49 protein-coding genes and 7 pseudogenes (2 of these 56 running past the window's edge) are annotated in these 56,237 nt (G+C 68.3%); 27 read left to right on the top strand and 29 right to left on the bottom strand.

Translation table 11 applies throughout. The annotated features are described in order from the left end of the window. Both ACRXBZ_RS00595 and ACRXBZ_RS00600 read right to left on the bottom strand, forming a co-directional pair. A protein-coding gene (locus ACRXBZ_RS00595; RefSeq protein ID WP_168588953.1) for an NDMA-dependent alcohol dehydrogenase crosses the window boundary here: on the bottom strand, positions 1 to 485 show its start. 625 nt of this gene lie to the left of the window's left edge; the window shows 485 of its 1,110 coding nt (coding positions 1–485); the start codon lies at positions 483 to 485; its stop codon lies off the left edge, out of view. Positions 486 to 501: 16 nt separating this feature from the next. After that, positions 502 to 723 (bottom strand): aldehyde dehydrogenase family protein, encoded by a 222-nt coding sequence (locus tag ACRXBZ_RS00600; protein ID WP_433877267.1) that lies wholly within the window; start codon positions 721 to 723, stop codon positions 502 to 504. Between the two features lie 313 nt (positions 724 to 1,036). Here ACRXBZ_RS00600 and ACRXBZ_RS00605 point away from each other — a divergent pair. After that, positions 1,037 to 1,924: pseudogene (locus tag ACRXBZ_RS00605) on the top strand (AMP-binding protein); the annotation flags it as partial. 41 nt (positions 1,925 to 1,965) lie between these two features. On the opposite strand, the gene ACRXBZ_RS00610 reads toward ACRXBZ_RS00605, so the two are convergent. The 3 genes from ACRXBZ_RS00610 to ahcY all read right to left on the bottom strand — a co-directional run bounded on the left by ACRXBZ_RS00610 (position 1,966) and on the right by ahcY (position 4,632). After that, entirely contained in the window at positions 1,966 to 2,565 is a 600-nt protein-coding gene (locus ACRXBZ_RS00610) for a CehA/McbA family metallohydrolase (protein WP_433877268.1), read from the bottom strand. A 64-nt stretch (positions 2,566 to 2,629) separates the two neighbouring features. Then, complete coding sequence (locus tag ACRXBZ_RS00615; RefSeq protein ID WP_433877269.1) at positions 2,630 to 3,004, bottom strand: MmcQ/YjbR family DNA-binding protein; 375 nt, start codon at positions 3,002 to 3,004, stop codon at positions 2,630 to 2,632. 167 nt (positions 3,005 to 3,171) lie between these two features. Then, positions 3,172 to 4,632, bottom strand: coding sequence for an adenosylhomocysteinase (gene ahcY / locus ACRXBZ_RS00620; protein WP_433877270.1), 1,461 nt, complete (start codon positions 4,630 to 4,632; stop codon positions 3,172 to 3,174). An 819-nt stretch (positions 4,633 to 5,451) separates the two neighbouring features. Between ahcY and ACRXBZ_RS00625 the strand changes: the two genes are divergently transcribed. From ACRXBZ_RS00625 to ACRXBZ_RS00640, 4 genes are read left to right on the top strand one after another with little or no spacing between them, the layout of a single operon-like run. Continuing rightward, positions 5,452 to 6,201 carry a type VII secretion target gene (locus tag ACRXBZ_RS00625; RefSeq protein WP_433877271.1) on the top strand — a complete coding sequence of 250 codons (750 nt, stop codon included), beginning with the start codon at positions 5,452 to 5,454 and terminating at the stop codon, positions 6,199 to 6,201. A 15-nt stretch (positions 6,202 to 6,216) separates the two neighbouring features. Then, entirely contained in the window at positions 6,217 to 7,281 is a 1,065-nt protein-coding gene (locus ACRXBZ_RS00630) for a CHAP domain-containing protein (protein WP_433877272.1), read from the top strand. Beyond that, positions 7,281 to 7,577 carry a YbaB/EbfC family DNA-binding protein gene (locus ACRXBZ_RS00635; RefSeq protein WP_433877273.1) on the top strand — a complete coding sequence of 99 codons (297 nt, stop codon included), beginning with the start codon at positions 7,281 to 7,283 and terminating at the stop codon, positions 7,575 to 7,577. Before ACRXBZ_RS00630 ends, ACRXBZ_RS00635 begins: the two co-directional genes overlap by 1 nt. After that, positions 7,577 to 7,999 (top strand): hypothetical protein, encoded by a 423-nt coding sequence (locus ACRXBZ_RS00640; protein ID WP_433877274.1) that lies wholly within the window; start codon positions 7,577 to 7,579, stop codon positions 7,997 to 7,999. Before ACRXBZ_RS00635 ends, ACRXBZ_RS00640 begins: the two co-directional genes overlap by 1 nt. A gap of 174 nt (positions 8,000 to 8,173) precedes the next feature. On the opposite strand, the gene ACRXBZ_RS00645 is transcribed toward ACRXBZ_RS00640, so the two are convergent. From ACRXBZ_RS00645 to ACRXBZ_RS00665, 5 genes are all read right to left on the bottom strand, one after another. Beyond that, positions 8,174 to 9,595 carry a selenium-binding protein SBP56-related protein gene (locus tag ACRXBZ_RS00645; protein WP_433877275.1) on the bottom strand — a complete coding sequence of 474 codons (1,422 nt, stop codon included), beginning with the start codon at positions 9,593 to 9,595 and terminating at the stop codon, positions 8,174 to 8,176. A gap of 98 nt (positions 9,596 to 9,693) precedes the next feature. Beyond that, complete coding sequence (locus ACRXBZ_RS00650; RefSeq protein ID WP_433877276.1) at positions 9,694 to 9,978, bottom strand: DUF1540 domain-containing protein; 285 nt, start codon at positions 9,976 to 9,978, stop codon at positions 9,694 to 9,696. A gap of 203 nt (positions 9,979 to 10,181) precedes the next feature. Continuing rightward, positions 10,182 to 10,982 carry an AMP-binding protein gene (locus ACRXBZ_RS00655; protein ID WP_433877277.1) on the bottom strand — a complete coding sequence of 267 codons (801 nt, stop codon included), beginning with the start codon at positions 10,980 to 10,982 and terminating at the stop codon, positions 10,182 to 10,184. A gap of 148 nt (positions 10,983 to 11,130) precedes the next feature. Next, a complete protein-coding gene (gene hrpB / locus ACRXBZ_RS00660) occupies positions 11,131 to 13,548 on the bottom strand; it encodes an ATP-dependent helicase HrpB (protein ID WP_433883771.1) in 2,418 nt (805 codons plus the stop codon). A gap of 187 nt (positions 13,549 to 13,735) precedes the next feature. Then, a complete protein-coding gene (locus ACRXBZ_RS00665) occupies positions 13,736 to 14,746 on the bottom strand; it encodes a DivIVA domain-containing protein (protein WP_433877278.1) in 1,011 nt (336 codons plus the stop codon). 95 nt (positions 14,747 to 14,841) lie between these two features. On the opposite strand from ACRXBZ_RS00665, the gene ACRXBZ_RS00670 reads away from it, so the two are divergent. Then, positions 14,842 to 15,432 carry a DUF427 domain-containing protein gene (locus ACRXBZ_RS00670; protein ID WP_433877279.1) on the top strand — a complete coding sequence of 197 codons (591 nt, stop codon included), beginning with the start codon at positions 14,842 to 14,844 and terminating at the stop codon, positions 15,430 to 15,432. A gap of 81 nt (positions 15,433 to 15,513) precedes the next feature. On the opposite strand, the gene ACRXBZ_RS00675 is transcribed toward ACRXBZ_RS00670, so the two are convergent. Beyond that, positions 15,514 to 17,580 (bottom strand): 3-hydroxyacyl-CoA dehydrogenase NAD-binding domain-containing protein, encoded by a 2,067-nt coding sequence (locus ACRXBZ_RS00675; protein ID WP_433877280.1) that lies wholly within the window; start codon positions 17,578 to 17,580, stop codon positions 15,514 to 15,516. Positions 17,581 to 17,960: 380 nt separating this feature from the next. Here ACRXBZ_RS00675 and ACRXBZ_RS00680 point away from each other — a divergent pair, with 380 nt between their 5' ends. From ACRXBZ_RS00680 to ACRXBZ_RS00690, 3 genes are all read left to right on the top strand, one after another. Next, a complete protein-coding gene (locus ACRXBZ_RS00680) occupies positions 17,961 to 18,782 on the top strand; it encodes a bifunctional allantoicase/(S)-ureidoglycine aminohydrolase (protein WP_433877281.1) in 822 nt (273 codons plus the stop codon). A 148-nt stretch (positions 18,783 to 18,930) separates the two neighbouring features. Continuing rightward, complete coding sequence (locus tag ACRXBZ_RS00685; RefSeq protein WP_433877282.1) at positions 18,931 to 20,748, top strand: glycoside hydrolase family 15 protein; 1,818 nt, start codon at positions 18,931 to 18,933, stop codon at positions 20,746 to 20,748. 58 nt (positions 20,749 to 20,806) lie between these two features. Next, entirely contained in the window at positions 20,807 to 24,181 is a 3,375-nt protein-coding gene (locus ACRXBZ_RS00690; protein ID WP_433877283.1) for a DEAD/DEAH box helicase, read from the top strand. Positions 24,182 to 24,230: 49 nt separating this feature from the next. On the opposite strand, the gene ACRXBZ_RS00695 is transcribed toward ACRXBZ_RS00690, so the two are convergent. Both ACRXBZ_RS00695 and ACRXBZ_RS00700 read right to left on the bottom strand, forming a co-directional pair. Next, positions 24,231 to 24,740: a DUF5996 family protein gene (locus ACRXBZ_RS00695; RefSeq protein WP_433877284.1), complete on the bottom strand. Its 510-nt coding sequence runs from the start codon at positions 24,738 to 24,740 to the stop codon at positions 24,231 to 24,233. 156 nt (positions 24,741 to 24,896) lie between these two features. Continuing rightward, positions 24,897 to 25,103: a hypothetical protein gene (locus ACRXBZ_RS00700; protein ID WP_433877285.1), complete on the bottom strand. Its 207-nt coding sequence runs from the start codon at positions 25,101 to 25,103 to the stop codon at positions 24,897 to 24,899. Positions 25,104 to 25,604: 501 nt separating this feature from the next. On the opposite strand from ACRXBZ_RS00700, the gene ACRXBZ_RS00705 reads away from it, so the two are divergent. From ACRXBZ_RS00705 to ACRXBZ_RS00725, 5 genes and pseudogenes are all read left to right on the top strand, one after another. After that, positions 25,605 to 26,477 carry a helix-turn-helix domain-containing protein gene (locus tag ACRXBZ_RS00705; RefSeq protein ID WP_433877286.1) on the top strand — a complete coding sequence of 291 codons (873 nt, stop codon included), beginning with the start codon at positions 25,605 to 25,607 and terminating at the stop codon, positions 26,475 to 26,477. Then, positions 26,474 to 26,857 (top strand): DUF397 domain-containing protein, encoded by a 384-nt coding sequence (locus tag ACRXBZ_RS00710; protein WP_433877287.1) that lies wholly within the window; start codon positions 26,474 to 26,476, stop codon positions 26,855 to 26,857. The genes ACRXBZ_RS00705 and ACRXBZ_RS00710 overlap by 4 nt, the downstream gene beginning before the upstream one ends. A 129-nt stretch (positions 26,858 to 26,986) precedes the next feature. Beyond that, positions 26,987 to 27,352 carry an RNA-binding S4 domain-containing protein gene (locus tag ACRXBZ_RS00715; protein WP_190823786.1) on the top strand — a complete coding sequence of 122 codons (366 nt, stop codon included), beginning with the start codon at positions 26,987 to 26,989 and terminating at the stop codon, positions 27,350 to 27,352. Between the two features lie 381 nt (positions 27,353 to 27,733). Beyond that, positions 27,734 to 28,981, top strand: a complete 1,248-nt coding sequence (lhgO, locus tag ACRXBZ_RS00720; RefSeq protein WP_433877288.1) for an L-2-hydroxyglutarate oxidase — start codon at positions 27,734 to 27,736, stop codon at positions 28,979 to 28,981. 103 nt (positions 28,982 to 29,084) lie between these two features. Next, positions 29,085 to 29,338 (top strand): annotated as a pseudogene (locus ACRXBZ_RS00725) (SDR family oxidoreductase); the annotation flags it as partial. Between the two features lie 30 nt (positions 29,339 to 29,368). Here the strand turns inward: ACRXBZ_RS00725 and ACRXBZ_RS00730 are convergent. Further along, entirely contained in the window at positions 29,369 to 32,029 is a 2,661-nt protein-coding gene (locus tag ACRXBZ_RS00730) for a sugar-binding protein (protein ID WP_433877289.1), read from the bottom strand. A gap of 11 nt (positions 32,030 to 32,040) precedes the next feature. Here ACRXBZ_RS00730 and ACRXBZ_RS00735 point away from each other — a divergent pair, with 11 nt between their 5' ends. Next, positions 32,041 to 32,295, top strand: a complete 255-nt coding sequence (locus tag ACRXBZ_RS00735) for a hypothetical protein (RefSeq protein WP_433877290.1) — start codon at positions 32,041 to 32,043, stop codon at positions 32,293 to 32,295. A gap of 17 nt (positions 32,296 to 32,312) precedes the next feature. Here the strand turns inward: ACRXBZ_RS00735 and ACRXBZ_RS00740 are convergent, their stop codons facing one another. Continuing rightward, entirely contained in the window at positions 32,313 to 34,028 is a 1,716-nt protein-coding gene (locus tag ACRXBZ_RS00740) for an NB-ARC domain-containing protein (RefSeq protein ID WP_433877291.1), read from the bottom strand. 106 nt (positions 34,029 to 34,134) lie between these two features. Next, positions 34,135 to 34,608, bottom strand: a complete 474-nt coding sequence (locus tag ACRXBZ_RS00745) for a YcxB family protein (protein WP_246869264.1) — start codon at positions 34,606 to 34,608, stop codon at positions 34,135 to 34,137. Between the two features lie 162 nt (positions 34,609 to 34,770). Between ACRXBZ_RS00745 and ACRXBZ_RS00750 the strand changes: the two are divergent. The 3 genes and pseudogenes from ACRXBZ_RS00750 to ACRXBZ_RS00760 all read left to right on the top strand — a co-directional run. Beyond that, positions 34,771 to 35,160, top strand: a pseudogene (locus ACRXBZ_RS00750) (FadR/GntR family transcriptional regulator); the annotation flags it as partial. Positions 35,161 to 35,258: 98 nt separating this feature from the next. Beyond that, positions 35,259 to 35,729 (top strand): annotated as a pseudogene (locus tag ACRXBZ_RS00755) (amino acid permease); the annotation flags it as partial. After that, the gene (locus tag ACRXBZ_RS00760; RefSeq protein WP_433877292.1) at positions 35,726 to 36,676 is read left to right on the top strand and encodes an asparaginase; all 951 of its coding nucleotides are present in this window, start codon (positions 35,726 to 35,728) and stop codon (positions 36,674 to 36,676) included. The pseudogene ACRXBZ_RS00755 and the gene ACRXBZ_RS00760, both read left to right, overlap by 4 nt. A gap of 74 nt (positions 36,677 to 36,750) precedes the next feature. Here ACRXBZ_RS00760 and ACRXBZ_RS00765 read toward each other — a convergent pair whose 3' ends face one another. The 6 genes from ACRXBZ_RS00765 to ACRXBZ_RS00790 all read right to left on the bottom strand — a co-directional run bounded on the left by ACRXBZ_RS00765 (position 36,751) and on the right by ACRXBZ_RS00790 (position 41,933). After that, complete coding sequence (locus ACRXBZ_RS00765) at positions 36,751 to 37,338, bottom strand: GTP-binding protein (RefSeq protein ID WP_168588977.1); 588 nt, start codon at positions 37,336 to 37,338, stop codon at positions 36,751 to 36,753. After that, complete coding sequence (locus tag ACRXBZ_RS00770) at positions 37,319 to 37,693, bottom strand: DUF742 domain-containing protein (RefSeq protein ID WP_223838482.1); 375 nt, start codon at positions 37,691 to 37,693, stop codon at positions 37,319 to 37,321. Before ACRXBZ_RS00770 ends, ACRXBZ_RS00765 begins: the two co-directional genes overlap by 20 nt. A 61-nt stretch (positions 37,694 to 37,754) precedes the next feature. Continuing rightward, the gene (locus ACRXBZ_RS00775; protein ID WP_433877293.1) at positions 37,755 to 38,177 is read right to left on the bottom strand and encodes a roadblock/LC7 domain-containing protein; all 423 of its coding nucleotides are present in this window, start codon (positions 38,175 to 38,177) and stop codon (positions 37,755 to 37,757) included. A 32-nt stretch (positions 38,178 to 38,209) separates the two neighbouring features. Continuing rightward, complete coding sequence (locus ACRXBZ_RS00780) at positions 38,210 to 40,627, bottom strand: sensor histidine kinase (protein ID WP_433877294.1); 2,418 nt, start codon at positions 40,625 to 40,627, stop codon at positions 38,210 to 38,212. An 86-nt stretch (positions 40,628 to 40,713) separates the two neighbouring features. Then, positions 40,714 to 41,490, bottom strand: coding sequence for an MHYT domain-containing protein (locus tag ACRXBZ_RS00785; RefSeq protein ID WP_433877295.1), 777 nt, complete (start codon positions 41,488 to 41,490; stop codon positions 40,714 to 40,716). A 206-nt stretch (positions 41,491 to 41,696) separates the two neighbouring features. After that, positions 41,697 to 41,933: a hypothetical protein gene (locus ACRXBZ_RS00790; RefSeq protein WP_433877296.1), complete on the bottom strand. Its 237-nt coding sequence runs from the start codon at positions 41,931 to 41,933 to the stop codon at positions 41,697 to 41,699. A gap of 291 nt (positions 41,934 to 42,224) precedes the next feature. Here ACRXBZ_RS00790 and ACRXBZ_RS00795 point away from each other — a divergent pair, with 291 nt between their 5' ends. Further along, positions 42,225 to 42,689, top strand: a complete 465-nt coding sequence (locus tag ACRXBZ_RS00795; RefSeq protein WP_433877297.1) for an NUDIX hydrolase — start codon at positions 42,225 to 42,227, stop codon at positions 42,687 to 42,689. Positions 42,690 to 42,846: 157 nt separating this feature from the next. Next, on the top strand, positions 42,847 to 44,073 hold the full coding sequence (locus ACRXBZ_RS00800; RefSeq protein WP_433877298.1) for an RNA-guided endonuclease InsQ/TnpB family protein: 1,227 nt from the start codon (positions 42,847 to 42,849) through the stop codon (positions 44,071 to 44,073). Positions 44,074 to 44,103: 30 nt separating this feature from the next. Here the strand turns inward: ACRXBZ_RS00800 and ACRXBZ_RS00805 are convergent. Together ACRXBZ_RS00805 and ACRXBZ_RS00810 are read right to left on the bottom strand one after the other, a co-directional pair. Next, positions 44,104 to 44,235 (bottom strand): annotated as a pseudogene (locus ACRXBZ_RS00805) (SDR family NAD(P)-dependent oxidoreductase); the annotation flags it as partial. 41 nt (positions 44,236 to 44,276) lie between these two features. Continuing rightward, complete coding sequence (locus tag ACRXBZ_RS00810) at positions 44,277 to 44,438, bottom strand: hypothetical protein (protein ID WP_433877299.1); 162 nt, start codon at positions 44,436 to 44,438, stop codon at positions 44,277 to 44,279. A gap of 597 nt (positions 44,439 to 45,035) precedes the next feature. On the opposite strand from ACRXBZ_RS00810, the gene gnd reads away from it, so the two are divergent. After that, positions 45,036 to 46,475 carry an NADP-dependent phosphogluconate dehydrogenase gene (gnd, locus tag ACRXBZ_RS00815; protein ID WP_433877300.1) on the top strand — a complete coding sequence of 480 codons (1,440 nt, stop codon included), beginning with the start codon at positions 45,036 to 45,038 and terminating at the stop codon, positions 46,473 to 46,475. Between the two features lie 16 nt (positions 46,476 to 46,491). Here the strand turns inward: gnd and ACRXBZ_RS00820 are convergent, their stop codons facing one another. Next, positions 46,492 to 47,445 carry a cupin domain-containing protein gene (locus ACRXBZ_RS00820; protein ID WP_433877301.1) on the bottom strand — a complete coding sequence of 318 codons (954 nt, stop codon included), beginning with the start codon at positions 47,443 to 47,445 and terminating at the stop codon, positions 46,492 to 46,494. Here ACRXBZ_RS00820 and ACRXBZ_RS00825 point away from each other — a divergent pair. Then, the gene (locus tag ACRXBZ_RS00825) at positions 47,408 to 47,845 is read left to right on the top strand and encodes a hypothetical protein (protein WP_433877302.1); all 438 of its coding nucleotides are present in this window, start codon (positions 47,408 to 47,410) and stop codon (positions 47,843 to 47,845) included. The genes ACRXBZ_RS00820 and ACRXBZ_RS00825 overlap by 38 nt on opposite strands. Before the next feature lie 66 nt (positions 47,846 to 47,911). On the opposite strand, the gene abc-f is transcribed toward ACRXBZ_RS00825, so the two are convergent. Next, positions 47,912 to 49,537 carry a ribosomal protection-like ABC-F family protein gene (gene abc-f / locus ACRXBZ_RS00830; RefSeq protein WP_433877303.1) on the bottom strand — a complete coding sequence of 542 codons (1,626 nt, stop codon included), beginning with the start codon at positions 49,535 to 49,537 and terminating at the stop codon, positions 47,912 to 47,914. Between the two features lie 667 nt (positions 49,538 to 50,204). Here abc-f and ACRXBZ_RS00835 point away from each other — a divergent pair. Continuing rightward, the gene (locus ACRXBZ_RS00835) at positions 50,205 to 50,660 is read left to right on the top strand and encodes a VOC family protein (protein ID WP_433877304.1); all 456 of its coding nucleotides are present in this window, start codon (positions 50,205 to 50,207) and stop codon (positions 50,658 to 50,660) included. Between the two features lie 585 nt (positions 50,661 to 51,245). Here ACRXBZ_RS00835 and ACRXBZ_RS00840 read toward each other — a convergent pair. Then, positions 51,246 to 51,749, bottom strand: a complete 504-nt coding sequence (locus ACRXBZ_RS00840; protein WP_433877305.1) for a DUF2505 domain-containing protein — start codon at positions 51,747 to 51,749, stop codon at positions 51,246 to 51,248. Positions 51,750 to 52,101: 352 nt separating this feature from the next. On the opposite strand from ACRXBZ_RS00840, the gene ACRXBZ_RS00845 reads away from it, so the two are divergent. Beyond that, positions 52,102 to 53,292: an RtcB family protein gene (locus ACRXBZ_RS00845; RefSeq protein ID WP_433877306.1), complete on the top strand. Its 1,191-nt coding sequence runs from the start codon at positions 52,102 to 52,104 to the stop codon at positions 53,290 to 53,292. 235 nt (positions 53,293 to 53,527) lie between these two features. Next, positions 53,528 to 54,892 carry an MFS transporter gene (locus ACRXBZ_RS00850; protein WP_433877307.1) on the top strand — a complete coding sequence of 455 codons (1,365 nt, stop codon included), beginning with the start codon at positions 53,528 to 53,530 and terminating at the stop codon, positions 54,890 to 54,892. A 134-nt stretch (positions 54,893 to 55,026) separates the two neighbouring features. Here ACRXBZ_RS00850 and ACRXBZ_RS00855 read toward each other — a convergent pair. Both ACRXBZ_RS00855 and tnpA read right to left on the bottom strand, forming a co-directional pair. Beyond that, positions 55,027 to 55,365: pseudogene (locus ACRXBZ_RS00855) on the bottom strand (hypothetical protein); the annotation flags it as partial. Continuing rightward, a pseudogene (gene tnpA, locus ACRXBZ_RS00860) lies at positions 55,272 to 55,692 on the bottom strand (IS200/IS605 family transposase). The pseudogenes ACRXBZ_RS00855 and tnpA, both read right to left, overlap by 94 nt. 24 nt (positions 55,693 to 55,716) lie before the next feature. Between tnpA and ACRXBZ_RS00865 the strand changes: the two are divergent. Both ACRXBZ_RS00865 and ACRXBZ_RS00870 read left to right on the top strand, forming a co-directional pair. Then, a complete protein-coding gene (locus ACRXBZ_RS00865) occupies positions 55,717 to 55,923 on the top strand; it encodes a hypothetical protein (protein ID WP_433877265.1) in 207 nt (68 codons plus the stop codon). An 84-nt stretch (positions 55,924 to 56,007) separates the two neighbouring features. Next, a protein-coding gene (locus ACRXBZ_RS00870; RefSeq protein ID WP_433877308.1) for a hypothetical protein crosses the window boundary here: on the top strand, positions 56,008 to 56,237 show its 5' portion. The gene runs 76 nt beyond the window's last position; the window shows 230 of its 306 coding nt (coding positions 1–230); its start codon is at positions 56,008 to 56,010; its stop codon lies beyond the right edge, outside the window.

Raw genomic sequence — 56,237 nt, forward strand, 5'->3', positions numbered from 1 at the left:
GCGGTCTCCAGCGGCAGCCAATCGTCCACCTTGACCACCGAGTGCTGCGAGATCGTCGCCCGTTCGGAGAAGGTGCCCAGCATGCACATGGCACCGAAGTCCTGGCCTTCGCCGTGGAAGCGGAACGTCCCGTCGGGCATGGACCCGGCGAGAATCGTCGCGCCCATGTCGCACAGGTTCTGCCGACCGGTCGAGCAGTAGCGGCAGGTGCCGCAGTTGGGGATGAAGCTGCACACCACGTGGTCGCCGGGCTTGACCTTAGTGACACCGGGCCCCACTTCCTCGATGACCCCGGCGCCCTCGTGCCCGCCGACGATCGGATACCGGGGCTGCAGGTCGCCGTTCGTGAGGTGCAGGTCTGAGTGGCAGAGCCCGGCCGCGGTGTACTTGATCAGGACCTCGCCTGGCCCCGGGCCGTCCAGGTCCAGCTCGATGATCTCGAACGGCTTGCCCACTTCCCGCAGGACCGCTGCCTTGGTCTTCACGTCCGAATTCCTCCGATCACAGCGCCACGCTGACTGCTTTGGTCTGGGTGTAGAGGTCGATCGCGTCCGGCCCCAACTCTCGCCCCCAACCGGACTGCTTGAAACCTCCGAAGGGAAGCGCGGTGTCGAAACCGTTGTACTGGTTGATCCAAACAGAACCCGCCTTGAGCCGCATGGCGACCCGGTGCGCCTTTGAGGTGTCCCGGGTCGAAGGTGGGCCCCGAGGCCGCGCGATCACCCGGGCATCCGAGGACCAGTACCGGTTGTCCCTGCGGTGTCTGGGTGCTCCAGAAGACCAGTCTCACCATCCGCGCTATCGGATAACGTCTGGCCGCGCCATGGCGGGAAGCGGCGGGGGCGTGTTCGCGGCTATGCGGATCGCGACGAGCGTTTCGGCAAGCGAAGAACACCCGTGAGTGTTTGTGGGTGCTATAGCACGCAAAAACGCTCACGGGTGTTCTTCCGCCACGCGAAGGTGGCCATCGGCAGACGTGCCCACCAGCGTCGGTTGCGGCGTCGGCCAGGTGTGACCCGGACACGACCAGAGGATCATGAGCATCGCTTTTCGGGAGGCAAAGGTGGCGACCGAGCAGCTGTCCTACGACTCGGGTGTTTCCGAGGTGCCGTTGTTGGGGGAAACGATCGGCGCCAACCTCGATCGATCGGTGGCGAAGTTCGGGGACCGGGACGCGCTGGTGGAATGCGCCTCGGGGCGGCGGTGGACGTACCGGGAGTTCGGCGCGGCGGTGGACTCGCTGGCCGTGGGACTGCTGGATGCCGGGATCGGCAAGGGCGACCGGGTAGGGATCTGGTCGCCGAACCGGGCGGAGTGGACGCTGATCCAGTACGCCACGGCGAAGATCGGCGCGATCCTGGTCAACATCAACCCGGCGTACCGGGTGCACGAGCTGGAGTACGTGCTGAACCAGGCCGGGGTCCGGTTGCTGGTCTCCGCCCAGTCGTTCAAATCCTCCGACTACGCCGCGATGGTGGCGGAGGTCCGCCCCGCCGCGTCACTGGCGGCGATCGCGGTGGAGCGATGCACGTCGCTGTACGGGGTACCGACGATGTTCATCGCCGAGCTCGACCACCCGGACTTCGACTCCTTCGACCTATCATCGCTGCGCACCGGGATCATGGCCGGATCGCCCTGCCCGGTGGAGGTGATGAAGCAGGGCATCGACCGGATGGGCATGGCGGAGGTATCGATCTGCTACGGCATGACCGAAACATCGCCGGTGTCGATGCAGACCCGCGCCGACGACTCCCTGGAGCGCCGGGTTTCGACGGTCGGCCGGGTCGGGCCGCACCTGGAGGTCAAGATCACCGACCCGGCCACCGGACTGACCGTGCCGCGCGGCATGCCGGGCGAGTTCTGCACCCGCAGGTACTCGGTGATGCTCGGCTACTGGCAGCAAGACGACAAACCGGTCCGCGCGCCGGTCCGGTGCGCCACCGGAAGCGCGCGGGCCGAATTCCGTTACTTGGTCAGGAAAATCGGATTCGTCATCGCGACCATCCGACCGGCCCGGCGGACCTCGGCGCGCACCCAGCGCGTGTAGCGCGGGTAGGCCGTCCACCGCGTGGTGAGCGAACCTGTGGCGGACACCTCGGCGGTGTGCTCCGGCCCGACCTGGTCCAACAACCGAACGGTCGTGCCGGGCACGCCGCTGACGGTCAGCTCGAAGGTCACGGGGGTGCCGGTGTCCACCGCCAGCCGCTCACCGATGCCCGCAGTGCGGTGGCCTTCGGTTGCCGTGAAGTTCAGCTGCACGGCGGAGGATTCGGCCAACCACGAACGCCCCGCGCGCAGTCCGTCCAGCAGCGCCTCGCGCCGCAAGCTGTCCGCGAGCACCACGGTCTGGGGGCTGCCGACGGCGTGCTCTGGGTTGTGCGCATCGGAGTTGCCGATCAGCGGAATCCAGTGACCGGTGCGCAGCAGGCCGTCCCAGTGGTTGACCGCCGCTTCCTCCTCATAGGTCCAGTCCCGGTTCCACACCTCGACGAGATCCGCCAGCTCGTAGGCGAATTCGTAGGTGCAGCCGAAACAACTGGCGAACGGGTGCGCTGCGGTGACCAAGCCACCCGCCTGAACCTGGTGCGGCGGGCGGAGAAACTCCGGCGAATCGAGTGGTGAAGATACATCACTCCTCGCGGCTGAGCGCGCTCCAGCGCAACTTCTCCTGCTCGCGCTTCGGCAAGCCTGCGACGACGAGGTCGTAGGAATCCTCGATCATGTCCAGCACGAGCTGATCGGGCACGGAAGCGTCCACGACGACTGTGTTCCAGTGCCGCTTGTTGAGGTGGTAGCCGGGCGTGATGGCCGGGTGTTGCGCGCGCAGGTGCACCGCCAGCTCCGGTTCGCACTTGAGGCTCACCTTCAGCGGATCACCGCCCAGCCTGCTGATCGCGAAGATCTTCCCGGAGACCTTGAAAACGCTGTTCGTCTCGTCGAAGGGGAACTCTTCGCGCGTCCCGGCGAGCGCGAAGCATGCGTTCTTGAGCTCCTGCGGCGTCATCCGTGCAGCGTAGTGGGCGACCCTGAGACACCCTGCCTGGTGCGGGCCGACGAGCAATAATTTCGGTCAATACTGAATGGATAGTGACTATAAGCAATAATGGCGCGGCTTGAACGCGGAACCCGCCGCAGGCGCGGCGGCGCTGCGGCGGGTTCCGGGCAGTTCGATCAGTAGCGGTAGTGGTCGGGCTTGTAGGGGCCGTCGACGTCGACACCGATGTAGGCGGCCTGCTCCTTGGAGAGCTTGGTCAGCTTCACACCCAGAGCGTCCAGGTGCAGGCGGGCCACCTTCTCATCCAGGTGCTTGGGCAGCACATACACCTGCTTGTCGTACTCCCCCGGCTTGGTGAACAACTCGATCTGCGCGATCGTCTGGTTGGTGAAGGAGTTCGACATCACGAAGCTGGGGTGCCCGGTGGCGTTGCCCAGGTTCAGCAACCGGCCCTCCGACAACACAATGACCGAATGCCCGTCCTCGAACACGTACTCGTGGACCTGCGGCTTGATCTCCTGCTTACGGACACCAGGCGTTTTCTCCAACCCCGCCATGTCGATCTCGTTGTCGAAATGACCGATGTTGCCCACGATCGCCTGGTGCTTCATCCGCCCCATGTGCTCGGCGGTGATGATGTCGAAGTTCCCCGTCGTCGTGACGAAGATGTCAGCGATCTCCACGACATCTTCCAGCGTGGTCACCTGATAACCGTCCATCACCGCCTGCAACGCGCAGATCGGGTCGATCTCGGTCACGATCACCCGCGCACCCTGGCCCCGCAGCGACTCCGCCGAGCCCTTACCCACGTCGCCGTAACCGCACACCACCGCGACCTTGCCGCCGATGAGCACATCCGTGGCACGGTTGATGCCATCGATCAGCGAGTGCCGGCACCCGTACTTGTTGTCGAACTTCGACTTCGTCACCGAGTCATTGACATTGATCGCCGGGAACAACAGATCCCCGGTCTTGGCCAGCTCATACAGCCGGTGCACACCGGTCGTGGTCTCCTCGGTCACACCCTTGACCTCACCGGCGATCTTCGTGAACCGCTTGCCGTCCACGGCGACGCTGGCACGCAGCGTCTCCAGGATGACCTTGTACTCCTCCGGGTCATCATCTCCAGCCTGCGGCACCACCCCGGCAGCCTCGAACTCCACACCCTTGTGCACCAACAGCGTGGCGTCACCACCATCATCGAGGATCATGTTCGGACCCTCACCACCACCGAACTGGAACAACTGGTCGGTGCACCACCAGTACTCCTCCAGCGACTCACCCTTCCACGCGAACACCGACACACCCGCAGGCGCCTCCGGCGTCCCGTCCGGACCCACCACAACCGCAGCGGCGGCCTCGTCCTGGGTCGAGAAGATGTTGCACGACACCCACCGGACCTCGGCACCCAGCGCGACCAGCGTCTCGATCAACACCGCCGTCTGCACCGTCATGTGCAACGAACCCGCAATCCGCGCACCCCTCAACGGCTGCGAGCCCGCAAACTCCTCACGCGTCGCCATCAAACCCGGCATCTCATGCTCAGCCAACCGGATCTGATGCCGCCCGGCCTCAGCCAACCCCAGATCCCGGATAGCGAACTCCAGGCCGTTGACCTTCTGCAACTCGACGCTCATGACTACCTTTCCCTTGCAGAACTATTCATTCGGACACGACCATCCAAAGTGGAACGCCCGGACCGTCCGGCAACCCGTGTGCTCAGGCATGTGCGCGCCAACCGAGGTGCCCCACCAGACGGATTCGATGCGGCCCGGCTTCAATCGGACATTGAACGTGAAGGGCCGCTCCCGGGCCGGAATCTCAAGCCACTCATCAAAAAGGCACCTCCCGCAGGAGGCGCCCTTACCGTGGTCCTTGAGCCGCCTGCTGAGCGTGGCGGACGAAACGTCCGTTGCAGCGCCTCTCAGCCTGCGGTTGCGCCGTGCCGGCGCATCGTGTCGGTCAAACGCGGCGTGACGACATTCTGGAACCGCCCCGGGTGTTTGTCAACACGGCTCCAGCCCACCCCAGCACATGCGCGAAAACGCACGTCAGTCCGGGTTCGACCAAGAGCCACCGAACAGTACCAGGCCACACCGGCCGCACTGGCCACACCGCCCACGGTTACGCCCCCACCAACCCCACCACTCCCCTGCGCCACTCTCGACCAGAGCACCTGCGAGCAAGCCACGGCCAGTGGCCTGGCCTGCGCATGTCCGCTACAGATCTCAAGAGCGCGGTGGTGCCGTGCCGTCGGTCGAAAATCGCCCCGGGCGGCGACGTGGATTCAGCTTTCACGCCGATCTCCGCGCGATCCGTGCACGCCCAGGGCGATGCTTCCAATGCCTGCGAGGCATTGCGCCAGTCGTCGGAGCAAGGGCCGTCGCGCTAGTCCATCAGGGCTATGTGCAGGGCAAACTTGTCAACGGCGACGAGTTCGCGACCATACTGCCCGCGTGAGCGAACTAACAGCGGAGCAGATCGCCCAGCATGCTTACGATGCCGGTTTCCGCGGCAAGGCCCTGACCACGTCGGTGGCGGTTGCTCTCGCGGAGTCCAGCGGGAACGCCCGCTCCCACAACCCCACCCCGCCGGACGACTCCTACGGTCTGTGGCAGGTCAACATGCTCGGGGACATGGGCCCGGAGCGGCGCAAGCAGTTCGGGCTCGACTCGAACAAGGACCTGTTCGATCCGGACGAGAACGCCAAGGCCGCCTACGCGATCTCCAACCACGGCAAGTCGTTCGACCCCTGGTCGACCTACACCAACGGGGCCTACAAGAAGCACCTCGACGAAGCCGAGGCGGCGGCCAAGGCGGTCACCGGCAACGGCGGCAAGACCAAGGCGCCGGAGGGCTCCCCTGACGGTGGTGGGGGCAAGCCCGGCAGCGACGGATTCAAGGTGGCCCCGGACCATCTCCTCGCCTACACCAAGGAAGCCGACGACATCGCCGAGCAGCTGGCGAACACCGGCAAGAAGACCGTGCACTCCGTGACCGGCATTGCCAACGACAGCTTCGGCAAGGTCGGCCAGGAAACCGGCTTCTCCGCCGCCCTGGGCGATTTCAGCAAGAGCCTGGAAAAGCAGGTCAACGCGACCGGGGCGAACGCGCGCAAGCTGGGCGCGGCGACGACCGACGCCGCGAAGGCCTACCGGGACATCGACGAGGAATCCGCCAGAGAGCTCAAGAAATTCCTGACTTGATCCGAGGAGCCCGAAGTGGATGTTGATGGCATCGCATCGAGATTCGCCAGCGAATTGTTCACTCACCAGGGAAAGCTCGAAGGCAGGGCGGGCGAGGTGCAGCGCGCGCAGGCCGCCCTGGAGTCGGCGGCCAACGCCATCCAGCAACAGCGCGAGATGCATCAGAAGGCCGCCGGCAAGCTGCTGAGCAACTGGGAGAGCAAGGCCACGGATGGTTTCCAGAAGAAGGCGACTAAGTTCGACCAGGACCTCACCGTGACCGCAGAGGCCAGCGCCAAGGGCGCCAAGATCGTCGCGGAGGTCACCAAGGCGCTGGACGGCCGGCACAGCGCGGTCGGGTCGCTCGTCGAGGACTTCATCACCAAGGCAGGACAGGTCATCCAGGCCGGGATGGCCGTCGCCGGTGTCGCGGCACCGGCGGGACTGATGCGGGCGGTGGCCGAGGTCGCCGACCTCGCGGGCGGATACATCAAGCAGTCCGGCGGCGAGCTCAAGGACGCTCGCGACGAAATGGCGGAGGCGGCGCGGAAACTGCGCGCGCTGCTGGAGGAAGTGGACTCCGACGGCGTCGCCGATCCCGAGAAGCAGCCGCGCAAGCCGGGCGAAGACGGCGCCAAGGGCGGCGACGGCAGCCCCGGCAAGGGCAAGGGGTCCGGCAAAGCCGACGAGATCCTGGACAACGCCCGCAAGCACATCGGCTACCACGAGGGCCCGGACAACCAGAACAAGTGGGGCCCGACCGGGCAGCCCTGGTGCTCCTACTTCGCCACCTCGATGTGGCGGGAGGCCGGCGTGGACATCCCGAAGTACGGCTACACCGGGGACGTCTACAAATGGGGCGAACAGCAGGGCACCGCCTACGGCCAGAGCGACCTGCTCAAAAACGCCCAGCCCGGTGACGCGCTGCTGTTCGGCACCGGCCCCGGTCATGGCCAGAGCGAGCACATCGGGCTCATCGAGAAGGTCGAGGGTAACAAGATCACCACGATCGAGGGCAACTCCAGCGATCAGGTAGCCCGTCGCACCTACACGCTGCCCAAGGACGCCGACCGGTTCTACGGAGGGGTGCATCCGAAGTGATGATCATCGGACGTGCGCAGCGCAATGGGGTTTCGGTCGAGGTCGTCCCCGGTGGCGCGCTGCAGTCCCTGGAACTGGCCCCCGAGGCGCTGGAGCTCGGGGCCGCGCGACTCGCGGCCACGATCGAGGCGCTGGTCCGGGCTGCGGCGGCAAAGGCGAACCGGGCGGCCGGGGAAGCCATCCGCGAGGAGTCCGGCGAGCTGCACCCGGACGTCCTGGCCGCGTTAGGGCTCCCCCAGGACGACGCGGACGCCGACACCGACGACACAACCGCAGTAGAAGCCTGGAGGCGCTGATGGACGAACACAGCATCGACGAACTGATCGAGATCGCCGATGGGATGCCCCGGACGAACGGGCTCGCCGCGGGCTTGGACGCCGTTCGCGGAACCGCGCGCGGTGAAGGCGTTTCGCTGGCGGTGGACTTGCAGGGGATGCTGGTCGGACTCGAACTTGACGACCGGGCGCTCGCGCTGGGCCCCGCGGGGCTGGCCGCGGAGATTTCGCGGCTGAGCAACGAAGCGGGCACGGACTCCCTGCGGCAAGGCATGCTCGCGATCCAGGCCGGGTGCGGCGCGGAGGTCGCGGCCGTGGTCGGCGACTACTTGATCAGCATCGAGGGCGAAGCCGGGCAACCCGCGCCGGAACCGCCCTCGCGACCTGTCACCTGGGACGACGAGGACGTCCACTGGGGCAGCACAAAGACGGAAACCTGGTGACCGCTCACCCGGCGACCCGACCGCTAGCCGGTCGGGTCGCCGGGGACACGCCGCGGCGGGGAGCCCCGCGCGTTGCAGGCGAACGGGCAGGGGTAGTCCCAGGTGACGGCGAACGCAGTGGTCATTTCCGGGGCAACATCCTTGTCCTGCTTGGTTGTCCCGGGGGGAACGGGGTCAGGCTTGGCAGTACGAGTCCGAGGAGGCGTCGCCGCCCTGGAGGCGCACCTGGTGGACCCGCCGCCCGCGGAATTCGTCGCCGCGCGGAAAGAAGCGCTCGTCCACCGACAGGCCACCGCCGCCTTCCGGATCGGTGTCGATCTTGGCGAACCACGCGCCGACGCCGTCGGGGTAGAACTGGTCGTCCCACGATCCGTACAGCGAGTTCGTCAGGTAGATGCGCCGACCGTCGCGGCTGACCTCCACCATCTGCACCCCGCCCGTCAGCGGCTCGTCCGGCGCGGCCGGGTGTGGGACGCGCCCGGTGATCCCGCCGAGGCGGACCGACCCGGTCTCGCGGGGGTGCGCCGGATCGCTGACGTCGTACTGCTTCAGCTCGCCGGTGCCCCAGCAAGAGACGTAGAGGAACCGGTCGTCGACGGATAGGTTGATGTCGGTGACCAGCGGTGGCACCGCGCCGAAGGGCTTGAGCGCGGGCGGGAGCTCGTGGGCGGGAGCGGGCTCCGCGGGGATGCTGATCACCTTCTCCGCCTGCCAGTCGCCGCCTTCGCGGTGCCAGCGCCAGACCGACGCGGAAAGGTCCTCGGTGCTGATGACCACGCCGGCGAAGCCCCAGGTGGCGCCGGGATCGTGCGACGGGCGCAGCTCCAGCACCATCTGGTGCTGCGCGCCGAGGTCGACGCGCTGGAGGTGGCGCCCCGCGGCCAGGTCCCAGAAGTGCAGGGCGTGGCCGTACTCGTTGTTCAGCAGCAGTTCCGGAACGACCCCGTCCTCGATCATCGAGGGCGTGCCCCACTCGCTGGTGATCAAAGTGTTCTGGTTGAGGTGCCACCACGCGTCGTAGGCCAGGTGCTGCGGTCCCCGGTCGGTTTCCCACGCGCGCACGACGTCGAACGTGTCGTGGTCGAGCACCGCGATCCCGCCGGGCCCGTCGGCCCCGTCGGCGCCGCCGAGGCAGGACAGGTAGATCCCGTCCGGGCCGCAGTGCAGCGTGTGCGGCCGGGAGTAGCCGGCCTTGGCAGCGAGTTCGCCGGCCGCCACAGTCCGCACCAGCCTCGGCTGCCTCGGATCTGGGTGGGTGTCGTAGATGTGGATGTTCGACGATCGCAGTCCGGGTAGGAGCAGGTAGCGGCGCTGCAGGCCGTCGGTGTGGTGGCCGGCGTGGGCGAACGCGCTGCTGCACGCGTTCCAACCGAAGTGGTGAAGTTCGTCGCCTCGGGTCGGCAGGTCGGCCCAGCCGACCACCTGGCCGTAGGTCGCCGATTCCGGATCGGTGTCGACGACGGTGAGCGCGTCCGGTTGCTCACCGGCACGGTCGAACGCGACGACGTAGGCCAGTCGTTCGGCGGGCGCGGCGATGGCTTCGCCCGGGCTGCGGTAGAAGGTTGGATCGAGCTCGTGTTCGGCTGGAGAACTCATCTCGTCCCCTCGACAGAACGGTTTCGCCACTCAGCGTCTCGAACGCACAGCGGAGCGTCGAGACTTTTCCACATCGTAAGAACCGGCACGCGTGCGGCTCAAGCGGGCTGGTAGGTCAGGCAGTCCACGATGTCCTGCTCGTAGCCGACGGAGATGCCGGGTGCCTGGCATTCGAGGTGGTCGTTGTACCGGCAGTCGGACATCTTGCAGGCGCCCACGTGGCCGACCACGTCGGGCACGCCGCCTTCGACCGGAGCGGTGCAGAACGTGTCGCACTGCGCGCGGAGCGGATCGCCGATGGTGATGGCTAGGGCATGGCAGTTCTGGCCGTGGTTGAACGCGCAGTTATCGGCGGTGCACTTGTTCACCAGAGGCATTTCCATGATTCCCACCTGATTTCATCGGCAACAACCACCATGATGGGCCGGGCCCGGCGGCCCGGCATCAGATCCGGTGGGTGCCGAAGTCAGCCGACCGGTGGGTGCCGAAGTCAGCCGTCGGCCCGGCGCTGCCGGCGCAGCAGGAATCGCTGGATCTTGCCGCTCGGTGTTTTCGGGAGCTGTTCGACGAAGTGCACCGCGCGCGGCTAGGCCTGCGCGGCGAACTTGCGCTTCACCACTTGCTGGAGGTCCGCGACCAACGCCTCGTCGCCGGTGGCCCCGGCGCGGAGCACGACGTAGGCCTCCAGGACCTCGCCGCGGAGCGCGTCGGGCACGCCGATGACGGCCGCCTCCGCCACCGCGTCGTGGCGCACCAGGACGCTCTCGACGTCGAACGGGCCGATGCGGTACCCGGCCATGATGATCAAGTCATCGTCGCGGGAGGAGAAGAAGAACGCCCCGTCGGCGTCCCGCGTCCCGGCGTCGCCGGTGAGGTACCAGCGTCCGTCGGCGGAGAAGCGTTCGGCGGTCTTCTCCGGTGCGTCGGTGTAGGCGGAGAACCAGATGAGCGGGCTGTCCGCGACGCGGAGCGCGATGCGCCCGGCGGTGCCCGGGGGCGCCGGCTCGTCGCGGTCGTCGTGCAGCACGTCGGCGGACCATCCCGGCAGCACCGCGCCCATCGACCCCGGTTTGACCGGCTGGCGAACGCCGTCGGCCCAGCCGCTGACGATGACCATGCCGTGCTCGGTCTGGCCGTAGTGGTCGCGCACCGTCACGCCCAGTTGGTCTTCAGACCAGGACACGACCTCCGGGGTCAGCGGTTCCCCGGCCGAGGATGCACGGCGGAGCCGGATCCCGTCGGGAACCGCGGCCGCGCCGGTCCGCAGGCTGCGGTACACCGTGGGCGCGGCGGCGAAGTTCGTGACGCCGAATTCGCGCATAACCTGCCAGGTCAGCTCGGCCGAGAACCCAGCGTGCAGCAGGATGCTGCGCCCGCCTGCGGCCATGCGCTCCTTTGCCCCGGCATTGCCAGCGGTTACGCTCCGCGCCACACATCATGTCGCGATATCCCCGGAAGGGGTGAACGGATCGTGTACTTGCGCCCGGCTGATGGGGACGCCTTCCGGCAGTGCGCGGCGGCACGACGAGCCGGGTTCACCTCCGGGTGCGGCGGGTGGGGGTCGCGGTGGCGGGGTCTTCCGGCCACGGGTGCTTCGGGTAACGACCGCGAAGTTCCGCGCGCACCTGCTGGTACCCGCTGCGCCAGAACGAGCCGAGGTCGGCCGTGACCGCCGCCGGTCGCCCTGCCGGGGACAGCAGGTGCAGCACGACCGGGACCCGGCCGTCGGCGATGCGGGGCACGTGCTGCCAGCCGAAGACCTCCTGCAGCTTCACGGGCAGTGCGGGGCGGTCGTCCCGGTAGTCCACCTTGATGCGGGAGCCGGACGGGACCTCGATCCGATCCGGCGCGAGCTCGTCCAGCCGACCCGCGGCCGACCAGGGGATCAGCCGTCGCAACGCGACGCCCGCCGGAATCCGGAGATCGGCCCGCCGCCGGGCCGCCGAGAGCTCCGGCTCCAACCAATGGTCCACTGCGGACAGAAGCGCTCCGTCGTCGGTGGCGGGCCAGGGATCGCCGAGCGCGGCGTGCAGGAACCCGAGCCGCTGGCGCAGCCGCCGCGCATCTTCCTTCCAGGACAGCAGTTCCAGCCCCTCGGCACGCAGGCCCGCCAGCAGCGCCTTCCGGACTTCGGTGGGGTTTGGGTCGCGGATCGGCCGCTGGCTCAGGACGATCGCGCCGAGCCGCTCGATCCGGACCGCGCGCACATCGCCGTCGGCCCAGCCGATCTCGTCGCCGGTGGTCACCAGGGCGGGCGCCGCGCTCCGGGCCAGTTCCTCGTCTGCCGGCGCGGCCATGCGGACGGTGCCGTAAGCGCTGCCAGGGGCCCGGTCGGCGACAGCCACGACAAGCCATTCCGAGCCGCGCAACCCGGAGTTGCCGGGCAACTCCACCGCCGTGCCGGACGCCATCAGGTACACCGCCGAGTCCGCTCCCCGGCGCCGCGCGAGCCGCTCGGGCTGCGCAAGCGCGACGACCAGCGCCGCATCGTCGCGATCGGAGGTGCCGGGGTGCGGCTGCACCGACGCACGCAGCCTGCGGACCTCGCGGCGCCACCGATCGCTGCCCGGCGCGCCCCGCCGCAATCGGGAAAGTGCGGTTGTCACGTCGATTTCGTTGGTCAGGGCATCGTTGTCGAGGAGGGCGACGACCTCGGTGGCGATATCCACACCCGCCAGTTCGCGGCCGTCGAGCAAGGCCCGGGCCAGCCGCGGATGCAGGCCCAGTTCGGCCATCCGGCGGCCCCGGTCGGTCACCGCACCGGAGGGTTCCAACGCGCCGAGCCCGCGCAGCACCTCCCGGCCCGCCGCAAGCGCACCGGCGGGCGGCTTGTCCCACCACGTCAGCGCCGTCCCGTCAGGCGTTCCCCAGCACGCCAGTTCCAGGGCCAGCCGGGTCAGGTCCGCCGTCCGGATCTCCGGTTCCGGGTAGGCGGGCAGCGTGCTGTGCTCGTGCTCCGGCCAGCACCGGTACACCACCCCCGGCCCCTGCCGGCCGGCGCGGCCCGCCCGCTGCTCGGCCACCGCCGCCGACACCCGAACCGTGGCCAGCCCGGCCAGGCCGCGCCGGTTGTCCACCCTCGACACCCGGGAAAGGCCCGAATCCACGACGGCGCGCACCCCGGGCACGGTCAGGCTCGATTCCGCGACCGCCGTCGCCAGCACCACCCGGCGCCGCTCCCCCACCCGCAGCGCCGAATCCTGCTGCGCGTGGCTGAGCCGCCCGTGCAGCGGCAGAACGTCCACATCGGACCTATCGAGTTGGCCAGCGACGCGGCGGATTTCGGCGGCCCCGGGCAGGAACGCCAGCACATCGCCGTCTTGCTCGGCCAGCGCGGTGCGCACCGCCCGCGCCACGCAAGACTCGATCCGCTCGCCTCGCGCCGGCGGCAGGTACGCGGTTCGGACCGGGTGCGTCCGCGCGTGTGCCTCCAGCACCGGAGCGGCGCCGAGCAGTTCCGCCGCGCGGCCGGCCGCCACCGTGGCCGAGGTCGCCAGCACCTGGAGATCCGGCCGCAGACCGTCCCGTGCGTCCAGCAGCAACGACAGGAGGAGATCCGCGTCGAGATGCCGCTCGTGGCATTCGTCGAGCATCACCACGTCGACCCCGGACAATTCGGGGTCGGATTGCAGCCTCCGCACCAGCAGGCCGGAGGTCACCACCTCGACGACCGTTTCCGCACCACGACGGCGCTCGCCCCGAACCGAGTACCCCACGCGCTGCCCAATCTTCTCGCCGAGCAGACTCGCCATGCGCTCCGCCGCAGCCCGGGTAGCCAACCGCCGCGGCTCGGCGACCACGACGCGCAGGCCCTGCTCGGCAAGCGCCAACGGGACCAACGTCGTCTTCCCGGTGCCCGGCGGAGCCACCAGCACCGCCGTGCCGTGCTCGGAAAGAGCACGGGTGACGTCGTCGAGCACGGAACGCACGGGAAGATCCGGGAAGTCGAGCATAACGGCCCCATACTGCCATCCCGGCCAGCCGACGCCCGATGCCCGCTCGTCTAGGGCTACCAGCGCTTCGAGTAGGGCATCACCGCGATCGCGGTGCTGATCATCATGGTGCTGGTGCAGGCGGCCCAGTACCTGGGCAACTTGTTGTCCCGCAAGGCACTGCTCCGCTGACGCACTGGGCTCGTGATCAACCGCGTGGGCGTTCACCCCGGTTCCGTCCGGGGCGAACGCCCACCGGCGCTGGCGGGGCATCGCTATCCAGGCGGTCCGCGATGAGGCCCAGCAGCGATTCGACTTCCGCCTGGTCGTAGCCGGCGCCGGCTACGGGTTGCTCGCGGAAGACGACGGCCTGCACATCCTTCGAGGTCAACGTGTCGGTGCCGCGCAGGGTCGCGGCGACGCGGTCCAGGAAGTCGTCGACCTGGGCCTCGTCGTAGCCGGGCTTGTTCGCTGTCGAACCGCTCAGCACCACGCTGCCGATCGCCTCCGAGGTGAGCTGGGGCGTCTCCGGGCCCACCGGTCGCGGAAAGGCGCGGCCGATCGGGATGCGCCGCGTCGGAAGGTCCCCCTGGCGCGGTGTCATGTGCTTGATGATCGTGGAGACCATGACGAGGAAGGCGAAGACGCTGGCCTCCTGGTAACCCGGTTGGCCCGGCCCGGGAGGGTTGAACCGGACGCCCAGCACGTCCTGCGCGGTGAGCGTGTCAGCGCCACGGAGGGTGGCTTCGACGCGGTCCATGAACGCGTCGACCTCGGCCTTGTCCAGCGCGGACAGCGACGTCGCGTGGCCGTCGAAGACCTCGACACGTCCCGGTGGCACGCGCTCGGCGGCCCGCTGCGCCGGTTCGGGCCGCGGCGCCGCCACAGCCCGGTCGACGCGCCGGACCACAGTCTTCCGCTCGCTCGCCGTGCGGCTCCCCCGCTGCCCGCGGCGCTCGGACTCCCGCACCTCCAGCTTCATCAGGGTCAGCGCGATCTGGTCCAGGAACTCAGCTACTTGGGTCCTCTTGTAGGCCCGCCCAGGTTTGCCCGGGCTGAACCGGGCGGTAAGCACATCGCGTACGGTCACCAGCCGCTTCCCTCGCAGCGTCGCCTCGACGCGTTCGAGGAACTCGTCGACCTCTGCCTCGTCGAAGCCGCGGCTGCGCCGCCACGTCCTGGCGAACGCAACGTTGTGCACGTCGTCGGGGGTGAGCATTCCTCGTGCCTCCAGAGCATGCCGCGTCCACTTCTCGGACGCTTGCCCGGCGTGCCACGCCTGAGCCCCCGACCCGCCCGTTCTGCGCGAACAGCTTGCCCAAGGCCAGGCGCGAGATCAAGCCTTCCGACCACCCCGGAAATGGGGCGTTCGCCCCACGCTGCGCCGCGTGCCCGGCCGACTTCGGACAGTGCGCCGCCGTCCGGTTTCCGGACTCCTCTGCGGCACCGGACCTGGTGCGGCTCGAATGGGGCGCGATGGACGAGTGGTTCGAGGAGGACGAGCCCGTGTACGTCCACCCCCGCGACCCGTACAAGCGGGTCGACGTCCTGGCCAGCTCGCGGCACGTCACCGTGCGGATCTGCGGCGTCGTCGTGGCCGACTCGCATCGCCCGCACGTCCTGTTCGAGACCGGGCTGCCGCCGCGTTCTTACCTCCCGCTGACCGACGTCCGGATGGACTTGCTGCGTCCGTCGAACCGGCGAACCCAATGCCCGTACAAGGGAACCGCGACGTACTGGAACGCGATGATCGACGGCACCGAACACGCCGACATCGCCTGGACCTACCGCACGCCGCTCCCGGAGAGCCAGAAGATCGCCGGTCTCGCCTGCTTCTACGACGAGCGGGTGGAGATCACCATCGACGGCGAACGCCAGGAGCAGCCGCGCACCCCGTTCCCCTGATCATCCATCGTGGAGGCGCTGCGCACCCGGATCAGCGAAATGCATCCACTGTGGCCGTTGCTGGGCGGGTCGGGGCTTACATCACTTGAAGGTTCCGGACTCGTCGGCCAGCCGGACCAGCAGCGGCGCCGGTTCCCAGGCTTCGTCGTGGAACTTGCGCAGCGCGGCCAGCACGTTGGCCGTGCCCACGGCGTTCGCGTAGTGCATCGGGCCGCCGCGGTGGCGGGGGAATCCGTAGCCCGCCAGGTACACCACATCGATGTCCGAGCCGCGCAGCGCGATTCCCTCGTCGACGATCCGCGCGCCCTCGTCGACCAGTGCGAAGACCAGGCGCTGCACGATCTCCTCCGCCTCGAAGCTCCGACGCTTGATGCCGTGCTTCTCGTGGAACGAGGCCAGCAGCTCGTCGACGACCGGGCTCGGGATCGCCTCGCGGCTTCCGGACTGGTAGTCATACCAACCCGCCCCGGTCTTCTGGCCGAAACGCCCCAACTCGCACAGGGCATCGGAGATCTCGTCGCGCGGCGCGTCGGGGTCCTCCGCATAGCGGCGCTTGCGGATCGCCCAGCTGATGTCGTTGCCTGCCAGGTCGCCCATCCGGAACGGGCCCATCGCGAAGCCGAAGCCCTCGATCGCGGAGTCGACCTCGGCCGGCGACGCCCCGGCGCGCAGCAGCTCCATCGCCGCGTCCCGGTACTTGGCCAGCATCCGGTTGCCGATGAAGCCGTCGCACACCCCGGACACCACTGTGGTCTTGCCGACCCGCTGGCCCACCGTCATCGCCGTGACCAGCACGTCGTCGGCGGTCTCGGCGCCGCGCACGACCTCCAGCAGCTTCATCACGTTGGCGGGGCTGAAGAAGTGCATGCCGACGACGTCCCGGGGCCGCCCCGTTACCGCGGCGATCGCGTCGATGTCGAGGGTCGAGGTGTTCGACGCCAGGACCGCGCCGGGCTTGGCCGCCGCGTCGAGTTTGGTGAACACCTCGCGCTTGACGTCCATGTCCTCGAAAACCGCCTCGATGATGAGGTCGCTGTCGGACACGTCGGCGTAGTCGAGGCTCGGCATCAGCAGCGCCATCCGGCGTTCGAGCACGTCGGCGGCCAGCTTCCCCTTGTTCACCTGGGCCTGGTAGTTCCGGCGGATGATGCCCAGCCCCCGGTCCAGCGCCTCCTGGCCGGTTTCCACGATCACGACCGGGATACCTGCGTCGAGGAAGTTCATCGCGATCCCGCCGCCCATCGTGCCCGCGCCGATGACGGACACCTTCTCGACGGCGCGGGCCTGCGTGTCGCGCGGGACGTCGGGGATCTTGCGGGCGGTCCGCTCCGCAAAGAAGGCGTGCCGCAGCGCGGCGGACTGCGGACCACCCATCAGCTCCAGGACCGTCCGGCGTTCCTCGGCCATCGCCTCGTCGAACGGCGCGGTCCCGGACAGCTCCACCAGTGCGAGCGCGGCCAGCGGCGCCTCGAACCCGCGGCTGCGACGGCGCAGCGGCTCGCGCATCGCGCTCACCTCCTCGACGCCGCCGACGCTGAGGTCCCGGACCTTCGGCAGCGGCCGCGCCGCGGCGATCTCGCGGGCGAACTGCGTCGCGGCCGCCACCACGTCGCCGTCCACGACCCAGTCCAGCAACCGCTGCCCTTCGACTCCCGCGAGCGCCTTGGCGGTGCGCGGCTTGCCGCTGGTGATCATCTCGGCCGCTACCGCGGGCCCCACGACGCGCGGCAGCCGCTGGGTGCCGCCGGCGCCGGGAACGAGCCCGAGCGTCACTTCCGGCAGCCCGAGTTTGCTGGCGGCGGTGGCGACCCGGTAGTGCGCGCCCAGCGCGAGCTCCAGCCCGCCGCCGAAGCACGTGCCGTCGATGGCCGCGACGACCGGTTTGCCGGCGGTCTCCAGCGCGGCGATGACGTCGCCGAGCGTCGGCTCGGCCGCGGACTTGGGCGTCCCGAACTCGGTGATGTCGGCACCCGCCGAGAAGAAGCCCGGACGGCCGGTCAGCACGACGGCTTCCACGCCGGCGGAGTCCAGGGCCCGGCGCAGATCCCGCACGATGCCCTCGCGCACGGCGTGCCCGAGCCCGTTGACCGGTGGGTTCTCGATTCGGATGATCGCGACGGGACCATCGAGGGCGTACTCGGTGGACATGCAGCAGACCCGCTTTCTGGTTGTGCGTTGTTCTCGGCTCATCGGCCCTGGAAGACGGCCGCGCGCCGTTCCACGAAGGACTGGACGCCCTCCCGGAAATCCTCGGTGGCGAACACACCTTCTCACGGATTCGGGGGAGTTCGGCGATCTCAACGCCCGGCTGCAGCGACTGCGCACGCCTGCCGCTGGCCAGCACCTTCGCGTGGCGGAAGGACACCCGTGAGCGTTTGTGGGTGCCATAGCACCCAAAAACACTCACGGATGTTCCCGAGCCGCTTCAGGGTCTTACGCTGTCCGCATCACACAACGCTCCGCCCGCGGCGCGCCCGGCAAGCACTGCACGGCAGCGTGTGAACGTCGATCAAGACAGGAGTTGCAACTTGAGCGAGCCGACGTACTACGCCCCCGAGGGCGGCCTGCCGTCGCAGACCACGCTGCTGACCGACCGGGCCGTCGTGAAGGAGGCGTACACCGTCATCCCTCGTGGCGTGCTTCGCGACATCGTCACCAGCAACCTGCCCGGGTGGGACAACACCCGCGCGTGGATTCTCGCCAAGCCGATTGCCGGGTTCGCCACCACGTTCGCGCAGTACATCGTCGAGGTCTCGCCCGGCGGTGGGAGCACCGAGCCGGAGCCGGAGAGCGGCGTCGAGTCGGTGCTGTTCCTGCTCACCGGCACGCTGAACGTCGTCATCGAGGGCGAGAAGCACGTCCTCACCGCGGGCGGGTACGCGTACCTCCCGGCGGGCGACAGCTGGTCGGTGGCCAACGAGTCCGACGCCGCGGCGGCCTTCCAGTGGGTCCGCAAGGCCTACGAGCCGGTGGCGGGCTACCCGACGCCGAAGGCGATCGCCGTGCAGGAGCAGGACATCGAGCCGACACCGATGCCCGACACCAACGGTGTGTGGGCCACCACCCGGTTCGTCGACCCGAACGACCTCTCGCACGACATGCACGTCAACATCGTGACGTTCGAGCCCGGCGCGGTGATTCCGTTCGCCGAGACGCACGTGATGGAGCACGGCCTCTACGTCCTCGAGGGCAAGGCGGTGTACCGCCTCAACGACGACTGGGTCGAGGTCGAAGCCGGTGACTTCATGTGGCTGCGAGCCTTCTGCCCGCAGGCCTGCTACGCGGGTGGTCCGGGCAAGTTCCGCTACCTGCTCTACAAGGACGTCAACCGGCAGATCAAGCTGACCTGACGCCCGTCGCAGGCACGGCGTAGCGGTGGCCCGGCGGATTCCGGGCCACGCTCGTTCACACTGGTGCATCGCCGGGGCGCATAGTAGAACGAGGGTGTCGGACCCGGCGCCGAGCAGGCGCACGGGGAACACCGCACGGGAGGCGCCCGTGACTCCGAGCCAACAACCTCCGGGATTCCTGCCGATCGCCGACCACGGGTTGATCGGCGACTTGCGCAGCGTGGCGCTGGTGGGCACCAACGGCACGATCGACTGGTACTGCTGCGGCCGCTTCGATGGTCCGAGCGTCTTCGCCGCCATCCTCGACGCCGACCGGGGCGGCTCGTTCGAACTCGCGGCCGACGTGCCCGCGCGGACCAAGCAGTTCTACTTCCCGGACACCAACGTGCTGATCACCCGGTTCTTCGCCGAGGACGGCGTCGGCGAGATCCAGGACTTCATGCCGATCGTGAACGACTCGCGCGAGGCAGGCCGGCACCGGCTGATCCGCCGGGTGGTGTGCGTGCGGGGGTCGCTGCCGTTTCGCGCCCGGGTGGCGCCTCGGCTCGACTACGCCACGCGTCCGCACACCCTGCGCATCGAGGGCTGCCACGCGATCTTCGAGTCGGAGTCGCTGTCCCTGGCACTGACCGCAAGCGTGCCGGTCGAGCCCGATGGAACGGACGTTTGGTCGGCGTTCAAGCTGCACGAGGGCGAGGTCGCGGTCTTCGCCCTCGACCAGGTCGGCGGCGACGTGATGCCCCGGACGTGCCCGCTTGCCGAGGCCGAACGCGAGTTCGCCGCCACGGTGCGGTTCTGGCGGCAGTGGCTGTCCGCGTCCCGCTACCGCGGTCGGTGGCGAGAGATGGTTCACCGATCTGCGCTGACGCTGAAACTGCTCACCTACGCGCCGACCGGCGCGATCGTGGCCGCGCCGACGACGAGCCTCCCGGAGAGCATCGGCGGCGCGCGGAACTGGGACTACCGCTTCGTGTGGATCCGCGACGCCGCGTTCTGCGTTTACGCCCTGCTGCGGCTGGGGTTCACCGCGGAGGCCGAGGCGTTCATGGGGTTCCTGTCCAAGCACGTCGACCTCCGCCACTGCGACTCATCGGGACCGTTGCAGATCATGTACGGCATCGACGGGCGCAGCGAACTGCCCGAACGCGAAATCCCCCACCTCAGCGGCTACCAGGGCTCCGCCCCCGTGCGCGTCGGCAACGCCGCCGTCCACCAGTTCCAGCTGGACATCTACGGGGCGCTGATCGACTCGATCTACCTCTACGACAAGTGGGGTGCGCCGATCTCCAGCGAGCGCTGGGACGAAGTGATCGGCGTGGTGGACTGGGTCTGCGCCAACTGGGACCGCCCCGACGAGGGCGTCTGGGAAACCCGCGGCGGACGCAAGAACTTCCTGTACTCGCGGCTGATGTGCTGGGTGGCGATCGAACGCGCCATGCGGCTGGCCAACCACCGGGGTCTGCCCGCCGACATCCCGCGGTGGCGGCAGGCCCGCGACACGATCTACCGGCAGATCATGAAGCGCGGCTGGTCGGACAAGCGGCACGCGTTCGTCCAGCACGAGGACGACGACGTGCTCGACGCCGCGGTGCTCATGATGCCGTTGACCAAGTTCGTCTCCCCGACGGACCCGAAGTGGCTGTCCACGCTCGACGCGCTGGGCGAGCACCTGGTGTCGGACTCGCTGGTCTACCGCTACGACCCGCAGGCCAGCCCGGACGGGCTGCCGGGCACCGAGGGCACGTTCTCGATCTGCTCGTTCTGGTACGTCGAGGCGCTGACCCGCGCCGGACGCCTCGAAGAAGCCCGGCTCGCCTTCGAGAAGATGCTCACCTACGCAAACCACCTCGGCCTCTACGCCGAGGAGATCGGCCACACCGGCGAACAACTGGGCAACTTCCCCCAGGCCTTCACCCACCTCGCCCTGATCAGCGCCGCCTTCAACCTCGACCGAGCCCTCGGCTGACGACCGACGCGATGCCACCGGCGCAGGCCCCCCTGGGGGCGAACGATAATGTGCCCGCATGCAGCTCGTGTCCTTGCAGGGTGTCGATCTCGACACCCTGCGCGCCGTTGTCGATGATCGCTCCTACACACGTGGTGTGCAGTACGCCGAGCAGCACGCGGTCGTGCGGATGCACTGGGACGATCCGGAAAACGCCCTCGCCGGCACCGTGCACGGCCGGACCGGCGATTTCTACCAGACGGTGGCATACTTCCGCGAGCTCGGCGGCGCGTCTCTCGGGTTCGCGAAAGGCAAGTGCGACTGTCCGGTTTCGTTCAACTGCAAGCACGTGGTCGCTCTTGTGCTGACCGCGACGCAGGAAAGAAAGAAGCGCCCGGCCCCGCCGCGTCCGGCGCGGCAGGCCCAGAAGAAGAAACAACCGACCACGCGTCGAGCACAGGCAGACGACTGGGAACGGGTCCTGGGCGCACTACTCGAACCCCAGCCGAACCAACCGACGTATGACGCTGAAGCGTTGCCGGTGGCGATCGAACTTTCCGTGCAGAAGACCCCGGCATTCGGCCGGGCGCCGGCTCCCGAACCCAGGTTGATGGCTCGGCTTGTGCGGCCGGGCAGGTCCGGCTGGGTCGCCGGAAACCTGAACTGGTCGAAAGTGAGCTCGCCGCATTACTACTACGGCGAGTACCTGGACTCGCACCTGCGGGTGTTGCAGGAGTTGTACGCCTTTTACCAGGCGAGCTCGCGCCACTCGGGCTACTACGGCGAGGTCAAGACCATCGACCTGTCCGAATTCGGCTCTCGCCAGTTGTGGCCGTTGCTCGACGAAGCCAAGGCGGTCGGGCTGCGGTTGGTGCACGCGCGCAAGGCGCTCGGCGATGTCGCGCGCTATGCCGGCGAGCTCTGTCTGGACGCCAGGGAGCACGACGGCACGCTGGCGGTCGCCCCCACGTTGCACATCGACGGCGAAAACACCGATGCTGTGCCGATCCTGTTCATCGGCCGCGAGGGGCATGGCGCGGTATGCGTAGACCGCGCACGGCTTCGAGGCGACGTCGATCTCGGCCAGGTCCAGCTTCGCCTCATCAAGCTCGCCAGAGGCGTGCCGCAACAGCTCCAGCAAATGGTGCGCAGCGGCCAGCGACTGGAAATCCCAACCGCCGAAAGCGCCCGGTTCAGCCAGCAATACTTCCCTCGGCTGCGCCACCTGGCACCGATCATCTCCGCCGACGAGTCGTTCACCCCACCAGCGATCTCGGATCCCACGCTCGTGCTGCATGCCGACTACGGCGCTAAGCACAATCTCGAACTCAGCTGGGAGTGGGCCTACGACATCGGCGAGGAGCAGCGACGCGCACCGCTGGCCGCGGACCAGACAGGTGCCGCGGGCTATCGCGACCTGGTCGCCGAGCGCGAAGTGCTCGCCGGGCTCAATGCTCCGCTGGACCAATTCGGTCTGCGGGGCTACGATCTCGAGCTCAGCCGCAGCGGTCACGCCGCGCTCGACGACACCGCGCTCAACGACACCGCGCTCGACGCCATCGACACCATGCGGTTCACCACCGAGCTGTTACCGCTGCTCGATGACCAGCCGGGCGTTGCCGTCGAGGTCAGCGGGGAGCCGGCCGACTACCGCGAGGTAAGCGACTCGCTGCAGATCGGCGTGGCTACCCACGACGTTTCCGGCGAAACAGACTGGTTCGACCTTGGTGTGAGCATCAGGATCGAGGGAAGGGAAGTGCCGTTCGCCCGGGTTTTCTCGGCTCTGGCGACGGACCAGACGCACCTGCTGCTCGATGACGGAGCATACTTCTCGCTGCAGAAGCCCGAGTTGCAGACGCTGTACAGGCTGATCGAGGAAGCGCGCACGCTGCACGATTCACCAGGCGAAACGCTGCGGATCAGCCGCTTCCAGGCTGGGCTGTGGGACGAGCTCGCCGCACTCGGTGTCGTCGACGGCCAGGCGACCGCCTGGCGCAAGCAGGTGCAGGGCCTGTTGGCCCTGGAGTCGCTGGATTCGCCCGATGTTCCCGCAACGCTCGCGGCCCAGCTGCGCTCGTACCAGCGGGACGGCTTCGATTGGCTGGCGTTTCTGTGGCGGCACCGCCTCGGCGGCATCCTCGCGGATGACATGGGGCTCGGCAAGACCGTGCAGTCGTTGGCGTTGATCTGCCACGCCAAGGACACCGAACCGGACGGCGCACCGTTCCTCATCGTCGCGCCGACGAGCGTGGTGTCGAACTGGGCTTCCGAAGCGGACCGATTCGCCCCTGGCCTGACGACCGTGCCGATCACCGAAACCCGGCAGCGCCGGGGGCAGGACCTCGACGCGGCCATCGAAGGCGCCGATGTGGTGATCACGTCATACGCGTTGTTCCGCATCGATTTCGACGAATACCACGAGCTGCCGTGGTCCGGGCTGATCCTGGACGAAGCCCAGTTTGTCAAGAACCACCAGTCGAAGATCTACCAATGCGCCCGGCGGCTGCCCACCGAGTTCAAACTCGCGGTCACCGGAACGCCGATGGAGAACAATCTGATGGAGCTGTGGTCGCTGTTGTCGATCACCTCGCCCGGACTGTTCCCGAATCCGACGAAATTCCGGTACTACTACGCGACTCCCATCGAGAAGCAGGCCGACACGGAACTGCTCGCTCAACTTCGGCGACGAGTAAGACCACTGGTCAAGCGCCGCACCAAGGAACAGGTCGTCGCCGATCTTCCGGAAAAGCAGGAGCAGGTCCTGAACGTCGACCTGCATCCTCGGCACCGCAAGCTCTACCAGACCCACCTGCAACGAGAGCGGCAAAAGGTGCTCGGTCTGATCGACGACATGAACAAGCACAGGTTCACCATTCTCCGTTCGCTGACGTTGTTGCGTCAGCTCAGCCTGCACGCCGGGCTCGTTGGCGACGAGCACCGGGACATGCCGTCCGCCAAGCTCGACACGCTGATCGATCAACTCCGGGACGTGGCCGCCGGTGGACACCGTGCACTGGTGTTCAGCCAGTTCACCGGATTTTTGGATACGGTGCGCGCACGGCTGGCGACCGAAGGTCTGGACTACTGCTACCTCGACGGCAAGACCCGGGCCAGGGCATCAGTACTCAAGCGCTTCAAGGAAGGATCGGCCCCGGTTTTCGTCATCAGCCTGAAGGCCGGCGGGTTCGGGCTGAACCTGACCGAGGCTGACTACTGCTTCCTGCTCGACCCGTGGTGGAATCCCGCGACCGAGGCGCAGGCGGTGGACCGGACCCACCGCATCGGGCAGACACGGAACGTCATGGTGTACCGGCTGATCGCCAGGGACACCATCGAAGAGAAGGTGATGGCGCTCAAGGCCCGCAAGAGCGAACTTTTCGCCGGCGTTATGGACGAGGGCAATCTGTTCGGTGCTGGCCTGAACGCAGAAGACATCCGCGAACTGCTCACCTAGAGCCGAAGAGTCGCCCGGTAATCGACGCCCCACGCGCACCACGCCTCGATTACCGGGTGGTTTCCAGCTGGCCGCGGTCCCAGCCACCGCGTTCGGCGGCGGCTTCGTAGGTGGTCTGCAGGAACTCGAGCAGGGTTGCATCCGGGTCCGCCGCGGTTCGCACGGTTTCGTAGGGCAGCAGGAATTCGCCGAACTCGGGGTTGTAGGAGGCGTCGTCCGGGCGGACCGGGTGCTGGGCATACCCGGCGGGTTCGGGGTACGCGTAAGAGTAGAAGGTGCCCTCACCGGGTCCGCCCGGCCAGAAGCCGCAGCTGCTGAGCTCGTGGGAATAACCCTCGACCATCACCCAGTCCGCGCAGTTGGGGGCGCCGCCGGGATGTTCCGGTGCGGTGCGGCCGGAGAACCGGGTGACCGCCAGGTCCATCGCGCCCCAGAAGAAGTGGACCGGGCTGACCTTCCCCACGACCTGGGTCCACATGTGCAGCGTGTCGCGAGTATCGGCCCAATCCTGCACGCGCAGCGACGGCCAATCCCCGACCGAATCTCGAACACCCGTCATAGCCGCCCCCGGCACGCGTGACCTGACGGCCCCAGTGTGCATTCCCCACCCCCCGCCGCGCTGCGGAGCGCTCTTTCAAACGTGCATGCGTTTCCTCACGAAATCGCGCCCGACCAGTGTGAGAACGCCACGGCCTGGCAGGGCGCGACCCCACGACTAGCGCTGTGCAGCGAGCCACCCGAACCGATGGAGCGCGCGGGCAAACCGCTCCGTTTCGGCAGCCAGGAATCCAAGGCTTGCCGTATCGACATCACCGAGGGAGATCTGCTCCGCTTCGCAGGCGAGGTCGCCCTGGAGCAAGCGCATGGCGGACACCATTTGTCCAGGAGTGTCGATCCGCGCCGGGATGCCGTCCGCCGCCAAAGCGTCGGATTCTCCTTGCCCACCAGCGCTTCCGAATGCGGCGGACACGATGCAGTCCGTGCACTCCCGGACAGCTCGGGGCAGACCGAGCGTCAAACCAGCCGGCTGCGAACATTCCTCGACTTCGTCGAACTCGAGGACCTGTCGGCACCACGTGACGATGAGCGAATCCCTCGTGCGGCAAAGGATGTGGGTGAACCGACACCACTCCGGGACAACGCCCCGACGGTACTGGAAGTACCGGACCTCGCCCCTCTCCGATATCCCGCAGGCCCGTGACATGGCGCGTGACTCCTGCATTTGCCCCTCCTCGAGTGAAGTGGATCTAAACACTGACTACGTTGAAGAAACCTCACTAGATCTCAATATCATCGTGAGTACACTCAAGTTATCGCAAGAACACTCAGAGCGGCATCGATCGATCGGGTACCCGCTGACCGGTTGGGATACTGAGATCGACAATCTGTCGACCGCTCCGAGAACACAGGGAGAGCTACATCGATGGGACAAGCACCTGCGTCGAGCACCGTTCGGGCTCTTGAGCTGGGAATGCGCCTGCGCGAACGCCGCGAACAGCTTGGGCTCACGGCCGCAGCAGTGGGCAAGCAGACCGGCATCGGCGGCAACAACATGTCGTCGATCGAGATCGCGAAGCGCAAGCTCACCGCGACCAAGCTCGACGAACTCGCGCGCGTCTACGAGCTCTCCGCCGACGAGCACGCCGAACTCGAAGAGCTGCGCGCACAAGCCGGGCAGCGCGGCTGGTGGGACGACTACGCGCGCATGTACTCGGAAGACTTCCTGCGCTTCCTCGGTCTTGCGGCGGGTGCGGCAACAGCACGCGAGTACGCGGCCGAGACGATTCCAGGCCTCCTTCAGACCAGCGACTACGCCCGCGCCATGATCCGAGGCGGATCGCCCTACATCAAACCCGTCGATGTCGGGCCACGCGTCGAATCCCGGCTCGCCCGCCAGGTTCGCCTCGAAGAACCGGATCCGCTCGTGTTCACCGTCGTCATTGGACAAACTGCCCTGAGGCAAGAAGTCGGCAGCCGCGAAATCATGGCCAACCAGCTCGCACGACTGGCCAAGCTCAGCGAAGAACGCCGTGACCACCTGAAGATCCACGTTATGCCCTACACCGCTGGTGCACACCCGGTCATCGGAGGCGGACTTGTGATCTTGTCGTTCGATTCTCGCTGGTTGCCCGACATGGTCTGGCAGGAGTCGGTGACCACGGGATCTTTGATCGACAAGCCGCACGTGGTGCGCGAACTCAGCGCCAGCTTCGACGAAGCGGTGGACCGCTCCCTGGATCTCGATGCTTCGCTTGAGATGATCAATCAGGTCCGCAAGGAGATGGAGACGTCATGAACACCGTTGCCTCGTCCCAGAAGCCAACAACAAGCTGGTTCAAGAGTTCATTCAGCAACCCTTCGCAGAACTGCGTCGAGATCCGTTTCGCAGACGGCCTGGTGCACGTTCGGGATTCCAAGGACCGCGGCGAAGGTCCTGTCATCAGCGCGCCCGGCAACGCTTGGTCGACGCTGCTCGCCGAGGTCGCCGGGCGACTTCCCGTCGGCACCAGCGGCACCATCCGCATCGTGCACCGCACCGACGGCGGGGCCGATCTCCAGTCGCTCCCCGCGCGCTCGTTAACGCTGTCCTACACGGCCGCCGAGTGGGATGCCTTCGTAGCTGGGGTGCGCGCCGGCGAGTTCGACCTTCCGCACTCCGCGCAGCCAGCGGCCTGATCCGCACGGGGCTGTGAGTCTCGTGGCCACCCAAAGACTCACAACCCCGGTGCCGTGTCAAGGAGTCACCTGAAGGCCGCCGGCCGCACCCGCTTCGGGCCTTGGCTGGTCGTGCAATCATGTAGTGCTGTGGAGTCCACCCGTGTTGATCGCTGGCTTTGGGCCGTCCGGCTGACCAAGACCCGTCCGGACGCCGCCGCGGCCTGTCGCGGCGGGCACGTGCGCGTCAACGACCGCCCCGCCAAGCCCGCGACCACCGTGTGCCCCGGTGACGAAATCCGAGCGCGCGTCGGTGACCGGACCCGGATTGTCGAGGTGGTGCGGGTGATCCAGCGGCGCGTCGGCGCGGCCGATGCCTCCACCTGCTACATCGACCGGACGCCGGCCCCGCCGCCGGAGGTCTCGATGCCGGTGGCCCGCCGCGAGCGGGGCGCCGGACGGCCCACGAAGCGCGACCGCCGGATGATCGAAAAGTTCCGCGACGGGGGGATCTGACCGGCGGGCGCGCTCCTGATTCATCGCTGCCCGGTCCGGGAAGAAGCGGGTCACCCCTGCCGTTTCGATCAGGCCCACCATCATGTAACGGACGATCCATGGCGCCGTGAGGACCACGACCGAGGCCCGCAGCTCGTCGTAGCGGAAACCGCCGACCGCGCGCGGGATCGCTCACCCGGTGCCCTGGCCGGTGACCAGCCACTCCGCGATCAAGCTCCATCAAGGCACCAGCCACGCGCGGTTGGCGGCAGTGTCGTCGTCGGTGAACAGGTACTCCCATCACCGACGGTGGCTTGCCGACCATCGAGTTGATGTCGAAGACTCCTATCCGCAGCGACTGTATACATTCGCAGCGGTTCAATGCGAGAGGAAGGTTCCCGGATGTCCGGTGAGGTCGACGTCGCGATCATCGGCGGTGGATTGCTCGGGCTGGCAACGGCGAGGGCGGTGCTGCGCGCACACCCGGACGCCGCCGTGGCTGTCCTGGAGAAGGAATCGCGGTGGGGCGCGCACCAGTCCGGGCACAACAGCAACGTGATTCACAGTGGCCTCTACTACGCCCCGGGCAGCCTCAAAGCGCGGCTGGCCCGCGCCGGCGGGGAGGCGATCATCCGCTACTGCGACGAGCACGGCGTTCCGGTCAAGCGCACGGGCAAGATCGTGGTCGCCACGACCGAGGACCAACTGCCGCGGCTCGACGCGCTCGCAGTCCGAGGCCGGCAGAACGGGGTCACGGTGCAGCGGTTGAACCGCGCCGATATCGCCGAGCGGGAACCGCACGTCGCCGGGGTCGGCGCGTTGGCAGTCGCCGGCACCGCGATGACCGACTTCGGCCAGGTATGCCACGCCTTCGCCGCCGAGCTCGCCGCACTCGGCGCCGACCTGCGCACGAACTCGCCGGCGCGGTCGTTCACCGTCGGCCGCGACCGGACAGTCGTCCACACGCCCACCGGCGAGGTCCAGGCGCGGATCATCGTCAACTGCGCCGGCTTGCACAGCGACAAGATCGCCGAAGCCGCCGGACACCTGCCGCCGGTGCGGATCATGCCCTTCCGCGGCGAATACGCCGAGATCCGCCCGGCTCGCCGCGGGCTGATCAACAATCCTGTCTACCCGGTTCCCGACCCGGAGTTCCCCTTCCTCGGCGTGCACGTGACGCCGATGCTCGACGGCACCGTGCACGTGGGTCCCAACGCCGTGCCCGCCCTGGCGCGCCAGGGATACCGGTGGCGCGACGTCGACCCGCGCATGCTGGGCGAACTGCTGCGCGACCCCGCCCTGCGCGGGCTCGCGCGACGCTATTGGCGTTACGGTCTCGCGGAAATCAGCCGATCGCTGATCTGGCCGCTGTTCGTCCGCGAAGTCCGCCGGATGCTGCCGGAGATCAACGGCGAAGACCTGCGCCGGCACGGCAGCGGCGTGCGGGCGCAGGCCGTCAAGGCCACCGGCGAGCTGGTCGACGACTTCGTCATCAGCCATACCCCGCGCGCGATCCACGTGCTCAACGCCCCGTCGCCGGCGGCGACTTCCAGCCTGCTCATCGGCAGCCACATCGCCGCCGAGGCCTTCGACCAGCTCGGGCTCGCCGACATCGCCCGGAGTGTGCGCGAGTCCCGGACCGGCATCTGACCCGGAAACCCGTCGCGGCGCAACCACGTTCCGCGACGGTCGTTCCCGTCCACCATGCGCGTCAGCGGGTTGGTCGGAGAGCCAACTCCAACTGCAAACTCCGCTCGCGCCAGGACCGTTCGAGACCCCGCTGGCGAGCAGATCAAGTGCGATCAGGGCTGGTACGCCGCGGACGCGGACAAGACCGCGTTGAAGGGCTGGGCGAACGCCGACGAGATCCCCGGTGCCGTGGTGTACCTCGCCTCGGACGCCGCCTCGTACGTGACGGGCAGCCTCCAGCTGGTATCGGCGCCCGCCGACATCCGGAACGCGAGGTCTGCCTGGGTTCCCCACACCGCGGCCTGCACCACGGCTTGAAACGCCGCGCCTGAAGAGGGTTCTGGCTGTTCACGGCACATCGGTTGCGGAGGCTGTGGTGGCTCCGCCGGGGGTGGTGAAGCCGGCCAGGACCCTCGCCGGGGTGCCGTTGGCGGCCTTGATCGAGACGTTTCGTTCGCCTTGGTCGTTCACGTCGAGCTGCTGGTCCGCCAGGACTGCTCCGTTGGCGTCCAGCGCGAACAAGTGGACCCGGCCCGGGGCGTTCACGTCGAGGCGGGGGTGAACCTCACCATGCCCGGCTTGCGCACCGGTGAGCCGGGTTCCCGCGTCGCCCGCCGGCGGCGCGCCCCCCAGCGAGGTGTTCAGCCGTACCGCCTGGTCTATCGACCACGGAGAGTCCACAGAGGACAGAGCGTCCGGCGGGAGCACCGGGGCAGGTGGCGGGGCCGGCTGGTCGGCCGGCCGGCCCTGGAGGATCGCCCAGCCCCAGCGGTACGGGTCGCCTTGCACGCCTCCCCAGGTGGACCAGCCGATCCGGGACTGACCGGTGAGGTCCTGGGTGTCCGAGTCGTACACCAGGACGTTCAGGCCCAGCTTCCGGGGATCGACCGAACCAGGCAGCACCCGCAGCGGGATGGCCAGCTCGACCGCGTACCCGCCCTCGCGCAGCTTGGACGCGAGCTTGACGCCGGGCGCGGTCTCCTCGCCCGGGCCCTGGTGGTTGTCGGCGTCCCTGGCGTAGCAGGGTGCCCCGGATCCACTGGTGGTCGGCAGCACCGCCACCTTGAACGTGCTCGACGTGTTCTCCGAACCCGCCTTCGGGTCGATGGTGATCTCGACGGCGTCGGTGCGCCAATGCCGCTTGCAGTCCTCGGCCGTCAGGAGCGCGCCCTGCTGCTCGTCCACTACATCGACCAACGCGTACAACGTCTCACCGCGCCAGGAAAACTTCGCGGTAGCGGCACAATCCGGCGCCGCGCACTCCTCCCCTTCCCACAGCGCGGATACGTCGAGCGGTGTGCCCGGGTACTCCCCTGGTCCCGCTTCGCCGTCCACCACCGGCTCGGTGCCGGCTTGCGGAATCGTCGTGGCCGGTACCAGTTCCAGGGCTGCGGCGCTCTCGCCCGTCGCGCCGTCATCGGTGCGGGTGATCAGGGTGTAGGTGTGATCGCCGCCCTGCATTCCGGTGGGCATTTCCGGGTCCGTGCTGTGCACCCCGAAGGTGAGCATCGCGGTTTCCCCGGGAGCGATTGCCTGGAACGGCTGCTCGGCGTTCGGCACCTCGAACCCCTGAGGCGGCACGAACCGAACCGTGCCGGAACGGGGTTGCGCGCTGTAATTATGCACGACCACTCGCACATCGCGTTCGCCGAGGGCCGGGACCGTCTGGACCGGTGCGACCTCGTTCTGCAGCAGCGGAAGCTGCGCTTCGGTGGTCCACCGCTGAAACTCCGCGACGCCCGGCAGCGGCGCCTGCTCGGCCACGACCGGCGGGACGACGTCGAATCGCAGCTCGCTTTCCCCGCGGCCCTGCGGGGATTCGATGCGCACCGGCACCTGAACACGCTCGGATCGGTGCTGGCCAGCAACCGCCACCGCTAGGTCGACTCGTTCGGTCGCCCCCGGTTCCAGCGGCCCGAACGCGCCGTCGCCCTGGACTTCCCATCCTGGCGGCAGATCCAGCGCGACCCGACCCGCCTGCAACGCCGTGTTCGCCGGGGCGGTCACCTCGACGTGAACCGGCGTGCTCCCACCGGCGGTGATCCGCGAGCGCTCTGCGGTCGCGGTCAGCCCGGTTCCGGCCGGCAAGCCGCCGGGAATCGGCAGCAGTGCCCCGAGCAACGGCGCATTCGCGCCTTGCGCCGCTGGCACGTGCGGCGCGCGGTTGGCCATCTCGGTGAGGTGATCGCATCCGATCTGCGCGGGATCGCCCGGGATGTCCGGCCGGGTGGCCCACCCCTGGCTCTGGTACACGCGTTCGGCTACGCGTTCCCGCTGCTCCCAGTTGGTGTCCCCGCCGACCCCGTACACGTAGTACTCGGGTCCCGGCGAATCCGCCGGGGTGGTGCGCTTCTCGCAGTCCGGGCCGCGGACTTCCTCCTCCGCCCCGGCCGCGTTGGACAGCAGCCGGCGCACGGACCACGGCGAGAGTCCTTCGTCGCTGATCTGCTCCGGGAACGCCGCGGGATCGGCGGCCTGGCGGTAAGCCTCGAGCGCGAGCCGCGCCGCGTACTGGTGGTTGCCGTGGTTGCCCGGCGCGGGCGCGGGGTCCATGGTCACCACGACCTCGGGCCGGGTTTGCCGCACGACGCGGACGAGCTTCGCCAGCACCTCGTCGTGGTGCCAGGCCTGCTCGGTCAGCGGCGCGCTCACCGTGTAGTAGAGGTCGGGCTTGTCCAAGTTGTACACGTCCGAGATGCCGAGACCTCCGACAGCACGGCGTTCCTCGCCTTCGCGCAGCAGGCCCAACGCCGGTCCTTCCTCCGGCCCGGCCGCGTTGCCACCCCCTTCGCCGCGGGTGATGGTCACGACACCGGTTCGCACCTGGTGGTCGTGCTGCCAGCGACCGAAGGTCGACAGCAGCGAAGCCTCGTCGTCCGGGTGCGCCCCGACGAAGAGAACTTCCAGGTCTTGCGGCGAATCCGGCTGCGCGGAAGCCGTCGGGGCCAGAATCCCCGCACCCAGCGCCGCCGCCAGCGCGACAACCGAACCTGCACGAACCGATGGCACCGATCCACTCCTTGGAAGAGACGATCACGCGGCGCCGAGAATGGCACGGCCCCGATCTCCGCGCACCCACGAACAGCTACCGCAGACGACATCTCACACTTCAGGACGACCGCGGTGCGGGAGCAGTAGGAGCGAAGATCGATCAAACTCGCTTCGACGCGGCACGCGCGCTCGCGCGAATCAACCGCAGCACCGAGGTATCGCGGCGGGTCGGTCGCGCAACCAGGGAAAAGGCAACCCAAGCCACCGAACGGCTGGATCGCTGAGCGCAGGCTGGTCCAGGTCAGGCCTGTGCGGCGGCGCGCCGGAGCAGCACCCATGTCGACGCAAGCAGCGCTGCCGCCGCGACGGCTTGCGCAACCGCGAAGGTGCCCCAGGAACCCTGATATGCGCCGTCTGACCAGAATGCGTTGCCGAGGTAGGTGAATCGGGGGCCGAGGAGCAGAGAGCCGAGCAGGAGCAGCAGTTCCGGGCCGAGGTAGGCGGCGACGGTCGCGGCGACGAAGGCCCGCTGGGATTCGTCGCCGGGCTCCGTGAGCGCGGTGGCCGCGCACAGCCCGCCGATCGCGACCACCGGCAGCAATGCCGCCAGCGCTCCCACCCCGGCCAGCACGGTCATGCTGCCGTATTCGTGCGGGATCCCGGCGAACAGCAGGATGAACTGCGCGGCGGCTGCGCCCACCACGACGTAAGCGAGCGGGCGCTGGGTCGGCGGCACGATGCGGGCGCGCCGGGGCAGCACGTCGAACGGGGCCAGCCGCATGACCAGCATGACGGTGAGGGCGATCACAGCGAAGAACTCCAGCCAGACCCACACATCGGCCTCGGCGTGGATCGAGGCGAGCGCGTCCACGAGGCAGTAGACCGCGTTCGCGACGACCAGCCCGCTACCGACCGCGCCCCGTCCGCCGGGGCGCTCCATCAGCACCAACCCGGCGAACAACAGGGCGAACCGGGTCAAGAGGTAGCCGAGCCCCAGGAAGCTCGAAGCGGCGATCATCGGGGTGGAGACGAACAACGTGGTCGCCGCGACCGCCGCGGCTGCCGCGAAAAGCACCTTCGGGCTGCGGAGCCACACCGGAGTCCGCACGCGGCTGCGCCAGTCCCCATCGACCGGCGGTGGCGCCGTTCGCGCGCGGGCCCAGTCGAGCACCGCCGCCATCCTCGCCGACAGGTTGCCGACGCCCGGCGGGCTGACCGCGTTGCGCAACTCCGTTGCCAACGCGGAAAACGGCACGCTCGCCGCGCTGGCCGCCACGACACTCAGCGCTTGTGGCAGCCGCCCGCAAAGTTCGATCAGCTCGTCGGCGGCCTGCGGCTCGGCCGCCAGCCGGTCCTCCCCCAACCGGCGTACCAGGAGCTCGCGCGCCTCGCCCGCGCTGAGCACGTCCAGCATCAGTGAGCGGGCGCCCTCGGCGATCAGGCCGGTCAGCGGGTTTCGGCTGGTCAGCACGATGAAGGAGTTGGAACCACCGGGCAGCAGCGGGCGCACCTGCTCGGCGTCGCGGACGTCGTCCAGCACCACCAGAACCCGCTTGTCGGCCAGCAACGTGCGGTACCGGGCCGCCTGAGCAGCAACGTCCGACGGAATCCTGTCTTCTCCCAAGGCTTCCAGGAAACTCCGGAGCACATCGCCGGGTCGCGCCGGCCAGCCGGAAGGGTCAGAACCCCGCAGGTCCGCGTACAACTGCCCGCCGGGGAACCGGTCCGCCACCTGATTCGCCCAGTGCACTGCCAGGGCCGTCTTGCCGATGCCCGTGGTGCCCTCGACCGCCGAGATCACCACCGCCCGGGCGGAATCCGCCAGCACGGCGTGCAACGCGGCCAGTTCGTCCGCCTGCCCTGCGAACGGGGCAACGGCCTGCGGCAGCTGCCGCGGCACCACCGGCTCCTGGTGCTGGCCGCCGAAATGAACACCGCCGTAGACGGCACCCACCTGCGCAACCGGCCCGTTGACCGTGCCGCTCTGCTCGTTGTTCGTCTCGCCCTCATCGCCCACGAGCCACCCACCCCCATGCCATCTGGCCCAATGCGACGTTACCGGACGATCTTAGCGCCAGCGGTGAAAACCCATGCGGGGAAAGGACATGTGCGGGTCCGCCTCGTCAGGCCGGGGCGGGCCGCAGCCGCGCGACGAAGTCCGCGAACTCGGCCTGCTGCTGCGGGGTCATCACGCCCTTCGGGACCACCACGGCCTGCGCCTTGCCGAACATCACGTACCAGACCTCGGGAGTTTCCACCGCGCGCCCGAGACCGGCCCACCAGAGCCGCGACTCGCACAACGGGTAGGAGATCTGCATCCACTCGTCGTTGAGCACCAGGCGGAATCCCTGCTTGATGGCCGCGGCCTGCATCCGCATCACCACCGCCACCAGGATCGGCCCGATCGCGAACACCAGCACCAGTCCGCCGACCACCGCCGTGTACCCGAACGGGTCCGATGGGTCCAGCACGACCAGGAGGAGCCCCAGCAGCGCGAGCACCCCGCCCAGGATGCGGATGAGCATCAGCTGGTTGCGAACCAGGAACCGGATGGTGCGCCGCAACTGCTGCGCGTCGTAGGGGACCTCGAAGTACATCTGCACCGGTGCATATTAGGGCGCGCACCACCGTTTTCACGGCCCCGGGCAGGTATCGAGACTGCAACTTCCTCGGCGCGGTTGAGGGAGCGGCGATCGACGCGCCCTCGAGTCGCGAGGCGCGGGAACACCAGCCGCTCGAGGGCTTGGTCGAAGCACCGGCCACAGTCGTCGACAGCAGCCACACGGGCATCAAACCGTGCACTCACCGAACTGGTGGAGCGGATGGAGCAGGAGACCGACAACACCGCTTGGGTGGCGTTGGACTCGCTGTTCCACATCACCATCGCCCAGGCATCGGGCAACCCGGTCTTCGGGAAGGTGATCGAGGAGATCCGGGACGCGCTGGCCAGGCAGTCGACCCTGCTCAACCGGCTCACCGACCGGCGCACGGCGTCCAACGTCGAGCACCGGATACTCCTCGAAGCGATCGGTCGCGGCGACGAACTCGCCGCGACCGAGGCGATGACCCAGCACCTGACGCGTGTCGAAAGCACGCTCAGCAACATCGTCGGGCCCCAAGACCGCGACCGCGGCGCCCGCAGTGGATGAGAACGGGAAAATCTGAATCCAATGACCGACCAGACCCTGCAGCCGTCGCAACGTGGCGACGGGCCCGCCGACGCCGGTGACGCCGGTTACAGCAAGTCGCGGGCCTGTACTCCACCGGCCGCATCCTGCGGTCGATGTCGATGGCCGGTTCGGCGCCGAAGTTCACCGGCGTGATGAACAAGAACAGCGTGCCCTACGGCGGCATCCTGCTGACCTCCGCGGTCTGCGTGATCGGCGTCGGGCTGAACTACCTGGTGCCCGCCGAGGCGTTCGAGATCGTGCTGAGCTTCGCCTCCATCGGCATCCTCGCCACCTGGGGCATCATCGTCGTCTGCCACCTGCTGTTCGTCCGCAAGGCGCAGCGCGGCGAGGTGACCCGGCCGGGCTCGCCCTACACCGAGACCGTCACGCTCGCGTTCCTCGCATCGGTGGTGATCCTGATGGCCTTCGACGAAATCGGCCGGATCACCCTGATGGCCTTGCCGCTGATCATCATCGCGCTGGTCATCGGCTGGTTCCGGGTCCGCACGCAGATCGACACCTCGGTGCTCGAAAAGGCCGGCGCATGACCCGGACGCCCCCGGTCGGCGTTCCCGCGCACGTGCCGCTCGTGCACGTGCTGCGGGACGGCCTCGTCGAAAGCGTCCACCACGGCTCGGTCGTGGTGGTCGCTCCGGACGGCTTGATCCTGTTCCAGGCCGGCGACGCCGAGACGGCTTGCTACCCGCGCTCGGCGGCCAAGCCGATGCAGGCAGTCGCCATGGTCCGGCTCGGCTTGTCGCTGCCGCCGGACCTGCTCGCGCTCACCGCCTCCAGCCACTCCGGCGAGGAGGTCCACCTCGCCGGCGCGCGGCGCGTGCTGGAGCTTGGCGGATTCACCGAGGCCGAACTCGGCAACCCGGCCGGCCTCCCGTACGACCCGGTCGAGCGGGAGGCCTGGATCGCGGCGGGCCACCCGGCCCGCAAACTGGCGCACAACTGCTCTGGCAAGCACGCGTCGATGCTGCACACCGCCCGGAGGCACGGTTGGTCCACATCGGACTACCTGGATCCCGGGCACCCGTTGCAGTGCGAAATCGCCGCCACCGTCGAGGAGCTGACCGGTCAGCGGATCGCTAACGTAGCCATCGACGGCTGCGGCACGCCGCTGTTCGCCGTCTCGCTGCGCGGCCTGGCCACGGCTGCCGGGCGGATCGCCAGTGCACCGACGGGAAGCCCGGAAGGCGTGGTCGCGCAGGCCATCCGAGCCCATCCGGAGATGGTGGCCGGTTCCCGCCGGGACACCACCGCGCTCATGTCGGCGGTGCCGGGCCTGATCGCCAAGGACGGTTTCGAGGCGGTGCAGATCGCCGCGCTGCCCGACGGCACCGCGATCGCGCTCAAGATCGCCGACGGCTCCGACCGAGCCCGCCTCCCGACGACCATCGCGGCCCTGGAGCTGGCGGGCGTCGACGCGACGCTGCTCGCCCGGTTCACCAGCGACGACCTGAACGTCGCCGACGTCCTGAAGAGCTGACGAACGAGCAAGGGGTGTGAGTGCCGAAAGCTTCGGCGCTCACACCCCTTCGTCCGTCCACAGCGGATCCCCGGTCATCGGCGTTTGGCGTAGATGTGGCTGGCGTGTTCCACCAGGGCGATCAGGACTTCCTTGGCCGAGTCGCGGTCGCGGGCGTCGCACGGGACGACCGGGATGCCCGGGTCGAGGTCGAGCGCCGTGGCTACCTCCTCCGCGCCGAAGCGCCGCGAGCCCGCGAAGTGGTTGACCGCCACGATGAACGGGATCTCGCGGCTCTCGAAGTAGTCCACCGCCGCGAAGCAGTCCCGCAGGCGGCGGGTGTCCGCAAGCACGACCGCGCCGAGCGCGCCCTGCGCGATGTCGTCCCAGAAGAACCAGAAGCGGTCCTGGCCGGGTGTGCCGAACAGGTACAGCGCGAACTTGTCCTGCAGCGTGATGCGGCCGAAGTCCATCGCCACAGTTGTGGTGGTCTTCTGCTCCACACCGCTGGTGGAGTCCACGCCTCGCCCGGCCTCGGTGAGTTGCTCCTCGGTGTGCAGCGGCCGGATTTCGCTGACCGCGCCGACCATCGTCGTCTTGCCGACGCCGAACCCGCCGGCGATCAGGATCTTCAGCGCGGTGCGGGGTGAGCCGGTCCGTTCTTCAGAGCGCGCGAAGGCCATTGATCACTTCCTGCAGGAGGTCTTCACCGGGCAGTTCGCGCGGTGGTGTGGGGCGTTCTACGTGGACGTGTCCGGCGTCGAGGAGATCGGCGAGCAGCACCCGGACGACGCTCAACGGCAGGTCCGCGCGGGCGGCGATCTCCGCGACCGACAACTGTCGGCCCCGGCAGAGGTTGAGGATTCCGGCTTGTTCGGGGGTGAGCGTCAGGTCGTGTTCGGGGGCCGTGGTGGCCACGACGAGCGTGATGATGTCCAGGACGCCGCGGCGCGGCTGGGCACGTCCCCCGGTCATCGCGTACAGCCGCACCAGGGGGCCCGCATCGTCGTCGTACCAGTTCTGACCGGCCCCGCTCACGGCCGGCCGCCTTCTCCGGCTGCGGACGGCTTGCGGCCTCCCCCGCGCCGCGCCGGGTGCGTCATAGTGCACCTCCGGATTCGCCGCGTGAGCGTTCGGCGGCGTGCATGTGGTCGCCGACCTGGTTGATCAGGCGCGCCATCTCGTAGGCGACGAGGCCGATGTCGGCACCCGCCTCGGCGAAGACCGTGAGGCAGGTGCCGCCGCCGGCGGCCACGACGAACAGGTAACCGCCGTCCAGTTCGATCATTGTCTGGCGGACGGAACCGGCGTCGAAGTGCCGTCCGGTGCCCTTGGCGAGGCTATGCAGCGCCGACGCGACCGCGGCGAGGTGTTCGCCGTCCTCGTTGCTGACCCCCGAGGAAACCGCCATGGCCAGCCCGTCGTTGGACAGCAGCAGCGCGAGCCTGACTCGCGGCACGTTGTGGACCAGCTCGTCCAAGAGCCAGCTCAACTCCCCGGAATGTTCGGCCGTCCCAAACATCGGTTTGCTCCTCGATTTGCGGTGGAAGGGGTTCAGGCGTCGTCGGTCGGTGCGCCGCGCCCGCGGGCGAACCCCTGCTGGAGCGCGGACATCATGCTTCGCGCCTGCTCCGGCGACAGCGAGGCCGTCGGGGCCGACTCGGTCTTACTGTCCCGGGAATCAGTTGCTTGCAGGCCAGGGGCGAGGCTCGCCTGCCGGGTCCGGCGGGGCAGGACTTCGGTGTCCTGCTCGACTTCGACAGCAGCTTCCTCGACCGGGGTTTCCTCGGCCGGGGTTTCCTCGGCCGGGGTTTCCTCGGCCGGGGCCGCGCCGATCGCCGCCGGCTCCCGCCAGATCGACTGCCGTGTCGGCGCCGGGGGCTCGACCTTCGCGGGGACCCGGACCGGAAGCCGCGTCGGCGCCGGGGGCTCGACCTTCGCCGGGCCCCGGACCGGAAGCCGCGTCGCGACCGCCTTCTTCGGCAGCGCAGCGGGCTGATCGTCGGGCGCCGCGAACGACTCGGACGGCCATTCAGGCGGCTCCGAGGCCGGTTCCGAAGCAAGGATCGACATCGGAAGCAGCACCACCGCCGTAGTACCACCGTAGGGAGAGCGACGCAGCGACACGGTGCAGCCCTGCCGGTTTGCCAGGCGGCTCACCAGGAACAGGCCCAGCCGGTCGCCCTCGAACAGCTCCAGCTGGTGCGCTTCGGCGATCAAGCGGTTGGCCTCGTCCAGCCGCTCCGGGCTCATGCCCAGGCCGCGGTCCTCGATCTCCACGACGAACCCGGTGCCGACCGGCTCGCCGTGCACCAGCACGGTGCTGTCGGGCGGCGAGAACGTGGTGGCGTTCTCCACCAGTTCGGCGAACAGGTGCGTGATGTCGGAAACCGACGAGCCGAGCACGGACAGCTGGGGCATCCGGCGGATTTCGACGCGCGCGTAGGCCTCGACCTCGGAGACGGCCGAACGGACCAGGTTCATCAACGGCACCGGCTGGCGCCAGGCGCGGCCGGGAGTGGCACCGGACATGATGATCAGCCCCTCGGCGTGGCGGCGCATCCGCGTCGCCAGGTGGTCGACCCGGAACAGGTCTTCGAGCGCCGCCGGATCCTCCGTTCGGCGCTCCATCGCGTCCAAGATGCCGAGCTGCCGGTGCACCAGGGATTGGCTGCGCCGGGCCAGGTTGACGAACACGCCGGAGACGCCCGTGAGCAGTTCGGCGCGCTCGGCCGCGGCCTGCAGCGCCGCGCGCTGCACCGCGTTGAGCGCATCGCCGACCTGGCCGATCTCGCCCTCGCCGGGCGCGACCACCGGGACGTCGGCCTCGATGTCGATCTTCTCGCCGGTCCGGATCCGCCGCATCGCCTGCGGGAGCCGCCGATTCGCCAGCTCCAGCGCCGAGTCGCGCAGGCCGACCAGCTCGATCACCATGCCCCGACCGATCCGGACGGAGACCACCAACGCGAGCAGCACGGCGAGCAGACCGAGGATCACCGTCAGCGCCGCCTGGGTCGTCACCGACTGGCCAGCCGATTCCGCCTGCGCGGCGCCCACGGCACGTGCATTGGCCTGGCTGGCGTCCACCGCCTGCTCCAGGACTCGCACCGCGCCGCGCCATTGGTCGAGGGAGAACGTGCTGGTGGCCGTGTCGAGCATTTCGCTCTGCATCGCGCTGAGTGACCGGTAGGCGTCGCCGTCGACGAGTTGCTGGTATGCGGCCCGGTTCGCATCCGGGAGGTCGGGCAGCAAGCTGGCGGTAAACACCTGCTGGCCGCCGAGGGCGCCGGCGAACGCCCGGTGCTGCTCCGGTGTCATCCGCCCGGAAACGAGCGCCGAGGTCGCCACCGCGTCCTGGCGCGCGATCATCTCGGCCACGCGACTGTGCTGCAGGACGACCCGGGCGGTGGCCGCGGCCTGCCCGTCCTGCACCCTCGTCAACACCTCGTCCACCGCGAAGGCATCGTCGATCGCGGCGGTATACGCGTTGTAGGCGCTGTACCAGTCCGTTTGCTTCGCTACCAGGCGCGGGTGCTCATCCCGAACCTGGTCGAGGCCCCGCACGAGAACGTTGATGCGCTGGTTCACCTCGGGGGCGAGGCTCGCTATGTCGGCCTTGGCCACGGTCACGCCGTCGAGCAGCGCTGCCGCGGCCTCGGCCGTGCGCGCACGCTGCGCGGAGAGCGCCTGCTCCCCCGCGGCCTGCGGAGCGGCCAGGTACTGCACGGCCGCGGCGCGCTCGCCCTGCAGGCTGTCGAACAGGTTCCGCACTGGACCAGCCAGCTTCTCGTTGACCTCCTCGACCTGGTGCAGCGTCCAGGCGTTCTGCACCGCCGAGACCGTGGCCAGCGACCACAGCGCCATGAGCGAGACCACCGGAACGGCGAGCAGCGCCACGGTTTTCGCGCGCACCGACTTCGGCTGCGGCAGACTCGGGAATCTGGTTTTGGAATACCTGCGGGTTTCGGGCATGAACCATCCATCCCGGATTATCGAAGGAGAGCTTGTGGGAGGGTCGATCAATTCACACGATCTTCACGGAACGCGATCGATCGAATTCACCTTGCTACCGGCTCCACGGGCTTCTCAGGTGCTCCCCCGGCATCCGCCGAATCGGAATTCGCCGGCGCGCTGGGCGAAATCGCGACGAACGCCGACGTCAGGAACAAGTACGACCCCAGCAGGACCGTGAGCGGGAAGATGAACTGCATCGGGGACGCTCCGACCACGGCGGAATCCGTCCCGTGCAGGTGGACGCTCACGGCCGCCATGCCCGTGTAGTGCATCGCGCTGACGGCCACGCCCATCACCAGCGAGGCGCCGAACGCGGCCGCCGGGCCGCGGATGTTCAGCGTCGCCCACAGCGCGGCGGTCGCCGCGATCACGGCGATGACCACCGACAATGCGACGATCAGGGGGTCGTAGCTGACCATGCCGGAAAGCCGCATCGCGGCCATCCCCACGTAGTGCATGGCGGCCACCCCGACGCCGGCGACCAGGCCGCCGACCAGCACCGCCGACACCTTGGAACGGCTGTAGCCGACCGCGAAGACGCCGATGCCGACCACCACGATGGCGACCACCAGGCTCAGCACGGTCAACGGAACGTCGTAACGCACGTCGGTGCCCGTGACGTGGAAGCCGAGCATCGCGATGAAGTGCATGGTCCAGATGCCGGTGCCGATCGCGACAGCACCGTTGAGCAACCAGTTGCGCTTCGCACGGCCGGTCGTCGCCAGCGCGCGCACCATGCAGCGCAAGCCGAGCGCGGCACCGACGCAAGCCATCACGTACGACAGGACCGGCGTCAGCCAACCAAAACCGAATTCCGTCATCGAGCCTATCTGACCCATTGTTCCCTAAAGCGTGTAGGCGGCACCTGTCAAGAAGCGACCCTCGTTGCCCCGACCGGCCGGTCACGTCGAAACGACCTTACTCATATCACTCGCCGATCACAACCACGCTCCAAAGTGGATATGTTCAGTGACGATCCGTGCGCGGCGAGTTGTTCTCGCATCCATACGACACCCTTAATCTGCTCTTAATCCAGCGGTGTAACGCCATGAGCATCGCGAAACCCCGGAAAACTCTTCCGGAACAGCGAGCACAGATCATCGAGTCCGTACGGGATGATCGTCTCGAAGTCCTCGCCCTCGACGCGTGGTTGCGGGGCGTCGGGACCGAAGCAGATCTCGCCGAAATGCGCGGCACCATGAACGCCGGAGCCAATCAGGAGATCGCGCGCTGGCTGCGGCGGCACAACGGCACGAGCAGCCACGCGCTGCGCGTCGTCGGCGTCGCCCCCCGATGGCAGGGGCGACCTGCGCCCCGTTGGATTGGTCTCCGACTACCTGCGCGAGGTCGATCCCGAGAGCGCCGGGTGGATCGAGACCGCGCCGACCATCACCGGCCGGTTCGCCGGGGACTCGATCGCGATGGCCGCCCCGGGCTGGGCCCGGATCAGCAAGGCCGAGCAGGATGAGCTGACCGCGTCCCTGACTCGGCTGCGGCTTCGATTCCGCCCCCTGGAAACGCTTTTCGTCTCAATCTTGGGACTAAGGTCGGTTCCATGGTTGATCGGTTTCAGGTCGTTCCTTCCGTTTACATCGCGCTTCGCAGGTCGGACGCCCGGGAGGAGGTGCTGCTGCAGCTGCGCCGCAACACCGGATACATGGACGGGCATTGGGCCATGGCCGCGGCGGGCCACGTCGAATCCGGTGAATCCGTCATCGGCGCCGCGCGCCGGGAAGCCACCGAGGAACTCGGCATCGACATCTCCGCCGAAGACCTCGTACCGCTGTCGGTCATGCACCGAACGCAGGGCGACCACCGGGCGATCAACGAGCGGGTGGACTTCTTCTTCGAATGCCGCCGCTGGACCGGGCAGCCCAGGCGGGCCGAGCCCGAGAAGACCGCCGATCTGCAGTGGTTCCCGCTGGACGCACCGCCGAGTCCGACCGTGCCCCACGAGCAGTACATCCTCCAGCACCTGCGCGCCGGCTCCCTCCCCCAGGTCACCACCTTCGGCTTCTGACCGCCCGTCCTCGACGGGGATTTGACCTTCACCGAAGAAACGTAGTGCGGAGGCCCCCGGATTTATCCGTGGGGAGGAAGCACGTCAAGCCGTGATTAAACGCGTCCAGCGGTAACCATCCCACCAGATGATTACTGGTGTCGGCCTGCTGTGTAAAATGATCAGTGTGAGGACGGCGTACAAGGTTCGGGCCTATCCCGACCCCGAGCAAGCGGCCCTGCTGGGCCGCACGTTCGGGTGCGTACGCCTCGTGTGGAACAAGACCCTCGCCGAACGCCACCGCTCCTACCACGCAACCGGCAAAAAGACCTCCTACAAGGAGACTGACGCCGCGCTGACCGCGTGGAAGAAGACTGAAGAACTGGGGTTTCTGTCCGAGGTGTCGTCGGTGCCGTTGCAGCAGACGTTGCGGCACCAGCACACCGCCTACGCGAACTTCTTCGCTGGACGTGCTCGCTACCCGCGCTTCAAGTCGCGTAACGGACGTCAGTCGGCGCACTACACGCGCAGCGCGTTTAGCCTGCGCGATGGAAAGCTGAAGCTGGCCAAGCACAACGCGCCGCTTGAGTATGTGTGGTCCTGGGGTGCAGAGGTTCTTCAGTCTCTGAATCCGACTATGGTGATCGTTTCCCGCGAGCCTGACGGCCGCTGGTACGTGACCTTCGCCGTGGACACCGACGAGCCCGAACACGCCCCGGCCACCGGCCGCACGGTCGGCGTTGACCTGGGGGTGAAAGACTTCGCTGTCCTGTCCACCGGGGAGAAGATCCCCAACGCCGGTCACGTGGACCGTAAGGCCCGCAACCTTGCCCGCTATCAACGTCAGATGGCCCGCAAGCAGCGCGGTTCAGCGAACCGCCGCAAGGCTAAAGCCAAGGTTGCCCGGGCGCACCGCAAGGTGCGGCACGCGCGGCAGGACTTCCTGCACCGCACCTCAACGGACCTGGTTCGTAACAATGACCTGGTCGCGGTCGAAGACCTCGCGGTGAGAAACATGGTCCGCAACCGGAAACTGGCCAAGGCGATCTCCGATTGCGGGTGGAGCGAGTTCCGGCGCCAGCTCGAATACAAAGCCGAGCGAGCGGGAAAGATCGTCGTTGTCGTTGACCGCTGGTACCCGAGCTCGAAGACCTGCTCGAACTGCGGGCACCTGCTGAAGAACCTGAAACTGTCGGTGCGGTACTGGACGTGCCCCGACTGCGGCACTCGGCACGACCGGGACCACAACGCCGCGAAGAACATCCTTGCCGCTGGTCGAGCGGTAGCCGGGTGGAAATCCGGCGATGCCTGTGGAGCTGGTGTAAGCCGGGGCGAGCTTGCTCGCGCGCAGTCGGCTATGAAGCAGGAAACCCAACCTGTGAAGGTTGGACTCCCCCGCCTTTAGGCGTGGGGAGGAAGTCAACAGGCGCCAGTCCTCGTCGCCGAGGTCTTCCCTGGGGTGGTTGTGCACGATGCCCGCGTTGTTGACCGCGACGTCGAGCGATCCGGCAGTGGTGAGCACGTGCTCGAACGCTGCCTCCACGCTGGCGGAGTCGGTGACGTCGGTGGCCCATGCGCTGCTGGCACACCCTCATCACCCGCCTGTGATCACCCGAGGTCGGCGCAATTTCGCGAGAAATTGACCGTCACCCGGGTGAACGCCAATTTCTCGCGAACTCGACGCCGTGCCGCCCTGCGGTGGCTTCGCCGATGCCCTGCACCGCCGGTGACGATCGCGTTCTTGCCGTAGAGCGCGAAGAGATCAGTCATTTTTCCTTCCCGCGACGTAGTTGGCGGGCACGGGCGTGTACGCATTTCCTCCCCCACACAGGGAGCCTTGATCAACGTCGTCAGCACCGCCGAGGCCGCACCGGACTGGACGTTCGGCATCCGCGCGCTTATGACCAACCTCGCAGCCCGGGGTCTGCTCGCGGGCAACCCGCAGGCATGATCGCGAGCCGCGCCGCGAGGGGGACGAACCGGCCGAGGTCCTGCTCCAACGCCTGAGCTACAGCAGCCGAACCTGATTCCCGGGTGAGCCGGCCGACCGCGTGTGACCGGTAGGTCCGCCGCTTCCCCGCCAGCTGATCCGGCACCGGTTGCGCCGCGAGGCCGCATCCTTCCATCAGCAGGAGGAACGGGGAACAGTCCACGACTCGGAAGACGCCGCCTACCACGAACGCCGCCTGGAGATCGTCGGAGAACTCCGCCCGTGACCCGCAAGATCCGGAAACCCTTTTCCGGCAGCTGAACGCTCCCGGCAATGAGCGCGGTCGGGAACCCTGCGCCGGGTCGGCTGCTGTTCGAGAATTGTCGGGTCAACACACCCGCGCCGCGTCGACGACGCAACCCACAGGAGCTATCCGCATGAGCACTTCAGCGCAGATCGGCGTCACCGGGCTCGCCGTCATGGGGCGCAACCTCGCCCGCAACTTCGCGCGCAACGGCTACGCGGTCGCCGTGCACAACCGCACCGCGTCGAAGACCCGGGCGCTCATGGACGAATTCGGCCACGAAGGCGACTTCGTCGCGACCGAAGCCCCGGCCGATTTCGTCGCCGCTCTGGAACGCCCCCGACGCCTCGTGATCATGGTCAAGGCCGGTGATCCCACCGACGCCGTCATCCAGGAGTTCGCGCCCCTGCTGGAACCGGGCGACATGATCATCGACGGTGGCAACGCGCACTTCGCCGACACGCGACGCCGGGAGCGCGAACTGCGCGAGCACGACATCCACTTCGTCGGCACCGGCATCTCCGGCGGCGAAGAAGGCGCGCTGCACGGACCCAGCATCATGCCCGGCGGATCCGCGCAGTCCTACGACTCCCTCGGACCCATGCTGGAGAAGATCGCCGCGAAGGCCGCCGACGGCGCACCCTGCGTGACGCACATCGGCCCCGACGGCGCCGGCCATTTCGTGAAGATGGTGCACAACGGCATCGAATACGCGGACATGCAGCTGATCGGCGAGGCCTACCAGCTGCTGCGCGACGTCGCGGGCTTCTCCCCCGCCCAGATCGCCGACATCTTCCGCACCTGGAACACCGGCCGCCTCGACTCCTACCTGATCGAGATCACCGCCGAGGTCCTGTCCCATGTGGACGCCGCGACTGGCAAGCCGTTCGTGGACGTGGTCGCCGACCAGGCGGAGCAGAAGGGCACCGGACGCTGGACCGTGCAGCTCGCGCTCGAACTGGGCGTACCGGTGCCGGGCATCGCCGAAGCGGTCTTCGCCCGCTCGCTGTCCGGCCACACCGCGCTGCGCGAAGCCTCCCACGGGCTCGCGGGCCCCGCGGCGAGACCGCTGGGCAGCTCCGAGGCGGCCGCGTTCGCCGACCAGGTCGAGCAGGCGCTGTACGCGTCCAAGATCGTGTCCTACACGCAGGGCTTCCACGAGATCGCCGCAGGCAGCGCGGAATACGACTGGAACATCGACCTGGGTGCGATCGCCTCGATCTGGCGTGGCGGCTGCATAATCCGCGCCGCGTTCCTAGACCGCATCCGCGCCGCCTACGATTCGCGCCCCGACCTGCCGAGCCTGCTCTCCGACCGGACGTTCGCGCAGGAGATTACCGCCGCCCAGGACGACTGGCGGGCGGTACTGGTCGCCGCCACCACCCAGGGCGTGCCGACACCGGGATTCGCGGCGGCACTCGCCTACTACGACGCGCTGCGCGCGGACCGGCTCCCGGCCGCGCTCACCCAAGGCCAACGCGACTACTTCGGTGCCCACACCTACCGCCGGACCGACCGCGAAGGTTCGTTCCACACCCTCTGGGCGGCAGACCGCTCCGAAGTGCCGGCCTGACTCGCTTCCGCCCCGGCTACGCGGTTACGGCGCGGCCGTAGCGGTCTTCCAGGCGGACGACGTCCGCCTGCCACCCTGGATCCGCCGTGGAGGCTTCCAGCAGGACCACGTCGGACACCGCGGTGATCCGGTGCAGAACCCCGGACGGGATGCTCGCCGTCTGGCCGGGGCTGAGCTCCATCCGGAACAGCGACGTCCGGCTGGGCCCGATGTCGAGCAGCGCGAAGCCGGACTGGACAGCGACCGTTTCCTCCTTCTTCTCGTGGTACTGCAGCGAAAGCGCCTCACCCGCGCGGATGTGCAGCACCTTGCCGACGTATCGGCCTTGCACAACGGCGAAGATCTCCTCGTAGCCCCAGGGCTTTTCGATCCGGACCACCGTTGCGAGGCTGGACAGCGCGAACTCTGCGACGTCGGTCACGACGATCCATTCCTTTCCAGTAAAACGCCAACTCGAATGCGCGTTCGGGCGGGCCGCGAACGCGCGGACGGCGCGTTCGCGTGTGTCTCGACGACCTGGCGGCGCACAACGAACCAGCATTTGATTCCCCCAAGCGCGCGGCGCGAAGCACCGCGGACTTGGGCACCATAACGCCGGAAAAGCGAAGCCGCCCAGAGCTGGAGGCACCCGGGCCGATACCGCTACCGGATTGGACGACAGGCGGCGACGTGTGCTTCGGAAGTGACAACAGGGGCTGGTGGGGCCCGCGACCGGGCGCGTCAGGGAGCGGGGGTCGGGCCCCGCGGCCGGCACGTGGCGCGGCGCCCGCCAGGCGTTCAGCTCGCGCTCGGCGACCGCTGCCTGCGACAGCAGCTCGGCGTCCTGCCGGTAGCCCGCCTTGAGCAGCAACCCGACCGGCAGCTCGCCGACCGAGCCAGCGGGCACCGACACCGACGGGTAGCCCGCCACCACCGCCGGGGTCGAGGACGGGATGACGTCCTCGGCACCGCGCTCGCAGTCCGTGGTCAACGCCGGTGGGTTCGGGCCGAGTCCGGAGGACGACCCGTTCAACCTCGCGCTGGAGCTGCAGAACCTGCAAGCCCTGGCCGCCAACTACCGGCGGGCCGGTGCCCGGCACCTCGTCGTCGCGGGAGTGATCGAGGCGCGTTCGGCCATCAGCCGCTACCAAGCGGCCTTGGACTCGACCGGCATCCTGCTGGTCCGGCTCGTCGTCGACCCCTCCGTGGCCCGAGACCGCCTCCGGGACCGGCACGCTGACGACGAACCCAGCCTGCGCTGGCACCTGGACCGCGCGAACGAACTCGCCGAGATCCTCGACGCGGCCGGACTCGACGACCTCGTGCTGGACTCCTCCCACGAGCCGCCGACGAGCCTCGCCGCCGAGGTCCGCGCCGCGGCCGACTGGTAGTCCCGTGAGTCTTCTGGCTGCTACAGCAACCCAGAAGACTCACGGTTGGCGTTGCCAGCGCCCGTTTCAGGCTGGTGCGCCAGTTTCCACCAGGCTGCCGTCGGCGAGGCGAAGCCAGCGGTTCACGCCGATGTTCGCGAGGAACCGCTCGTCGTGACTCACCACCACGAACGCGCCTTCGTAGGCGTTGAGCGCACTTTCGAGCTGCCCGACGCTCACCAGGTCGAGGTTGTTGGTCGGTTCGTCGAGCAGCAGGAGTTGGGGGGCCGGTTCGGCGAACAGGACGCAGGCCAGGGTCGCGCGCAGCCGCTCGCCGCCGGAGAGCATCCCGACCGGAAGGTGCACGCGGGTGCCGCGGAACAGGAATCGGGCGAGCAAGTGCATCCGCTGCGACTCCGGCATTTCCGGCGCGAAGGCGACCAGGTTCTCCAGCACCGTGCGGTCGAGGTCCAGCAGGTCCAGCCGTTGCGAGAGGTAGGCGATACGGCCATCGGCGTGTTTCGTGCTGCCGCCCTCCAGATCGCCGTTGATCACGCGCAGCAGCGTGGACTTCCCGGCGCCGTTGGGCCCGGTCAGCGCGATCCGCTCGGGCCCCCGGATCGCCAGGGAGACGCCTTCGCCAGCGAAGAGGTCTCGCTCCCCGCGGCGAACCCGCATCCCTTCGCCGAGGAAGACCGTGCGCCCGGCCGGCACGTTGGTCCCGGGCAGTTGCAGCGAGATCCGCTGCTCATCGCGCAACGCACGTTCGGCCTCGTCGAGCCGCGCCTTGGCCTGGTTGAGCCGCGCGGCGTGCGTCTCGTCGGCCTTCCCCGCCGACTCCTGGGCGCGTCGCTTCCGCGCCCCGGCGAGGATCTTCGGCAGCCCAGCGCTCTCGATGTTGCGGGCGGCGTTGCTGGCCCGGCGCTGCGCCCGCTCGCGGGCCTGCTGCATCTCCCGCTTCTCGCGCTTGACTTCTTGCTCTGCGCTGCGGATGTTCTTCTCCGCGACCTCCCGCTCGGCGTGCACGGTCTCCTCGTACACCGTGAAGTTCCCGCCGTAGTAACGGATCTCGCCCTGGTCCAGTTCGGCGATGCGGTCCATGCGGTCGAGCAGCGTCCGGTCGTGGCTGACCAGCAGCAGGCAGCCCTGCCAGTCTTCGAGCACGCCGTAGAGCTTGCGGCGCGCGTCGACGTCGAGGTTGTTGGTCGGTTCGTCGAGCAGCAACACGTCGGGCCGCTTCAGCAGCTGTGCCGCCAGGCCGAGCGAGACGACCTGGCCGCCGCTGAGGGTGTGCAGACGCCGGGTCAAGGAGACGTCCCCGAGGCCCAGCCGTTCCAGCTGTGCGCGGGTGCGTTCCTCGATGTCCCAGTCGTTGCCGACCGCGGCGAAGTTCTCCTCGCTCGCATCCCCGGACTCGATGGCAGCAAGGGCCCGGAGCACCGGCGCGATGCCCAGGACCTCGGCCACGGTCGGATCGCCGTCCAGAGGCAAGCTCTGCGGGAGGTAGCCGAGCACCCCTTCGACGGACGCGGAACCTCCGGTCGGCCGGTACTCGCCGGCGATCAGCTTCAGCAGCGTGCTCTTGCCCGCGCCGTTCGGGGCCACGAGACCGGTGCGGCCGCCGCCGATGGTGAAGGAGAGGTCCTGGAAGACCGGCGTGTCGTCCGGCCAGGAAAAGGACAGGTTGAAGCAGGTGATGAACGCATCGGACATGTGTGAGAGCCCTCGTGGGTGATGCGGGCGCACCAAGGCGGCCCGGAGGAGAACGATGGAACGACGACATGGCCACGACGGCGGCGCGCACGAGCGCCTGCAGGTGGCAGATCACGTCCGGGTATCACCCGGAGATGTCGTCGTCACCAATCACGTCTGGTCTCCCTCACTCGCAATCCACTCCACCGTAGCAACAGGGCTCCGGGCGGTGCCACCGGGTTTTGCGGATCGCTGCCCGGCCGAGGACGCCCGGGCCGGTGCCGAAGTGGACGGCGAGCCGACTTTCAGCAGCCGTGCGACGGAAGCGGTGGGTTTCGTCGTGCTCGACAGGCCCGCGGAACCGGAAGAACCGCCTGGTGCGCGAAGACCCTCGCCCGGTTCGAGGTGCCCCTGGCGATCCACGTCATCGACCGGATGCCCACCGCATCTGGTACGAACGGGTTCGAAGATCCGCGCCGCGACCCTCCGCGAGTGGGCCCGGCCGCACCACGAGGCGAAGACGGCGCCTGGACCTGGGAGTGCGTGAATCCCCGAGGCGGGAAGGCATCGGTGGCGGTCGCGCTGCGTCCGCCGCCAACCGGGTGTTCCATTGTTGGTCGGGGTCCACCCACCGCTCGCGGAGCCGAACGCCGATCCAGGTACCGGTCGGTACCGCGAAAGGAGGCTCATGCTTCGAGAGGACTGGCCGACACCCGAGGAAGGCCTCGTCATCACTCATTTCCTCACCGTGCGCGACGTCGCCCGCTCACGGGAGTTCTACGCCGACATCTTCGGCGGACGGGTCGTGCTGGAGGAGAACCCGGCGATCGTCAAGGTAGCCAATTCGTGGATCATCATGAACCCGGGTGGCGGTCCCACTCCCGACAAGCCCGACGTCGTCCTGGAGCCCCCGGATCGGCCCACCACGGTGTCGGCCTTCATGAACGTGCGCGTGGCCGACATCGCCGCCTTCCACTCCGCGGCGAGCCGGAAGGGCGCCGAGTTCCTCACCGAACCCATCGACCGCAAGGCCGAGATCCGCTGCTACATGCGCGATCCCGACGGTTACCTGATCGAAGTCGGCCAGGCCACCGGGATGCTCGAAGGGATCTTCGCCGACCGGCCGGCGGATTCGGGACGCTGACCCGGCGGGATGCCGCTGCTGGACGATGCCTCGCCCGGCAGCGGCCGGCTGGGACGTTCCTGTCGCATCGCCTCGTGGAGTTTCATCCTCGAAGATCTGCCGGTTGAACTCGCTGCAGTCCAGGCCGTGCCGTGCTCGCTGGGGTTGACGCCGCCGTGCTCGGTGACGAGATCCGGGTTCTCCTCGGCCACGGCACGCATCTTCGCGACTCCGTCGGGTTCGAGCGGTGCCCGTAGAAGGCCGCCAGCTCATGCCGGTCGGCACTCGTCCAAACAGGACCGCCGCAGTCGCATGCCCCCAAGCGGAGTGGCCGATTTCGGAGCCGGCAAGCGATAGTCGGGGCTTACCGTGTTGACCAGCGCGGCTTCCCGCGCACCGGTCCCGGACGCTGGGCAGATCACGACCAGCCGGACACCTGACCCGTCTGGGCACGGTGCGACGCGCGCTCCGGACACTGTGGACGGATGACAGGATCCGCCCGGAAGGCGGGCGCGGAAGTCACCCGCTGGGTGCCGACCACGAGAGCACTCCACATCGGACAGCGCGTCATCGCGGACATCGGCACTTGGAAGCAGAGCCAGGTTGTCAGCCGTGCCGGGACAACCAGTCGACCGTGAATTCGTGCTCGGCCGCCAGGAGGCTGTGCACCTCACTCGCGAAGAGGTCTTCCAGTTTGCCGCCGAGCAGCGGGATGCCTACCTTCACATCGCCCGCTACGACGAACTCGCACCCCGCCGGCGGCAGGTCCCGCAGCCGCTGCGAAGCCGTGATCGCCTGCGGCACGGCCAACGCACCCGCCGTCACTTCGCCCACGTAACCACCGTCGTCCTCACGACGCCAGACCTCGCTGCGGTCGATCGAGAGGTCCCCGCCGACGACTGCGCGCGCCACCGAGGGGATCGCCTCGGCGCGCACGCCCTGGCGGATCCGGAACCGCGCGCCGGTTGCGGTCGCCTCGTGCTCGGCCAATTCGTTGTCACCGCCGAGCACTCGCAGCCGCTCGCGGAGGCAGTCGGGGTCCGTCAGCGCTGCGAACACCCGAGCGGCGGGCCACTCGTAGGTGCTCCGGTACTCGATCCTGCGCGTCATGCAGAGAAGGTTACTGCCGATTTCACGACGCTGCGGTTATGAACCGGTGTCCGGGGGCGACCGGTTCGCGTCACCTCCGCGACCTCGGCCCCCCCACCGCCGCCAACTCGCTCGAGCTGCCCACCGGTGGATCATCTCCGGGGGCGGCCCCGCGTTGCCCGAGCTACGGCGAATCCAGCGCACAATTATCCTCATTGGACGATTTCGCGCGCTGTGGTGACGCGCAGCGGGTCGCAACCGTCCAACGTGGGCCTGCGCGGCCGAGTGCGTCGAGTTGAATTAATTCGGTGGCGTGGCGCGGGAAAACCGTAGATCATTGCTGCGTCAAAGTCTCCGAGAGGCAGGAAGAACGATGTACGCGGCAGTTGAAGGTGCACGGGTGCCGATCCGGATGTGGGCTGACCCTCAGTCGGTCGAAGACGCCGCCATGCGCCAATTGCACAACGTCGCCAACCTGCCATGGGTGCACGGACTCGCCGTGATGCCGGACGTGCACTACGGCAAGGGCGCCACCGTCGGCAGCGTGATCGCCATGCGCAACGCCGTGTCCCCGGCGGCGGTCGGCGTCGACATCGGGTGCGGGATGAGCGCCGTGCGAACGTCCCTGACCGCTGCCGATCTGCCGGACGACCTGCGTGTGCTGCGCGGCCGGATCGAATCGGCCGTGCCGGTCGGCTTCGCCATGCACCGCACCCCGGTGAACCCGTCGCGCGTACCCGGGCTGAGCGGCTGGCAGGAGTTCTGGTCCGTCTTCGGGGAGCTGCACCCGGGCGTGCAGAACCTCCAGGACCGGGCGCGGGCGCAGATCGGCAGCCTCGGCGGCGGCAACCACTTCATCGAGGTCTGCCTGGAGCAGGGCGGCCCGGACGTCGGCCGCGTGTGGCTGATGCTGCACTCCGGTTCCCGCGGGATCGGCAACGAGCTGGCGAAGCGGCACATCGACATCGCGCGGCGCCTCCCGCACAACGCGGACCTGCCGGACCCGGACCTCGCGGTGTTCGTGGCGGGCACGTCGGAGATGCAGGCCTACCGCCGGGACCTGTTCTGGGCGCAGGACTACGCGGCGCGCAACCGCGCCACGATGCTGGCCCTGGTGCAGCGGGCGCTAGCCGAAACGGTGCCGGGGACCAGGTTCGACACGCCGATCTCGTGCCACCACAACTACGTGGCCGAGGAGAGGTACGACGACGTCGAGGTGCTCGTCACCCGCAAGGGCGCGATCCGGGCGGGCGGGGGTGATCTCGGCATCATCCCGGGCAGCATGGGCACCGGGTCGTACATCGTGCGCGGCCTCGGCAACGAGCGGTCGTTCCAGTCCGCCTCGCACGGCGCCGGTCGGCGAATGTCACGGAACAAGGCCCGCAAGACCTTCACGGCCGCTGACCTGGAAGCGCAGACGGCCGGCGTGGAGTGCCGCAAGGATGCCGGCGTGGTCGACGAGATCCCGGCCGCTTACAAGGACATCGATTCGGTGATCGCCGCGCAAACCGACCTGGTCGAGGTGGTGACGCACCTGAAGCAGGTCGTCTGCGTCAAGGGGTGAACGCCGGGTGCCTCGTGGCCCGACCGCCGAGGCACCCGGGCCAACCGGCAAAACGAAGCACGGGTCTTTCCCCGGGCGTGCCGACGGCGAAGGCAGCTCCTTGAAACCCGGATCGCCGCCCGATCTGCCCGAATGACGGCAGTTAGACCACCCGAAGACCACCGCGAAGTTCGGCCGCAACGCGGCCTTTCGAGTGGCTCGGGTGGCGGCGGGCTGGTCTGATCGCAGGATGGATGTGGCTGCGAATCCGGTCGCTGCGGCTCGGTGGGACTGGCGTTCGGTGATCTGCTGGGCGCTTTGGGGCTGGGGATCATCGGCGTTTAACACCGTGATCCTCACCTTCGTGTTCACCGTGTACCTGACGGGCTCGGTGGCGAGCGACCCGCAGACCGGGTCCAAAGCGCTCGGTGTCACGCTCACCATCGCCGGAGCGTGCATCGCGCTGATCGCGCCGGTGACCGGGCAGCGCAGCGATGCCGGCGGACGGCGCAAGCGGTGGCTGGCGCTGCACACCGCCCTCGTAGTGGTCAGCACGGCCGGGCTGTACTTCGTCCAGGACGTTCCGTCCTTCCTGCTGCTGGGCCTGGTGCTGGTCGCCGTCGGCAGCGTGTTCGTGGAGTTCGCGGGCGTGAACTACAACGCGATGCTGCTCCAGGTCTCGACGCCGGCGTCGATCGGCCGAATCTCGGGATTCGGCTGGGCGATGGGCTACTTCGGGGGGCTCGTCGCGCTGGCGATCGTCCTGTTCGGGTTCGTGCAACCCGAAATCGGCCTGTTCGGCGTGACCTCCGAGGACGGACTCAACATCCGCGTCGTCGCGCTGTTCGCGGCCACGTGGTTCGCGCTCTTCGCGCTGCCACTGCTCATCTTCGTTCCCGAGGCCCCATCGCCTGCGGATCAAGTCCAGCGGTCCTTCCTGACCGGGTACCTCGTGCTGGGCAAACGGCTGGCGCGGATGTGGCGCACCGACCGGAGCACGTTGGGATACCTGGCGGCCAGCGCGATCTACCGGGATGGGCTGGCCGCGATCTTCACCTTCGGCGGTGTGATCGCGGCGGGCACCTTCGGTTTCAGCCCCGGCGAGGTGGTGGTCTTCGCGATCGCGGCGAACCTGATCGCCGGTGCCAGCGCTTACCTGGGCGGTCGAGCGGACGACCGGTTCGGCCCGAAGCCCATCATCGTCACGTCGCTGTTCGGCCTGGTCGTGGTGGGCAGTTCGATGGTGGCGCTACCCGGCAAGGCCGCTTTCTGGGTGTGCGGGCTGCTTCTGGCAGGTTTCCTGGGACCGACGGAATCGGCCAGCCGGACCTTCCTCGCACGCATCGCCCCGCCGGGGAGGGAAGGCGAAACGTTCGGCCTCTACGCCACTACCGGACGGGCCGTCAGCTTCCTCGGACCACTGGCCTTCAGCGGCTTCATCGCCCTGTTCGGCACCCAACGCGCAGGCATGGCCGGGATCGTCCTCATCCTGCTGATCGGCCTGCTCGCGATGATTCCCGTCCGAGCCCCCCAACGCACCGGCGCGGCGACCACCGGCACGTCCAGGAATGCCGCGGTCATCAGCGAATCGTCGAGCAACGCCTCGATCCCGAACCGGTAGACGGCGCTCAACCCGACCGGCGTCGACGCCGCGAGGACGCGTTGGCGGACCTGGTCGACCAGACGCCGCGTGCACCGGGCGAGCAGCGCGTCCATCAGCTCGTGCTTGCTCCCGAACTCGCGGTAGATCGCTCCCTTGCCGATCCCCGCACGGCGAGCGATCCGCTCGACGGTGACTCCGTCGAAACCATCGCGCAGCACCAAACCTCGGCGGCATCGAAGATCGCTCCCACCCGGTTGGGGATCAGCGGCCGCGGCACCTGATCTCACCTCCTCGTAGTGACCAGAACTTCGACTTTGGTCACCGAAGAAACGTAGCGCGGATGCCCCGTCTTTTAGGGCGGGGGGAAGCGCATCAATTCCGTGCTTAAGCCGACCACTCAGGCAGCGGGGCGGGTTTGCCGTTCGATGTACTGGCGCACCACGGAAATCGGTGCGCCTGCGACCGACCCGGCAAAGTAGGAGCCCGACCACAACCAGACACCTCTCCAGTAAGCGAACCGCAGGTCTTCGTGCTCCTTACGCAACAGCCGGGAGGATACCCCCTTTGAGGGAGTTGACCAGTTTCGACACCGCGACCTTGGGTGGGAAGCTGACCAGCAGATGCACATGGTCAACTTCGCCGTTGAACTCTTCCAGTTCGGTTTCGAAGTCGCCGCATACCTCCCGCATGATTTTTTCCATGCGGGTCAGGTGTGCGTCGGTGAACACGGGGTGCCGGCACTTCGCGACGAAAACCAAGTGAGCATGCACGAGGAAAACTACGTGTCTTCCTGTACGGAACTCGCTGTCGATGGCCATAAACCCAATGCTACGGTGATCCATATGGCAGCAACAGTGAAGACCGAGGATGCCGGGCACGCCCGGTACACCTATCGGCTTCGTTTGTCGCTGACCTCCCGGCATGCGCTGCTGGCCGAGTGGGATCGGTGCCGGTGGGTATGGAACCAGTGCGTGGCCACCTCCCGTCAGGCGTACCGTGCGGGCGAGAAATGCGGTCCCGCGCACCTGTGCAAGCTGCTGACCGGATAGCGCAGTGAACACGACTGGCTGAGTGCCGGCGGTTCGGTTCCGCAGCAGATCATCCGTGACTTCGCCAAGTCCCGCGCCAAGGCGTTGAAGGACGTCAAGGCCCGGTTGCCGATGCGGCAGCGGGCGGGCATGCCGAAGTTCAAGAAAAAGGCGCTCGCGCGTCCGAGCTTGAACTACACGCTGCGCGGGTACCGGATCACCGACGGTCGCCTGCACCTGACGGGTGGCATCGTGTGCACGGTGGTGTGGTCCCGCGAGCTTCCCTCCGCGCCGTCGTCGGTGCGTGTGTACCAGGACGCCCAAGGGCACTGGTA

It is taken from the genome of Saccharopolyspora hattusasensis (assembly GCF_050972075.1).
In the GTDB taxonomy this organism is placed as follows: Bacteria; Actinomycetota; Actinomycetes; order Mycobacteriales; family Pseudonocardiaceae; genus Saccharopolyspora; species Saccharopolyspora hattusasensis.

What these genes read in the sequence shown, in the direction of transcription:
- ACRXBZ_RS00810 (WP_433877299.1), bottom strand. Translation starts at nt 44,438, where the DNA reads ATGACTGATCTCTTCGCGCTCTACGGCAAGAACGCGATCGTCACCGGC.
- ACRXBZ_RS00705 (WP_433877286.1), top strand. Translation starts at nt 25,605, where the DNA reads ATGGGACAAGCACCTGCGTCGAGCACCGTTCGGGCTCTTGAGCTGGGA.
- ACRXBZ_RS00615 (WP_433877269.1), bottom strand. Translation starts at nt 3,004, where the DNA reads ATGACGCCGCAGGAGCTCAAGAACGCATGCTTCGCGCTCGCCGGGACG.
- ACRXBZ_RS00795 (WP_433877297.1), top strand. Translation starts at nt 42,225, where the DNA reads ATGGTTGATCGGTTTCAGGTCGTTCCTTCCGTTTACATCGCGCTTCGC.
- ACRXBZ_RS00640 (WP_433877274.1), top strand. Translation starts at nt 7,577, where the DNA reads ATGGACGAACACAGCATCGACGAACTGATCGAGATCGCCGATGGGATG.
- ACRXBZ_RS00775 (WP_433877293.1), bottom strand. Translation starts at nt 38,177, where the DNA reads ATGTTTGGGACGGCCGAACATTCCGGGGAGTTGAGCTGGCTCTTGGAC.
- ACRXBZ_RS00675 (WP_433877280.1), bottom strand. Translation starts at nt 17,580, where the DNA reads ATGTCCACCGAGTACGCCCTCGATGGTCCCGTCGCGATCATCCGAATC.
- ACRXBZ_RS00635 (WP_433877273.1), top strand. Translation starts at nt 7,281, where the DNA reads ATGATCATCGGACGTGCGCAGCGCAATGGGGTTTCGGTCGAGGTCGTC.
- ACRXBZ_RS00710 (WP_433877287.1), top strand. Translation starts at nt 26,474, where the DNA reads ATGAACACCGTTGCCTCGTCCCAGAAGCCAACAACAAGCTGGTTCAAG.
- hrpB (WP_433883771.1), bottom strand. Translation starts at nt 13,548, where the DNA reads ATGCTCGACTTCCCGGATCTTCCCGTGCGTTCCGTGCTCGACGACGTC.
- ACRXBZ_RS00845 (WP_433877306.1), top strand. Translation starts at nt 52,102, where the DNA reads ATGTACGCGGCAGTTGAAGGTGCACGGGTGCCGATCCGGATGTGGGCT.
- gnd (WP_433877300.1), top strand. Translation starts at nt 45,036, where the DNA reads ATGAGCACTTCAGCGCAGATCGGCGTCACCGGGCTCGCCGTCATGGGG.
- ACRXBZ_RS00840 (WP_433877305.1), bottom strand. Translation starts at nt 51,749, where the DNA reads ATGACGCGCAGGATCGAGTACCGGAGCACCTACGAGTGGCCCGCCGCT.
- ACRXBZ_RS00695 (WP_433877284.1), bottom strand. Translation starts at nt 24,740, where the DNA reads ATGACGGGTGTTCGAGATTCGGTCGGGGATTGGCCGTCGCTGCGCGTG.
- ACRXBZ_RS00785 (WP_433877295.1), bottom strand. Translation starts at nt 41,490, where the DNA reads ATGACGGAATTCGGTTTTGGTTGGCTGACGCCGGTCCTGTCGTACGTG.
- ACRXBZ_RS00865 (WP_433877265.1), top strand. Translation starts at nt 55,717, where the DNA reads ATGGCAGCAACAGTGAAGACCGAGGATGCCGGGCACGCCCGGTACACC.
- ACRXBZ_RS00760 (WP_433877292.1), top strand. Translation starts at nt 35,726, where the DNA reads ATGACCCGGACGCCCCCGGTCGGCGTTCCCGCGCACGTGCCGCTCGTG.
- ACRXBZ_RS00825 (WP_433877302.1), top strand. Translation starts at nt 47,408, where the DNA reads ATGACGTCCTCGGCACCGCGCTCGCAGTCCGTGGTCAACGCCGGTGGG.
- ACRXBZ_RS00745 (WP_246869264.1), bottom strand. Translation starts at nt 34,608, where the DNA reads ATGTACTTCGAGGTCCCCTACGACGCGCAGCAGTTGCGGCGCACCATC.
- ACRXBZ_RS00780 (WP_433877294.1), bottom strand. Translation starts at nt 40,627, where the DNA reads ATGCCCGAAACCCGCAGGTATTCCAAAACCAGATTCCCGAGTCTGCCG.
- ACRXBZ_RS00800 (WP_433877298.1), top strand. Translation starts at nt 42,847, where the DNA reads ATGATCAGTGTGAGGACGGCGTACAAGGTTCGGGCCTATCCCGACCCC.
- ACRXBZ_RS00765 (WP_168588977.1), bottom strand. Translation starts at nt 37,338, where the DNA reads ATGGCCTTCGCGCGCTCTGAAGAACGGACCGGCTCACCCCGCACCGCG.
- ACRXBZ_RS00665 (WP_433877278.1), bottom strand. Translation starts at nt 14,746, where the DNA reads ATGCTCACCCCCGACGACGTGCACAACGTTGCGTTCGCCAGGACGTGG.
- ahcY (WP_433877270.1), bottom strand. Translation starts at nt 4,632, where the DNA reads ATGAGCGTCGAGTTGCAGAAGGTCAACGGCCTGGAGTTCGCTATCCGG.
- lhgO (WP_433877288.1), top strand. Translation starts at nt 27,734, where the DNA reads ATGTCCGGTGAGGTCGACGTCGCGATCATCGGCGGTGGATTGCTCGGG.
- ACRXBZ_RS00645 (WP_433877275.1), bottom strand. Translation starts at nt 9,595, where the DNA reads ATGAGTTCTCCAGCCGAACACGAGCTCGATCCAACCTTCTACCGCAGC.
- ACRXBZ_RS00835 (WP_433877304.1), top strand. Translation starts at nt 50,205, where the DNA reads ATGCTTCGAGAGGACTGGCCGACACCCGAGGAAGGCCTCGTCATCACT.
- abc-f (WP_433877303.1), bottom strand. Translation starts at nt 49,537, where the DNA reads ATGTCCGATGCGTTCATCACCTGCTTCAACCTGTCCTTTTCCTGGCCG.
- ACRXBZ_RS00690 (WP_433877283.1), top strand. Translation starts at nt 20,807, where the DNA reads ATGCAGCTCGTGTCCTTGCAGGGTGTCGATCTCGACACCCTGCGCGCC.
- ACRXBZ_RS00655 (WP_433877277.1), bottom strand. Translation starts at nt 10,982, where the DNA reads ATGGCCGCAGGCGGGCGCAGCATCCTGCTGCACGCTGGGTTCTCGGCC.
- ACRXBZ_RS00650 (WP_433877276.1), bottom strand. Translation starts at nt 9,978, where the DNA reads ATGGAAATGCCTCTGGTGAACAAGTGCACCGCCGATAACTGCGCGTTC.